The following is a 54,995-nucleotide window of genomic DNA, read 5'->3' as shown; positions in this document are numbered from 1 at the left end:
TGGTCGATCACGAGGCCGTCGGGTATCTCCCCGTGCGCGAGCTCGTAGGCGACCCGGTGAGCAGTGCGCACCCGTCGCCCGACCCTGAACTGCCCATAGCCGTTGGGCTTGACCGAGCCGGTCCAAGTCCAGCAGCCACCGGCGGACCGAGTCACCTTGGAGAGGAACCGGTCGGGCCAATCGGAACGCATAGGTGCCCCCTTGCGCATGCAGGCCCACGGCGCCCCACCCCGGGGCGACCGGGGCAGTGGTGGTGTGGTTACGCGGCCTGCGTGAGCAGGTGGCGCCATTCGTGAGCGGTGCTGTGCACCGCGTAGCGCAGGGCGTCGAGCGAGTGATCGTCGACCTTCACGGGACGGTCTTCACCGCGGGCCGCTACCGCGTCGTCCCAGACGTACGAGGGGAACTCTTGGAGCAGGCCGGCACACGAGCGGTGAACGAGCAGGACGCCCGCGTCAAGGGCGTTGGACACGGACCGGATGCCGTCGAGCACGCTGTTATCGCCACGCGCAATGTTCGGGTGCCCGTCGGCCCAGAGCTGCGTTGAGAAACTCGCGGCCGAGGGATCAACGAACGTCCACTCGGGGCGGACGTCGTTCCGTTTGCTCAGCCACTCGCGGACGGCCCGGCTGTACATCGCATCGGTCATCTGCCGGTGAGCGGCCCGGGAGTCGTGACGCCACTCGCTCACCGCGTACAGGCGATTGTCGACACCGAGGCCGAGCAGCACGGCGGCGAAAGGATTCACCGTGCCGTAGTCGATGCCCACCCAGGTCCGGAGCAGCTCCGGCACCTCGTCGACGACGTGCCGCTGCTCATCCCACATGTCGTAGATCGAGCCCTCGGCGACGACCCACTCGCCGGCGATCATCCGCCGGCGCCAAAGCCCGGTGTACTCCGCGGACAGAGCGGCGACGTATGCCTCGCTCAAGCTCGGGTTGTCGGCGAGCTTGAAGTGCCATGCGGCTAGGTCGAGCTCGCCGGCCCGGTCGAGGTAGCCCGTGCGCAGCCAATGCCGCGGGGAGTCGGGGTTCGTCGTGCAGAGCAGTCTCGCCCCGGACACGGACAGGCGGGCGAGTAGCTGCACGAAGAACGGTTCCGGGACGAGCGTGGCCTCGTCGATGTACGCCAGTGAGGCCGTAGCGCCACGCAGCCGGCCCTCGGCCCGCGCGTCCGAGGCGCCGATCAGGTGGACCGTTCGGCCCATGATGCTGGCGACGGTGGCGCCGCGGGTGTGCCGGATCTCCGAGGCAACGTCCGAGCCGAAAAGGGCGGGATCCTGTAGCGGCTCGATGATGTTGCGTTCGATCGTTTGCAGCGATCGGCCGCACAGCAGGATCAAGCCCGTCGCTGGCGCGCGCCGAACGGACAGCAGGAAGGCGAGCAGCGAGGCAATGGTCTTGCCCGAGCGAACGCTGCCGTGCCAGATGGAAACGCGCGCGCTGAACGATTCCCGGATCGAGCGCAGTTGCTTGTCGGACAGGGGGAGGGGCGAGGCCACTACACCCCCTGTTCGTCACCTCCAGCCGGCCCGAGCAGGGCGTCGGCGAGGCGGTCGAGCATCGAGCCACCGGCGCTACCAGTCCCGCTCTGGCGAGCGAGCTCGGAGACCCGGGCGTGCACTTCAGTAAGGGCTCGTGCGGCGGTGGCGTGATCGCGGGCGTCGCGAGCGGACTCGGCGCCGGTGGTCCGCTCGACCTGGCGCAGAGCGCCGTCGAGGGCCTCGTCGGCGAGCAGCTCGCGCCGCGCGGCAGCATCAGCGCGCCGCGCCTCGGTCGCAGCCGCGACCCGGGCCCCGCCGCTGAACGTCAGCCCCTCTTCCCTGGCGATCTTGCTTACCGTCGCTGCGCTGCGCTTGATGGCACGGGCAATGGCGTTGCGGGACTGCCCGGCGGCGTGCAGCTCGCGGACCTTCTTGCGGTCTCGGTCGCGAATCGGCTCGGCCACGCGCTCACCTCCCGGAGGAACGGCGAACGCCCCGTCGCCAGGGGGGAGGGCGGCGGGGCGTTCGGGTGAGGAGTCAGAGTTTCCGGGCACGCCGGAGGCAGGGCCAACATTAGGTCACAGATCGATAACGGCGCAAGTCTGTTCGGCCGCGGGTCCGGGATAGGCTGTGCGCACCCGCGGGCGGGGGTTGCTCCCGCTTGCGGCTAGGGCCCGTCCGGCGGTGGAGACGCAGGGCGGGCCCGTTCTACTTCTTCGGCTGCTTGCCGGCCTTGTGCTCGCGCAGGAAGCGAGAGACGTACGAGGCGGACAAGCCCAGATCGGCCGCGATGTGGTTCGCCGGTCGCCCCTTGGCGTCCTCCTCAAGGATCACCCGCGGCGTAGCGGCCTCGGCCACCTTGTAGGCCGCGCGGATCCGCGCCACCTCGGCGAGCGTCAGGTGCTCCGCGGCCTCGGCGTCCGCGGCCTCAGCGCCTGCGACCTGGCGGGCCCTCTCCAGGCGACCGGCGACCGCGGCCGTACGGGCGTCCTCGGCGGCCTTGTGCCGCTTGATGGTGGCGATGATGTCCCGCGCGAGCCAAGTCGCCTCCGGAACCTCTCGCAGGTCCGCCTCGATCTCCTGGCGCACCTGCTCGGCCGTACCGTCTCGCTCGGTCATGGAACTTCCTTCTGTGAAGAGGGCCCGCCCCGGGTCCGACCGGGGCGGGCGGTTGATGATCAGGCGAAGAGGGCGCCCTGCTCGTCGACGAGGCCGGCGAGGGTCTGCTGCCCCTCAACGATCCACTCGTCGCGCCACGTGCCCGCGGGGTCCTCGACGACCGGCTGCTCGTCGGCGGCGAGCAGGTCGCCGAGCTGCTCGACCATGGCGGCGGGCTCGGCCGTGCGGAACGCGCTGGCCTCATTCGGCACCGCGGCGTCGAGCGGCTTGCCGGGCGCTGCGAGCCGCTTCGCGATCAGGCCGGGGACCGCGGCCGAGAAGCGGTCGAGAGCCTCGACGACGCGCTCGCAGTTCTTGCAGACCCGCTTGCCGGTCGCGGCCTTCTCGCCGAGCCCCTTGCCGCAGTAGCCGCGGGGCTCGCCCGGGATCAGCAGGTGTCCCACGCCGCCCTTGGCGCCCGCGGCGAGGCGCAGCTCGCGCTCGACCGGCCCGGCCGTCAGGATGGCGTGCGCGCGCTCGCACTGCTGGCACATGCGCGCCTCGCTGTCGGTCTGCCGGAGGTTCGCCGCGCTGGTGTCGCACAGCATGACCGGCGCGCCGTCAAGGCCGCGGGCGCCGTAGTGCGGGGTGCTGGTGCTCATGGCGGCGTACTTGGCGATCTGCATGGGGGTTGCTCCCGTGCTCGTTGGGTGCCGGGTGGAGACCGGCGAGAACGAGATCAGCATACGCCGACATGAACTAGGTTCACAAGAGCCTGCGTGAACCTAGTTCATGTCGGATGAGTCCTACTGGAAGAGCAGCCCCTGCTCGACCCCGTCGCCGAGATCGAACAACGCCCCCTCCGTCACCCGCTCCTCGGCCGCCATCCAGCCGCTACGCCACGTACCGTCCCCCTCGGGGACCTCCTCGGCTGCCGCCTCATCCGCAGGCGCCTCGACCTGCTGCTCGCCCGTCCAGTGGCACCAGTGGCACCCCCGGCCCTCGCACTCCATGCAGCGATCCTCAACCGGCACCGCGCCGCAGACCTCGCACTCGTCGAGCGTCTGCTCGTCGTGCTCCGGGCACATCCGGTGCCAGGAGTACAGCGGCTCGTCGGCGGGCTCCTCCGCGTTCAGGTGCGCGCACTCGTTCGCGGCGTCGACCAAGCAATCGTCGATGTACACGCACCCCTCGTCGGACAACACGCCACCCCGCACCCCCGGCGCCCGCCCGTCGCATGCCGCGACCGGGTCGCCGCTCACGTCCGATCGGGCAGCAGTCCCGTGCTGACAGGTCGCAGCGGGGGCCGGCTGCTGCTGCGCCCGCCGCCGCGCCCGAAGCGCCCGCCCGGCCTCCTGGCGCACGGTGTCGGCCGCACTCTGGGCGTCACCCGTGCTGCCCTCCGTCGGGCGCCATGCGAACACGGCGCGCAGGCTCCGCGGCTCGACCGTCCAGCCAGCCGCGCGGAACTTGTCGGCCACGATGGAGAGGGGAACGTCGCCGTTCACCGCGTCCCTGCGACTGACGATCAGGCCACCCTCAAGCCAGTAAGCGGCGATGCGCCCGTTCCCCCGCGGTTCAACGAGGTAGCCGCGCACGGTGGGGGTGGCCTCGTCGGGCTCGGTGATCTCGGTGTCTTCGGAGACCGAAGCGGGCTTGAGCGGGCTCAACACGGCGCGGGCGGCGACGACGTCGGGGTGCGTGGCGTGCTGGGGCCGACTGCCCTCGGTGGTACCAGCGTGCTCAACGACAACCCCCTCGACGACGCGCCGCTCGACCTCGGAGACCGGCTGCTGCTCGGCCTCGATCGCGGTCGGCACCTGCTCGACGTCCGCGGGCGTCAGCTCGGACACCCACAGGCGGCGACGGGTGAACCCACCCTCACGCCGGATCGTGGCGCGCACCCTCGGCAGGGCCTCGGCCGCCCGAGTCATGTCCTCGGCCGTCGCTCCCTCGACCCGCGCGATCTCGACACCGTTGCGGTTGGTGATCGTCCAGGTGTTGGAGGGCTCATCCCGCGTGGGCTGCTCCTGGTGCTCGACGACGGAGACCTCGGCCTCGACGACCGGCTGCTGCTCGCGAATGGGGGTGGACTTCGTGCAGTGCCGGAAGCGCTCAGGCGTCGCGCCGGCCGCGAGCGCCTCGGCCTCGGCCATGTTGTCGAACGTGCCGACGAGGGTCGAGGCGAGGCGGCAGGCGCAGTTGGTGTGGACGTAGGCCAGCAGGCGTATCCGGCAGCCGCCCGGTGCGCGGTGGGCGCGGACGGCGACCCGTACGACGTTGGCCTCGGTGTGCTGCTCCATGGGGGTTGCTCCCGTTGTGAGTTGGGTGCCGGGTGGAGACCGGCGGTGCGTGATCGACTCTACGCCGAGATGAACTGAGTTCACAAGAGATTGCGTGAACTGAGTTCATCTGCGGTCTGTGATCAGTGTCACCGACGCCCTCGTGTGGCCAGGGAGTTGACGGCATGGGGGTGCCGGGGCCGCCGCGAGGGGCGGCCCCGGTGGGTGGCTAGGCGAGGTGCGCGGCCCGGATGATCACAAGCAGCGCGTCGGCCTGGTGCGGGTCGCAGGTGTCCCAAGGGTTGTCGTTCCCGAGGTTCACGACCGGCCGCTCGTCGTCGGCGGCGAGGTAGCAGACGCCGCAGCCGCACGTCGGGTCGTACGGCATCGGTGCGGCTCGGTAGTAGTCGTTGAAGTAGTCGACCCGCCCCTGCTCGTCGACCTCGCCGAGAATCAGGTCGCCCTCGGCGATGTCGGCCGCCCGGGAGGTCTCGGCGAGGGCGATGTCGAGCAGCAGCGGCGTGTGATCCTCGTCGATCGGGTACGGGGGGATGGTGATCTGCATGGGGGTTGCTCCCTTGCTGGATGGGTGCCGGGTGGAGACCGGCGGTGTGTGATCACCGTAGGCCAACATGAACTAGGTTCACAAGGGAAGGGGTGAACCTAGTTCATGTTGATGGGTGTGACGTCCGCCACCAACTACCCGATAGGGCAACGGGATTGGCCTAGGCGGCGACCTGCGCCACGGCCACCGACCCCCCGGTGCCCAGTGCGGCGACGAGGTCGAGCAGGTCGCCCCACTGCCACACGCGCCGCCCCCGACTGTCCAGCGCCACGGGCGCGGAGCAGGCCGGCCCGGTCGCGCAGGTTACGGCCGGCCCCTGCTCGGGTCCGGTGTGCAGGACGAGCAGACCGGCGCACCAGGGGCACGGGCGGTCGGGCACCGGGGTCTCGCGCTGGTCGAGGCCGAGCTCGGCCAGCAGCCGGCCCTCGCACCAGCGGGCGACGCTGTGCGCCTCGCGCAGCAGCGCCTCGGACACCGGAGCGAACGGCGCCTCGACGAGGGCACCGTCGAGGGCGGGCTCGGGGGTGGTGTCCTCGTCGAGCACACGCCCCTCGATCCACACCGCGGCCCAGTGCAGCCCGTAGGCCCTGCTGCCCGGCGAGGTGTCGCTGCGGTACATCCACCGGCGCGGGTCGCTGAGGGGGGTCTGCTGCTGCGCCTGGGCGGCGAGCACGTCGGCGAGATCGAACAGCCGGCCCTCGATGCCGCGGCCGGTGTCGAGGGCGCGCAGGTTGAGCGGGGCGGGGTGCTCGCGCAGCACCAGGGGTGCCCGGGTCTCAACGAGCAGGGCGTCGTCGTCGCGCATGGTGTGCGCGAGCTGCCGCGGGGGCCACACGTCCGCCGGCGGCGTCTCGATCGCGAGCAGCAGCTCGCCCCACAGTTCACGGATGGTGCGCAGCGCCTCAACGGTCTCGCGGCGCGCAATGGTGGCGCTGGTCATGAGTGGTCCCCCTTGGGTCGTTCAGTGTGCGGTCGCGGCGAGTGCCTGCCGCGGGGTGATCTCGCCGGTGCACACGCGGCGGATCGTTTCTGCGAGGTGCCGGTCGTCGCCGGCGAGCCCGTGCCCGAGCGCGTCGGCGAGGACGGCCGCGGTGGCGAGGTGCTCGACGTACGCCGCCTCGACGCCCCGGTGCTGCTCGCGCAGCCTGCGGAGTGCCTGCTGCGCGCGGTCGCGGTCGGCCTCGGTCTCGACGATGGCGGCGTCGGCCGCCTCGACCCTGGCGCGGAGCCGGCTGACGGCGGCCGTCTGTCCGCCGGCGGTGCGTCGCGTCCGGTCGGCGGCGGCGAGCTCGGTCTCGACGAGGACGCGCAGCAGGTCGGCCTCGGTGGGCAGCAGCCGGTCGGCGCGGGCGAGCAGGACGGCGAGGGACTCGCGGCGGCGGATGCGGCCGAGCTCGCGGTCGGCTGCTCGGGTGCGGCGACTCATGATGGGTCTCCGTTCGTCCGGGTACGGCGGGGGAGCAGGCGACGGGCAAGGCCCCGATGGGTCCGGCCTTCCTCCCGCGCGCGAGGCGCGACCGGTCGCGCGGGTGGGGTGTCTGTGATGTGCCATCCCTCGGCGGCGAGGCAGTCGGCGAGTGCCGCGGTTGTGAGTGTCGCGAGGTGCGGGTGCACGTCGAGTGCGTCCGTGAGATGGGCGGCGATGACGGCGCGGGCGGCGGGCGGGATCACGGGCGGCCTCCTGCTGTGTGGCGGGCGCGCGGGGTGCGCGGCTGAGGCGGGGTGCACATGAGGCGGCCGAGGCGCTGCTGCTCGTGCTCGTCGTGCTCGGCGAGGACGCGGTCGCAGAACAACGCGGTGAGCTCGTCGAGGTGGGCGTCGGCGAAGGCTCGTCGGGCGACGTCCTGTTCGGCGAGGCGCCGGCGGTACTCGGTCATGCGGCGATCTCCAAAGCAGTACGGATACGGGCGGGGTGCGGTTCGGGCGCGCCACAGTGCTGGCCGGCCGGGGCTGCGCACTCGGGGCAGGTTGCGAACTCGACGGCGTAGGCGTCGCGTCGGCGGCCGTGCACGGTGCCGAGTACGTCGCCCCGCCCGTTCTTGCACCGGCTGTTCTTGCTGGCCCGGCAGGTTTCCCTCGGGCAGGCGACGGCGAGCGCGACGAGGGCGGGTCGCTTGCTCGGCAGCGTCTTTCGCATGGCTGCCCGGGTGGTCGGGTCGATGTACGGCGTCGGCTCCTCGTCGACGCTGCGCCCGACACCGGCGGCCAGGGCGAGGACGTCGTGCTTGGGGCCGGCGCCTATGGCGTGGGTGATGGGGCGGGCGGGCAGGGTGCCGTCGGCTGCGGCGGTGATCTGGGCACGGCGGCGCTCGACGAACTCGGCGCCGGTCTCGCCGGGGTTGCCGTCGTAGACCGGGTGAGCTGCGCCGATCCGGTTCTCGCGGATTCGTGCACGGACCTCTCGAACGCGGGCCGGGGTGATCCACTGTTCGGTGTGGGCGTAGTGCTCAGCGACGGCGTTGCGGGTGTCGTGGTCGAGGGGGATGCCACGCAGGGCGCGGGCCCATGCGTGGGCGTCGGCCTCGCCGATGGTGCGGCGGTCGAACGCGGCTGCCAGGGCAAGCAGCTCGGCGGCGTCGGCGGGTGTCACTGGGCGTTCTCCTGTTCGCGGAGTCGGGCGGCGAGGTCGAGGCCGTCGCGCACGCGCTGATCGGTGGTGGAGGGGCGCGAGGCGCCGCGTAGGGCGACGACGTTCGCGCCGTGGCCGGTCGAGGTGGGCGTGTGGGTGGGCATGGAGGGGAGGGAGCGCCAGCCGGCGAGGAAGTACCGCGCGCTGCGGGGGCGGGTGCGTGCGGCTTGCCATGCGCCGCCGGCGTGGTCGACGAGGATCTGCACGCCGCAGCGCTCGATCAGGGCTTGCAGCAGGACCCACTCGGCGGAAGCGAGCTCCCATGAGACGGCCATGCCGGCGGCGGTCATGGCCTCGACGAGCGGGCGTACGGGCTCGGCGATCCGGGGCCCGTCCTCCGGGCTAGCTTGTTCCCCTCTACTTCCGAAGGAAGTAGAGGGGTAAGGCTTGGTGCTGGCTTGGGAGCCTGTGACGCCCTCGACGGTGTCACGCCGTGACACACCTCCTTGACCTGCGGTTCCTCCCTGAAACTGGGTTGTGTTTCGAGGCTGATTCGTGGACGATCCGCGCTCGATTCGCTCACGATCCACGGCCGATTCGTCGCCGATTCGCCTCTCATTCGCGCGCGTTCGGCTCTTGGCCTTGCGCTCCGCGGCGGCTGCGCGGTTGGCCTCGACCTGGGCCCGGGTGGAGTTCCGGCCGCCCTCGAAGAAGTCATGCACGATGAAGTCGCCAGCGGTCGGCTGCGGGCACCGTGGACAGTCGTGGCCCTGCTCGTGCCACAGACCGACGGCGACGAGCTTGCGGGCCTGCGGGGCGGTGCCGTACTGCTTGGCCACGATCCCGGGCACGTGCCCCTCGGTGAGGTGCTGCGCGGAGTAGGCCCCGCAGCGCAACCACAACCCCAGCGCAGCGTTCCCGGCAGCGATCACCTTCGGGTGCATGTGGCTGCCATCGTCGATCTTGAACCACGCCACGGGGCGGACGCTCCTTACGTACGGGTGCGGGATGGGGCCTCGGGGCGGCCGGCGAGGGCCGCGGGGGTGTGGAGGGGGCACCGGTAGCCGGGCAGGTAGCGGCGGGCGCCGGGAGCGCCGCAGTAGCGGCGCGCCTGCCCGTCCCAGTGCCGGCACCGGAAGTCGAGGGCCGGCCGCCGGGTCACTGCGCGGCGGCCTCGGGCACGTCATGGCTGATGGTTCCGACGGGCTGCTGCTCGACGAGCTCGCCCTCGATGTACTCGCCGGGGGCGTCGAGTGCGTCAGGCGACGGATCGCGCCGCACGGTCCCGTCGTGCGCCACGGCACGCGCGAGCTCGGCCGACTTCGGCAGCAGCTTGAAGAGCCGTCGAACGGCGGTCTTACAGGCCATCGCGTCGTAGTCGCTCGCCCACGGGCCGAACTCCTTGGCCTTGCTGCGTCGCCGGATCGCCTCGACGTCTTCGACGCTGAGCACGACGAACGCCGAGCCGCCGTTCGCCAGCCGCGCGACGGCGTAATAGTGGGTGGCCTGCCCCCGCGGGCCCCGGCCGGGCACGTGCCGCAGCTTCGGGTCGAGGCCGTACTCGTACTCGAACTCGTCGCCCTCGTAGACGGGGCGCGCGTCGAGGCCGGAAGCGAGCGGGTGCTGCCAGAACAGGCGGATCATGCCCTGATAGCCGATGACGAGCTGTACCTCGTAGGCCCGCACCTTCTTGTTCCAGAAGGGCAGCAGGTACGCCTCGCCCGACACTCCGCCGGGCTCCAGGCCGAGCGCTGCGCAGGTCATCAACGCGCCGGCGAACGACTCCTGTGTGCACTCGGCCAGGTGCTCGACGCGCCGCAGCTCGGTAAGCGCGATCCGGGCTATCCGGTCGGCGCCGCCCATGTGGGCGGGCAGGGCGCGCTCGATCTGCGGGCGCATCGCCTCGACGAACTGGACGAGGGTGGCCGGCCGCTGGGGAGCCTGGGCGGCGGGCGTGTGGGTGTTGGCGCGCTGGGCGACGCGCTCGGCAAGGGTGGTGCTCATGCGGCGGTCTCCTGGTTCGGGACGACGAGGCGTCGGGCGCGGTAGGCCCGGACCTTGTCGGGGTGTTCAGCGGCGAGACGCGTCGTATCGAGCGCATCGACGCGGTACGTGTACTGCTGCGCGAGGTCCGGGTGCGCGGCGATGAATCGTTTCTGCGCGAGCGGCCCGTTTTGCCGGTAGCTGTAGGCGACCGAGCCCTGAACCTTGACGACCTCGGCCTCGCCGGCCGCAGCCTTCAGGCGGTTGTCGACCTCGCGCAGCTCGTCGACGGTCCGCTGCTCGCGCGCTTTCAGCTCGCGCCGGCGCTCCAGCAGCGGCAGAACCTCGGACGGGTCGGCCATGGCCACGGCGTCGGCCTGGACGTCGTAGAGATGGCCGAGCAGGTCCGCGGTTGCCTTGGACCCGTCGACCGCCGGCGGGGTGCCGTTGAGAACCCCCCGCCAGAAGCGGCCGACGAGCTCGACGAGGTGCTCGACGAGCTGCTCGTCGCGCTCGACACGGTGAATGATCAGCCTGTTCCCGCCGAGCAGGGCAGCAACGTACGCGTGCTGATAGCCCGTCACAGCCAAGTACCAGTGGGTCTGTAGCGCCGGCCCGTCCGGCACGCCGAGCAGCCACTCGTCGAGCTGGTACGCCGACCGGGTCTTGATCTCCAGCAGGCTGGAAGGGGTCGACTCCCCCCGCTCGATCACGGCGCGGTCGAGGTTGGCGAGCATCCACCGACGCTCGACGTGCGCGATCGTCCCCGGGCCCTCGACAACACCGAGGCCGGTACGCTCCGCGAACACCGAGGCGATCGTCGGCTCGTGCTGATGCCCCCAGAACGCGGCTTCGGCGAGCTCGGCCGACTGCGGGCGGTCGAGCGGGAGCTCGCCCCGCTTGTCGAGGTAAACCTCGTAGGCAGACGCGTACTTGCTCATCCCGAGCACCGCGGCGACGTCCGACCCCCCGACACCCTTGCGGCGGACGGCGAGCCACTGCTCGCGGTCGAGGCCGGCCGGGGCGACAACGACCCCAGTCGGTGTCACTGGTGCCCCCCAATGAATCGGGCGTAGACGCGGTATTCGGTGGCATCGCCGTCGGTGACCGTTCGGGCAACCGCCTCGAACGATCCGGCCGGCTCGTACGCGGTGAGTCGGGCCCTGCGGATCGCTTGTGCGGCGGACGCCGCGCGGGCGATGGATGTCGGTTTTTGTACAACTCCCCACACGCTTGGGTGTGCTCGCAGCTCGGCTGCGATGCGAGCGTGCTTCGTGTTGCGCTGCTTCGGCGGCGGACCAACAAACTCGACGGCGCTCATGCTCGTCCTCCTCGCGCCGCGGACTGCCGCTCGGTGGCACGCTCCGCTCGGGCTTGGTGGATGTGGGGGGCGAGGATGCGGCGGATCAAGTCGATCTGCTCGTCGGTCGCCCTCGTGTTCTGGCGAGGCTCAGGCAGCGTCTGCGTGGCGTTCACGGTCCCCCTCCGCTCTGTTGCAGAAATCGAACAGTCAAGGGCGCAAAGCGCATGAAAGCGCCCGTCCGGCTGTTGCAGATGTCGAACAGTCGCAACGCTAAGACTTGGGAAAGGGCACGTCAACGCACTTGTTGGCGGTGCCATGCAGACCGATGGCTGGTTAGATGAGAGTGTTCGAGTTTTGCAACAAGAGCGGAGTGAGAATGTGTCGGAAGCCGGCACCACCCCCTACGGCACCCCCTTCGGAGACCTGTTGCGTGCCGCGAAGCAGGAGACCGGACTCTCATACCGCAAGCTCGCCGAGCTCGCGGTCGATCCGACTACGGGGGTAAGGGTGGGTTACACCACTCTTCACCGAATTGCCCAAGATCAGTCGATACACCTCGAACCTGGAGTCGTCGGCGCGGTCGCCGCGGCGATCCAGAAGTCGGAAAGAGAGGTGCGCATAGCCGCAGCTCAGCAATACTGTGGCCTCATAGCTGACGACCCGTTCGGCGTGAGCACCCCAGAGGCAACCGTCGTTGTCGTGCACGCGCCCGGTACCGGCCGCAAGGACATGCCGAAGGTCGAGAACCTGCTCAGGAAGTGGGCGGCCGGAGAGCTGCCGCGGGAACTGACGGAAGACGATCAAACGTCGTCGTAGAGAGTGGTCACACTCGGTCGTAGAGGCGTGACCTGCGGTGTTGCGCAGAGTAAGGTGATGTGGGCCTTGACTAGGACATATGTTCGAGTCAAGGTCCCGTCATGCCACAAGGGGGGCAAACCTTGATCCGCGTCACCCGTACCCAACTCGATACCGGAGCCATCGCAGTCGTCCGCGCGACCGAGGACGGACTGAACATCGCCATGGACCGACGGCACATCACCACAACAGGTGCCGCCGGCCTCGAACAGGCCCTCAATGGACTTGCCCCCCATCCCGGACCCGAAGACTCCGGATCAGACGACGACGAGCAGCGCGACTGATCAACAACGCCGAGGGCCGCACGGCTTGTTGCCGTGCGGCCCTCTCATGCGTTGCGCGCCCTACGCGGCTGGCACCACCTGAAGCTTGCCCGGCACCTTCTTCGTGCGAAGGTGCACCTTCGGGATCACAGCTACGAACGTCTGCACCGCCGGCTCACGCTGCCGTCCCTGCGGCTTGAGACGGACCTCGATCAACGCCTCGGCGATCATTCGCCTCTGCGAGAGTTCAAGGTGCTTCCACGCCTCCCTGATCTCATCCACTGTCGCGCCCGCGAGATCCTTCACCGACGGCGGGATGGCCAAGGACTGAGCCCGCTTCTGCGCGTCCTCGATCCGCGGAAGCATGTCCGCCTCGACCGCGGCCAGACCCTGAGCTGACAACCGGCCGGCACCCGCTTCGGCGTAGAACTGGGCGAGCTGCTCCTGCAAGAGCTTCACCTCGGCCTTGGCCTCGTCCATCGCCTGAAGCACTTCCTTGTCGCCCCTCGCGTACGCCCTGGCGAAACTTGGGGACGCAAGCCACTCGAACAACCGGTCTTCGACGTACGGATCGACGATCGAAATCTGCGCGCTCGCGTGGTACCCCTTGACACCCTCGGGTCCGGGCGCCTGACATGAATACCGCGGCAACCCATGCTGCCGGTCCGAGCCCACCTCGATCTCGCAGATGTCACAGATCATGATCCCCGACAGCCAGTGAATCGCGCGCCCCGGACGCATGTTGAATGCCCGCTTCTCCTTACGCGCCTTGACCACGGTCACCGCCTGCACGTGCTCAGCTAGGGAGACGATCGCCGGCCACGCGTCCTCGTTGGTCACCTTGCCGTGGTGAGTACGTGAGCCGATGTATCGCACGTCCGTCGCATACGCCGTGATCGTCGCGGAGATCCAACGCGCCATGATGAGCGGCTCGTCACGCTCGTTGAAGTCCTGTGCGACGTCGACCGGCGTTTCGCCAGCGTCGAGGCGGTCGCGTGCTTCCTGCCGGAGGTCGACTGCATCCTCGATCCGGGCGAGCCACGACGGGTGAATCGTCTCGTTGTCGCGGAGGTCCGGCCGCCACTTTGACAACCGGGCAACCTGTCCCTTGGTCCAATACCGCGTGGGCGGCGTGACGCCCTCCGTGTTGAGCTTCCTTTCGAGGCTGGCCGACGCCCTGCCATCGCCGACGCCGAGGACTATCTCTCGGACGACCGGCGCCTCGTTCTCATCCTTAACCGTGCAGATGTAGAGCCCAGTGCGTTGGTCGTACACGCGGCGGTACCCGTAGGCGGCCTGAGCGTGCGGAATCCCATTGATGGCGTTCGCCCGCAGCGTCCGCATGAGGTTGTCGCGCAGCTCGTCGACCTCACGCTCGCCAAGCAGCGCGTCCAAGCCTGTGCGGAACTTGTCGTCCTTGTTCGACAGGTCGTAGACCTTGCCGCCGTAGCACCAGAGCACGCCGTTCCGAATGCAGGCATCACGCAGCCGTGCGTAGACCGCGAGATCGCGCTGCAACCGGGTCGACGCCCACGCGATCACGATGTCGAGCCGGCCCGCCTCGATCCACTCGATCATCCGCTCGAAGTCTTCGCGCTCCCGGGTGCGGTAGCTCGACGCGGATCGATCGTCGTCAATGAACTCTTCGACGACGGTTGTCCCGAGGTCATCAGAGGTCGCGTGCCCGATGTCGAGCTGCTCTTTGACCGACCGGCCCTTGCTCTTCTTGTTGCCCTGGTACGCGCTCTTCCGCGCGTACAGCCCTGCACGCAGCCCAACGAGGCTTTCGCGCAGGTTACGGACCCCCGAAAGGTTCATACGGTCCCCTCCTTCGAACGACCGTACGAAACCCGAGGGCGTACGGTCTAGCGAATAGGAACCAACGTGGCGACGAACGAGCCCATCCGGTTGATCAGGGTGGACGTCCACAGCCACCAGAACTCCCGTGGCAACCCCGAGACGCTCTTCCGAGCGGCCCTTCCTATGCCGGCGATGGACATGCTGCAGCCCCCGTGTGTAAGTGCCGAATCGCAGATTCGCAACTTACCCGGGTGATCTTGTGCATGCCAATGAATTGACGGTTGCCGTCAAACGTCCGGGGCGCGAGCCGCTCGGGCGGTCGATTACGCTCATGGGCATGGCCGACGCACCGTACAAGCTGATCCTCCTCCGCCACGGCGAGAGCGAGTGGAACGCGAAGAACCTGTTCACCGGCTGGGTGGACGTCAACCTCAACGAGAAGGGCGAGAAGGAGGCGGTCCGGGGCGGTGAGCTCCTCAAGGACGCCGGCCTGCTCCCGGACGTGGTCCACACGTCCCTCCAGAAGCGCGCCATCCGCACCGCGCAGCTCGCGCTGGAGGCCGCCGACCGCCACTGGATCCCCGTCCACCGCTCCTGGCGGCTGAACGAGCGCCACTACGGCGCCCTCCAGGGCAAGGACAAGGCCCAGACCCTGGCCGAGTTCGGCGAGGAGCAGTTCATGCTCTGGCGCCGCTCCTACGACACCCCGCCGCCGGCGCTTGAGGACGGCACCGAGTTCTCGCAGAGCGACGACCCGCGCTACGCCTCGATCCCCAGCGAGCTGCGCCCGCGCACCGAGTGCCTCAAGGACGTCGTCGTCCGCATGCTGCCGTACTGGTACGACGGCATCGTCCCGGACCTGCTGGCCGGCCGCACGGTCCTGGTCGCCGCGCACGGCAACTCCCTGCGCGCCCTGGTCAAGCACCTCGACGGCATCTCCGACGCCGACATCGCGGGCCTGAACATCCCCACCGGCATCCCGCTCGCCTACGAGCTCGACGCCGACTTCCGCCCGGTCGTCCCCGGCGGCACGTACCTCGACCCGGAGGCCGCCAAGGCCGCCATCGAGGCCGTGAAGAACCAGGGCAAGAAGAAGTAGCACCCGCCCGCGCGCGCGTGCGCACGAAGAAAGGGCCCCCGTCCTGCCGGACGGGGGCCCTTTCCGTGAGTGTGAGTGACGTGCCTGATGTCAGCTGCAGCTGCCGCCGCACTGGCAGGAGCCGCCGTTCTGGCAGCCGCACGAGCATCCGGGACCACACTGACAGCCGCTCATTCGGTCTCCTCCTCGAAGGGATGTCTGCCTTCACCCAGTGAAGGACCGCCCGAAGCGGCCGTCAATGCCCCTGACGCACGCATGTACGGGCGCACGGGGCGCACGGAAGCATTCGGGGCGGGGCGGCGTGGCCGGAAAGCGCTACGGAGCCTCCGTCGCGCCGCCCTGTCGCGCCTCCGACTGGTTCAGCTCGTCCGCGTGCTCACCCGTGACCAGGTAGACCACGCGCTTGGCCACCGAGACCGCGTGATCGGCGAAGCGCTCGTAGTACCGGCCCAGCAGCGTCACGTCGACGGCCGTCTCGATGCCGTGCTGCCAGCGGTCGTCCATCAGGTGCTGGAACAGCGCCCGGTGCAGCAGGTCCATCGCGTCGTCGTCGTGCTCCAGCTGCATCGCCAGGTCCACGTCCTTGGTGATGATCACCTCGGCGGCCTTCGCCATCAGACGCTGCGCCAGCTGGCCCATCTCCAGGATCGTGGCGTGCAGGTCCCGCGGCACCGCCGTCTCCGGGAAACGCAGCCGGGCCAGCTTGGCCACGTGCTGGGCGAGGTCGCCCGAGCGCTCCAGGTCCGCGCTCATGCGCAGCGACGTCACGACGATCCGCAGGTCGGTGGCGACCGGCTGCTGCCGGGCCAGCAGGGCGATGGCCCGCGCCTCCAGGTCCCGCTGGAGGTCGTCGACCTTGCTGTCCGCCGCGATCACGGACTCCGCCAGTTTCAGGTCCGCGTCCAGGATCGCCGTGGTGGCGCGCCCGATCGCGGAGCCCACGAGCCGGGCCATCTCGACGAGGCCCTCGCCGATGGAATCCAGCTCCTCGTGGTACGCGTCCCGCATTGCCTGACCTTCTCTCGCCTTGGGTACTACCGGTGGCCGGGGGGTCTCCGCCCGCCCACACTGCCACGTTGCGGCCGGAACGCGACGGCCGTCGGCCGCCGGAGTGAACCACCCCCGACGCCAAGGTGAACTCTCGGCAACGTGTGTTCGAGACGGCCCCCATTTGGCTGTGGCCCTGTCGGTGCACCCGCATAACCTGGACTCATGAACGTGGACGCGGCCGTCGCCGCAGCTGCAGCGATCGCCGGAGTGTGCACCGGCGTGATCGCCATGCTGGCGTTCCGCTGGAGCGAGCGCGACCAGGCCCGGCCCACGCGCAGCTCCCTGCACACCGACGCGGTCCTGCCGCCCGGCGTCGACACCGTCCTGTCCGTGCTGCGCTCCTCCGCCGTCGTGCTCGACGAGGCCGACGCCGTCGTCAAGGCCAGCTCCGCCGCGTACGCCCTCGGGCTGGTGCGGGGCGGCAAGCTCGCCGTCGAGCCGATGCTGCAGATGGCCCGCGACACCCGCCGCGACGGCGAGATACGGCAGGTCGAGCTCGACCTGCCGCGGCGCGGCACCGGCCGCGGCGACGCCCTCGCGGTCTCGGCCCGGGTCGCCCCGCTGGGCTCCCGGCTGGTGCTGCTGCTGGTGGAGGACCTCACCGAGGCCCGCCGCATCGAGGCCGTCCGCCGCGACTTCGTCGCCAACGTCAGTCACGAGCTCAAGACGCCGGTCGGCGCCCTGTCCCTGCTCTCCGAGGCCGTCATGGACGCCTCGGACGACCCCGAGGCGGTCACCCGCTTCGCCGGCCGGATGCAGGTCGAGGCCACCCGGCTGACCAACCTCGTCCAGGAGCTCATCGACCTCTCCCGGGTGCAGAACGACGACCCGCTGGAGGACGCCGAGCCGGTCCGGGTGGACGAGCTCGTCGCCGAGGCCGTCGACCGCTGCCGCCACCAGGCCGGCACCAAGCAGATCACCATGGCCGCCGGCGGCACCACCCGGCGCCTGCCCGACGGAAGCACCGTCGACCTGCGCGTCTGGGGCAACCGGGGCCAGCTCGCGGCCGCCCTCGGCAACCTCGTCGAGAACGCGGTCAACTACAGCCCCGCCCGTACGCGCGTCGGCATCGCGGCCCGCCGCGTCTCCGCGCCCGGCGGCGACCTGATCGAGATCGCCGTCACCGACCAGGGCATCGGCATCTCCGAGAAGGACCGCGAGCGCGTCTTCGAGCGCTTCTACCGCGTCGACCCGGCCCGCTCCCGGGCCACCGGCGGCACGGGCCTCGGCCTGTCCATCGTCAAGCACGTCGTCGCCTCCCATGGCGGCGAGGTCAGCGTCTGGAGCGCCGAGGGCCAGGGCTCGACGTTCACGCTGCGCCTGCCCGAGGCCGGCGTCGTGCGCGACCGCGACCGGGACGCCCGCGACCACAACCACCCGCTGCTCGGGCCGGACGAGGCCGGCGACGCGGAGGACGAGGCGTTCGGCGACGACCCGCCCGCCCGCCCGGCCCGCCCCGCCCGGCAGGCCCTCCCCTGACGCCCGCCGGCCCGATGCCTGCCGATCCGATGCCCGCCGACCCGGCGCCCGCCGACCCGGCGCCCGCCGCCCGGACGCTCGTCGCCGTGGACGAGACCGCCGCCACCCCTGTCCCCACCGCGTGTACCCAAGAGACCCGACCGGAGGTCATCCCGTGACCCGAGTGCTCGTCGTCGAGGACGAAGAATCCTTCAGCGACGCGTTGTCCTACATGCTCCGCAAGGAAGGCTTCGAGGTCGCCATCGCGACCACCGGGCCGGACGGGCTGGACGAGTTCGAACGCAACGGCGCCGACCTGGTCCTGCTGGACCTGATGCTGCCGGGCCTGCCCGGCACGGAGGTCTGCCGGCAGCTGCGCGGGCGCTCCAACGTTCCCGTGATCATGGTGACCGCCAAGGACAGCGAGATCGACAAGGTCGTCGGGCTGGAGATAGGGGCCGACGACTACGTCACCAAGCCCTTCTCCTCCCGCGAGCTCGTGGCCCGCATCCGGGCCGTCCTGCGCCGCCGCGGCGAGCCGGAGGAGGTCGCCCCGGCCGCGCTGGAGGCCGGCCCGGTCCGCATGGACGTCGACCGGCACGTCGTCACCGTCTCCGGCGCCAAGGTGGACCTGCCGCTGAAGGAGTTCGACCTCCTGGAGATGCTGCTGCGCAACGCGGGGCGCGTCCTCACCCGTATGCAGCTGATCGACCGCGTCTGGGGTGCGGACTACGTCGGCGACACGAAGACGCTGGACGTCCACGTCAAGCGCCTGCGCGCCAAGATCGAGCCGGACCCGGGCGCGCCGCGGTACCTGGTGACGGTGCGGGGGCTGGGCTACAAGTTCGAGCCGTAGGCCGGCGACGAACGACGGCGCTGCCCGTCGCCATGACGGGCGGAGTCCGGCGCAGCGGCCCGAAGCCCGGGAGGCCCGCCGGGGCCGTGCGGTGCGAGGGGTGCGTCGGGAGAGGTGTTCGAGCCGGACCCGGGCGCGCCGCGGTATCTGGTGACGGTGCGGGGGCTGGGCTACAAGTTCGAGCCGTAGGCCGGCGACGCACGACGGCACGGGCCCTGGGGTCCGTCGGCGTGGTGTGCGAAGGGGCCCGGAAGCTTCGGCTTCCGGGCCCCTTCGCGTGTGCTCAGTGGCCCGCGTGCTGCTGCTGGCCGCCCTGCGTGGACGGCTGGCCCGCACCCGGGGTGGGGGCGCCGGCCTGGCCCGTGGCGTTCTGCGCGCCCGGCTGGCCCGGCTGCTGGCCCTCGGGAGCGCCGGAGGGGGCCGAGGAGGGGCCGGTGCCCGGCTTGCCGGGCTTGGCGCCGCCCGGCTTGCCCTGCGCCGGCATCTCTTCCGGGCCCCACTCCTTGAAGTAGCTCGTCGCGGGCACGACGAAGGCGGAGATCTTCACCTCGCCGGTGGAGCTGAGGTCGAAGACCAGCGGCTGGGACTCGCCGTCCTTGAGGGCCTCGCGGCCGTTGGGCAGCACCGCGGAGGCGTTGTCCTTGCCGCCCAGCAGCACGGAGCCGCCGGCCGGCACGACGATGTCGCCGGACTTGCCCTTGGCCGGCGTGAGCTTCACGGTGACGTTCTTGCCCGGAAGCTTGACCGAGCGGAGCGTCTGGTCCTTGCGGCCGTTGTTGAAGATCTGTCCGGTGATCACCGCGGGGCCGGTCGCGTCCTGCTTCGGCTGCGTGATGACGTTGACGTTCTGCAGCTTGACGTCGCCGACCGAGGTGGCGGCGTTGTCCGGCTTGACCTCCAGCGTCTGCGCGCTGTTGCCCGCCGCGCAGGCGGTGAGCGAGGCGATCGAGAGCACGAGGGCGGAAGCGGCGAGAGCGCCGCGTCGAAGGCTGCTGCTCACGGCGGCGGCATCTCCTTGGACGAGGTACGAGGTACCCCGGGGGCGGGGTACGTACGAGATAAGGGTCTGTGTCAGCGGGCTTAGGTTACCGAGCCGTCGTGCGGCCGCCGCACCCGACCCGCCCCCATGGTCAACTCACGCCTCCGACGGCCGTGCGGCCGGATATTCCCCACCCGCCGCCGGAGGAACCGACGGGGAAGCAACGCGAACGCCCGCGAGGCCGCCGTGGCGGATTATCCGTTTCGAATGCGGAGGGGCGTGCGGAAGTAGTGGGGAAGGAGTTCCGGAATTGATCAAGTTCGACTTGATCAATTCCGGATTACCCACCCGGAAGCGCGGCGGACCCCGAACGGAGTACCGGAAGTCGTCCGACCGGACCCCGGCAAAACGGGACGTTCGGCCGCTCGCGGGGCCTGTCCGACACGTGTAACGTGGGCGTTTCGCCTTGCCCGGACAACCGCTCCCACCTGCGAATACCCGCTTCCGGAAGGCTCCCGCAGCACGTTCCGGTTGCTGTTGTCAAGCCCCGAGATATGCCCTGACCTGCGGAAACGCCATTCAGAACAGGCTCTGCCCGTGTTAGACTGGATAGCCACGGAAGGGGTACCTGTCACATGACGTTCAAGGTTGGCGACACCGTGGTCTATCCCCATCACGGGGCCGCGCTGATCGAGGCCATCGAAACTCGCCAGATCAAAGGCGTGGACAAGACCTACTTGGTGCTGAAGGTCGCCCAGGGTGACCTGACGGTTCGGGTGCCGGCGGACAATGCGGAGTTCGTCGGTGTTCGCGATGTGGTCGGCCAGGACGGGCTGGACCGGGTCTTCGAGGTGCTCCGCGCACCCTATGCCGAGGAGCCGACGAACTGGTCCCGTCGCTACAAGGCAAATCTCGAGAAGCTCGCGTCCGGTGACGTGATCAAGGTCGCCGAGGTCGTTCGCGACCTGTGGCGGCGCGAGCGTGAGCGCGGTCTCTCCGCAGGTGAGAAGCGCATGCTCGCCAAGGCGCGGCAGATCCTGGTGAGCGAGCTCGCCCTCGCGGAGAACACCAACGAGGACAAGGCCGAGGCCCTGCTCGACGAGGTTCTCGCGTCCTGACGCACAGGCGCCGGCCGTTCAGCCGCTGACCGGACGTCTCCGGACGACTGGACGCTGGACACCACCGGACGTAAAGACCGGACGTAAAGAAGTGCCGCGGTGCCCGCGGGGTGACGAACGAGTCATCCGCCGGGCGCTGCGGCATCTCTGCTCCAACGTCCGTATCGCCGTACTTGGCGTGCCGGGCCCGGGCAGCCGTCCCGGCCAGTCGTCACGGAAGGGGCTGGTCGGGGCATCGTGCCCGGCACGCTGAGGCCATACCCAATTCGGCCGAGGAAGCAAACCTGAACGCGAACGCAATGTCCGATCGAGACACCGCAAACGCCTCCGCAGCCCCTGCCCGCACCGCCGTCGTCATCCCGGCGGCCGGCCGGGGCGTACGGCTCGGGCCGGGCGCCCCCAAGGCTTTGCGCACCCTCAACGGCACGCCCATGCTCGTCCACGCGGTCCGCGCCATGACGGCCTCCCGCGCCGTCTCGCTCGTCGTCGTGGTGGCCCCGGCCGACGGCGCCGCGGAGGTCAGGAACCTCCTCGACGCCCACCCGCTCGCCGACCACGACAGCACCCGCACCGAGGTGGTCGTCGTCCCCGGCGGCGAGACGCGCCAGGAGTCCGTGCGCCTGGGCCTCGCGGCCCTCCCCGACGACGTCACCGCCGTCCTCGTCCACGACGCGGCCCGCCCGCTGGTGCCCGTCGACACGGTCGACGCCGTCGCAGCGGCCGTCCGCGAGGGCGCTCCCGCCGTCGTGCCGGCGCTGCCGCTGGCGGACACCGTCAAGCAGGTCGAGCCGCGCACCGGCGAGCACGCCGGCGAACCGGAGCCCGTCGTCGCCACGCCCGAGCGCGCCCTGCTGCGCGCCGTCCAGACCCCGCAGGGCTTCGACCGCACCACGCTCGTCGAGGCCCACGAGAAGGTCGCCCTGGAGGGCGAGGGCGCCACGGACGACGCCGGCATGGTCGAGCGGCTCGGCGTCCGCGTCGTGGTCGTCCCCGGCCACGAGGAGGCGTTCAAGGTGACCCGGCCGCTGGACCTGGTCCTGGCCGAGGCCGTACTCGCCCGGAGGAGGGCCAACGATGGCTTCTGAGCCGCCCCGCTCCCCGCGCCCGGTGCTGCCGCTCGTCGGCATCGGCACCGACGTCCACGCCTTCGAGGAGGGCCGTGAGCTGTGGTGCGCCGGCCTGCTGTGGGAGGGCGCGAGCCACGGCCTCGCCGGCCACTCCGACGGCGACGTCGCCGCGCACGCCGCCTGTGACGCCCTCTTCTCGGCGGCCGGCGTCGGCGACCTCGGCGCGCACTTCGGCACCGACCGGCCCGAGTGGTCCGGCGCCGCCGGCGTCACCCTCCTGGCCGAAGCGGCCCGGATCGTCCGCGCGGCGGGCTTCGAGATCGGCAACGTCGCCATCCAGGTGATCGGTGTCCGCCCGAAGATCGGCAAGCGTCGCGAGGAGGCCCAGAAGGCCCTCTCCGCCGCCGTCGGAGCCCCCGTGTCGGTCTCCGGCACCACGACGGACGGACTCGGCCTCACCGGCCGGGCCGAGGGCCTCGCGGCCGTCGCCACGGCCCTGGTGTACCCCTTGTCCGGGGCGTAGGCGGCGTACGGTGCGAGGGGGGCGCGCCGTGCCAGCCGAGGGAAGGACCGACAGTGCCGACAGAGCTGTCCGAGGACCTGAAGAAGTACATCGACGACAACCCCGTCTTCGCCACCGTGGCGACCGTCCAGCCCGACGGCAGCCCCCAGCTGTCCGTCACCTGGATCAAGCGTGACGGCGGGGACCTGCTGATCTCCACGACGGTGGGGCGGCGCAAGGAGAAGAACCTGCGCCGCGATCCCCGGGTGACCGTCATGATCAACCCGCCGAACGCGCCCTACACCTACGCCGAGGTCCGGGGCACGGCCGAGATCACGTTCGAGGGCGGCAACGAGCTGATCGACGAGCTGGCGCGGAAGTACACCGGCAAGGACTACGCCGACTTCAACCCCGCCGCCGGTGAGGACGCCGAGCGCGTCGTCGTGCGCATCGCGCCGCGGAAGGTCGTCGGCTCGCTCTAGGCCGGATCCGCTCCAGGCCCGGATCCGGGCGCCCGCGTCAGGCGCCGTCCGCCTTGGTGGCGGCGCCCACGCGGTCCGGCTCGGCCTGGTCGTACAGGCGCGGTTCCTTCAGCAGCGGCAGGCTGTCGCGCAGCGCGGCGGGCGTCCGGCCGCGGCCCCCGTCGGGCACCACGGACTCGCGGCGCATCTCCTCGATGCCCTTGCGCAGCGCCGTGCGCAGCCGCTTGCCGAGCGGCTGCTCGACGCAGCGGTGCATGAGCCAGGCGGCGCCCAGCATCACGACCATGAGGGCGCCGACGAGCAGGGGCGCCGGGACGCGGTCGCGCAGCCCGTAGATGATCGTCATCCCGATGTACTGGTGCAGCAGGTACAGGGGGTACGTCAGCGCGCCCGCCGTGGCCAGCCAGCGCCACTGCACCCGGTTGAAGGCGCCGTTGGCGATCAGGGCCATCAGCACGAAGGCCACGACGACGATCAGAGTGGCGGGCCAGCTGGGCACCACGCCGTCGGCGTTGTCCGCGACCCGCTTGGGGATGCCGTGCAGGGCGAGCAGCAGCGACATGCCCACGATGCCCCACAGCAGCGCCGTGGGTTTGAAACGGTGCATCAGATAGAAGGCGATGCCGGCGACGAAGTAGGGCGAGAACAGCGGCATCGCCCAGATGTCGAGCAGTTTGATGTGGGCGGAGGGCGCGATGACCGCCGCCGTCGTCCACAGGCCGCAGAAGAGCACGCACTTGCGGTACGTCACGCCGGTCGCCACGACGATCGCGAAGAGCACGTAGAACTTGAGCTCGGCGAACAGCGTCCAGTAGACGCCGTCGACGTCCCACACGCCCATGCCCTGCTGGAGCATGGTGAGGTTGGTGAGGACGACGTCCCAGTTCTTGACGCTGCGGACCTGCGGCCACAGGGCCACGACGCCGGCGGTCAGCAGGACCGCGACCCAGTAGGCGGGGTAGATCCGGCAGGCGCGCGAGACCACGAAGTCGCCCAGCCTCCGGCCCCAGGTGCTCATGCAGATGACGAAGCCGCTGATGAGGAAGAAGACCTCGACGCCGGTCCACCCGTAGCGGGTGACGGTCTCCAGGTGGGGGAAGACGTCACGGGCCGGCCGGCCCCAGCCGCCGCGCAGGGCGGTGTAGTGGAAGGCCACGACCATCAGCGCGGCGAGAAGGCGGAGCCCGTCCAGGACGTACAGTCTGGGAGCGGGGACCGACTGCTGTCGGACGGCTGTCCGGCCGCCATCGAGTTGACCTCGTCTGGCGAAACGCATGTCGTCCTCTCCCGTTGACTGATCGGCTCATCCTACGCGGGGCCGCCGCGCTGGCATGCTGACACAGAATGCTTCCGCGCGGGCACGTGACGGTCGTCTCCTTCCGCCTTCCCTTCCCGCCCGGCTACCCGGTCCGTACCTCTCTTTCGGCCGTCCGGGCCCGTGCCGTCGCCCGTTGGAGGCCGCGGCCGAGCCGGCGGGCGAGCGGGCGCTCGACCAGACGGTGCACCAGCCAGGCGGTCAGCAGCATCGCCGCCACCAGCACGGCCACCAGGACGAGGGGTGGCAGCCAACCGTCGGCCTTGTGGATGACGGCCCAGCCGATGCGCTCGTGGATCAGGTAGAGCGGATAGGTCAGGGCCCCGGCCGTGGAGAGCCACCGCCAGTCCACCCGGCGCGTCCGGCCCAGGGCGACGGCCGCCAGGAGGAGGAAGAACAGGGCCAGCAGCAGCGGCGTCGGCCAGTGCGGCACGTGGTGGCCCATGTAGCGCTCCGCCCGGACGTGGGTGCGCACCAGCTCGTGCTGACCGAGGACGAGGCAGCCGCCGGTGATCAGCCACAGCACCGGGTCGGGGCGGAATCGGTGCATCAGGTAGAAGGCGATGCCCGCGATGAAGTACCAGCACTCGTGCGGCATCAGCACCACCGCGAGCGCCCGGTCGCCGGACGCCTCGGCGAGGACCGCGGCGAACCCCCAGGCCGCGCAGAAGGCCACCGCCCGCCGGTAGGTCAGTCCTTTGCGGACGACCAGCGCGAACAGGAGGTAGAAGCGCATCTCGACCCAGAGGGTCCAGTAGACCCCGTCGACCGGATCCACTCCCAGGGGGTCCTGGAGCATCGTGAGGTTGACGACGACGGTGCGCAGGGCCGGTACGGCGTTCACCGGCGAGGGCCAGAGGGAGACGACGAGCGAGACCGCGAGGACGGCGAACCAGTAGGCGGGGTAGAGCCGGGTCACGCGCGAGAGGGCGAAGTCGCCGACGCTTCTGCCCCAGGAGCTCATGCAGATGACGAAGCCGCTGATCAGGAAGAACAGCTGGACGCCGAGCCAGCCGTAGGAGGCGGGCACGTGCGCCAGCGGGAAGAGCTCGGCCGTGGGCCGCGGCCAGGCGCCGCTGTCGAAGGCGAGGTAGTGGTAGGCGACCACCATCAGGGCCGCGCACAGCCGGAGGCCGTCCAGCGCCGCGAGCCTGCCGCTCCGGCCGGCAGCCCCGGCCCGGGGCGGTGCCGGTGCCGGCTCCGGGCGCTGCCCGGGGGGTTCCTGCTGTACCGGCAGGGTGGAGTGCAACGCCCCTCCTGGGTCCGCGGCGTCTCTCGGTGCCGGGGAAGCTATCAGAAGCGATCGTATATTTGGTGCATAAAGCTGATAACGGGCAAAGCGTGCCGTCGGGGCGTGGCCGGAACGCGCGCAAGGAGGACCGCCGGCCGTCTTGTGCTGCGGCGGAAGCCCGGCCTTTGCCCTGGGCACCCCCCGGGGCCCACTACCCTGGTGCCGTGACCATTCGCCTGTACGACACCAGCGCCCGGCAGATCCGCGACTTCTCCCCGATCGTTCCGGGCTGCGTCTCGATCTACCTGTGTGGCGCGACCGTGCAGGCCGCCCCGCACATCGGCCACATCCGCTCCGGCCTCAACTTCGACATCATGCGCCGCTGGTTCACCTACCGCGGCTATGACGTGACGTTCGTCCGCAACGTCACCGACATCGATGACAAGATCATTGCGAAGGCCGCGGAGCAGGGCCGCCCCTGGTGGTCGATCGGCTACGAGAACGAGTGCGCCTTCAACGCGGCCTACGACGCCCTCGGCTGCCTGCGGCCGACCGTCGAGCCGCGGGCGACAGGGCACGTGCCCGAGATGATCGAGATGATGCGCGGCCTGATCGAGCGGGGCCACGCCTATGCCGCCGACGGCAACGTCTACTTCGACGTGCGGTCCTTCCCGGGCTACCTGAGCCTGTCGAACCAGGAGCTGGACAACCTCCTGCAGCCCTCCGGCGAGGGCGAGACCGGCAAGCGCGACCCGCGGGACTTCGCCATGTGGAAGGCCGCGAAGGAGGGCGAGCCCTCCTGGGAGACCCCCTGGGGCCGCGGCCGCCCGGGCTGGCACCTGGAGTGCTCGGCGATGGCCCACAAGTACTTGGGCGAGTCCTTCGACATCCACGGCGGCGGCATCGACCTGATCTTCCCGCACCACGAGAACGAGATCGCGCAGGCGAAGGCGTTCGGCGACGACTTCGCCGCGTACTGGGCCCACAACGCGTGGGTGACGATGAGCGGCGAGAAGATGTCGAAGTCGCTCGGCAACTCCGTGCTGGTCTCCGAGATGGTCAAGCACTGGCGCCCCATCGTCCTGCGCTACTACCTGGGCACCCCGCACTACCGGTCGATGATCGAGTACAGCGAGGAGGCCCTGCGGGAGGCGGAGTCCGCGTTCGCGCGGATCGAGGGCTTCATGCAGCGGGTGGTCGAGAAGGCCGGCCCGGTGGAGCCCGCGGCGGAGGTGCCGCCGGCGTTCGCCGAGGCCATGGACGACGACCTCGGCGTCCCGCAGGCGCTGGCGATCGTGCACACCACGGTCCGCCAGGGGAACTCCGCGCTGACGGCCGACGACAAGGAGAGCGCCGTCGCCCGGCTGGCGGAGGTGCGGGCGATGCTCGGCGTGCTGGGTCTGGACCCGCTGGCCGAGCAGTGGACGGGTGCCGCCGACGGCCGTGGCGAAGATCTGCACGGCGTGGTGGATTCGCTGGTCAGGCTGGTGCTGGAGCAGCGTGAGGCCGCCCGCGGCCGCAAGGACTACGCCACCGCCGACGCCATCCGTGACCAGCTGCAGCACTCCGGTCTCGCCATCGAGGACACCCCGTCCGGCCCCCGCTGGTCCCTGTCCTGAGGGACACTTTTCGTACGTACGTTTACTGAGCCGCACCGCATGCGGTTCTGAGCAGTAAAGAGATAGGTGACCCCATGGCCGGCAACAGCCAGCGCAGGAACCGCCGCACGTCCAACAAGAAGGGCGCGACGGTCGGCAGCGGCGGCCAGCGGCGCCGGGGCCTGGAGGGCAAGGGCCCGACCCCGCCCGCGAGCATGCGCAAGGGACACAAGAAGAACCGTGTCGCCGCAGCTCAGGCCAAGCACGCGGCCCGCCGCCCCGCCCCGCGCCGCGGCGGCCCCAAGGGCGCCAACGAGCTCGTCGTCGGCCGCAACTCGGTCGTCGAGGCGCTGCGCGAGGGCGTGCCCGCGAACACGCTCTACGTCCAGCAGTTCGTGGACAGCGACGAGCGCGTGCGCGAGGCCATCCAGCTCGCCACGGAAAAGGGCCTCAACCTCATGGAGGCCCCCCGCCCGGAGCTGGACCGGATGACGAACGGCCTCAACCACCAGGGCCTGGTCCTGTCGGTGCCGCCGTACGACTACGCCCATCCCGAGGACCTCACCGCGGCCGCCGCCGACAACGGCGAGGACCCGCTGATCGTCGCCCTCGACGGCATCACCGACCCACGCAACCTCGGCGCCGTCGTCCGTTCCGTGTCCGCCTTCGGCGGCCACGGCGTGGTCGTCCCCGAGCGCCGCGCGGCCGGCATGACCGCCAGCGCCTGGAAGACCTCGGCCGGCACCGCCGCCCGCACGCCCGTGGCCCGCGCCACCAACATGACGCGGATGCTGGAGGCGTACCAGAAGGAGGGGCTGATGGTCGTCGGCCTCGCGGCGGACGGCGACGTCGAGCTGCACGAGCTGGACGCCCTCGAAGGCCCGGTCGTCATCGTCGTCGGCAGCGAGGGCAAGGGCCTGTCCCGCCTCGTCGGCGAGACCTGCGACTTCCGGGTGCGCATCCCCATGCCGGGCGGCGCCGAGTCGCTCAACGCCGGCGTCGCCGCCGGTGTCGTGCTCTACGAGGCGGCGCGCCGCCGCGCCTGACGCGCAACGCCTGCCTCCGGCGGCCCGGGACGAGACCGTCCCCGGCCGCCGGACGCGTTCTTGATGATCTTGACGGGTCTCGGACACATTCGAACCGGTCAAGGCAGTGTCCTAACCTCCGGTCACTCGGTTAGATGAGTGTGGACACCAGAACACCCCGCACACCTACGGGGGGAAGCTCTTCGGGTTACGACGACCAGCCCGCGCTGAGTACGGTGAAGGTCCCGTCCGACCCCGCGCAGGTCATCGTCAACCACCTGAGCTTCCGGGTGCAGCTCGCCCGGCCCCCACGCGCCGTCCGGCAATTCGCCGGGGGAGTGGACACGGCGCGGATCCCCACCGTCAAGAGCGGCACGGCCAAGCGCCGCGCCCCCGTGGTGTGGAGCGGGCGGACCGGGCCCGGTGACTCGGCCTCCACCCAACTCCTGCAGGCCGTCAGGGACTCGGGCGCCGGCCATCCGGCCGCCGGGGACGCCGGCGCCACCCAGGTGCTGCCCCGCATCGGCGTCGACGACGGTCCCCCGACCACCGTCATCGGCCCCCGCGAGGCCGCCGACGGCCCCGGCACCCCGCTCCTCCACGGCGTGCGCCCCACCAGGAGCGCGTACGACGAAGAGGAGTACGACCAGCCCGAGTTCGACGACCACGAGCACGACGAGGACGACGAGCTCGAACAGGGCCGCGCCGACTCCGTCCGCCACGCCTACTACCCCGGGCGCCGGATGAACCTCGGCGTCGTCCTCCTCCCGCTGCGCATCTTCCTCGGCCTGATCTCCGTCTACGCGGGCATGGGCAAGCTCTGCGACCCCGTCTACTTCGACGGCGGCAAGCGCGGCTCCATGGTCGCCTGGCTCACCCGGCTCCACCCCTGGCCCGTCGCCTCCCCCCTGCGCGACCTCGCCCTCAGCCACCCCGTCGGGGCCGGCCTCACCGTCGCCTTCCTCCAGGTCGTCGTCGGCGTCCTCACCATCTTCGGTCTCTGGCAGCGGCTCGCCGCCGCCATCGGCGCCCTGCTCTCCGTCGTCCTCCTCGTCACCGTCAGCTGGCAGCACGCCCCCGCCTACGACGCGCCCGACATCATCTACCTCGCCGCCTGGAGCCCCCTGGTCATCGCCGGGGCGCCCTTCTACTCCATCGACGGCCGGCTGGCCGGCGAGGCGTGGCGACGGCTCGGCCCCCGTGCCGCCCTGTGGGACCTGCGCCGCCGCGTGCTGCGCCGCGGCACGGTCATGGCGACGGTCCTCATCGGCATCTCCCTGCTGACCGGCTCCATGCTCGGCGGCGCCGTCCGCTCCTCCCGGGTCGCCGAGGCCCCCGGCACGCCGCCCCCGCCCTCCAACAGCCTGCAGGGCTCGCCGCTCCCGCAGCGGCCCTCCTCGTCCTCCCCGCGCGGCTCGCACGGCCCGGCGACGGCCGGCAGCCCGAAGCCCAGCGCCTCCAACCGGACGGCGCCCACCCCGGCGGCCACGCCGACCGCGCCCGGAGCGGCCCGTACGCCCGCCGGTTCGGCCGGCACCGCCGGACAGCCGGGCGGCAGCACGGGCAGCGTCCGGCCGGCCCCGCAGACCCCCCGCCAGGCCCCGGCGCCGGCCGCGCCGCCGCACAGCTCCTCGGGCTCCACGACGGGCAGCTCCACCGGCGGCAGCTCGGGCGGCAGCACGGGCGGCTCGTCCGGCGGCTCGGGCTCCGGCGGCTCGCGCGGCGGAGGCGCCCTGGGCGGCCTCCTGGGCTGACCCCGCGCAGCACGGCGGAACGGCCCCGCACCTCTCCGAGGAGGTGCGGGGCCGTTCCGCTGCGCCTGTCCGCCGTTCTAGCGGGCCAGCTCCTTCGCGGCCTCGGTCAGGTCCTTCGCCGTGTCGATGGCCCGCCAGTAGGCCCCCTGCGGCAACGGGAAGCCCGCCAGACGCCGCTCACGCGCCAGGCGCGGGAACGTGGTCCGCTCGTGGTCGCCGCGCTCGGGCAGCAGGTCCGTGAAGCCGGCGGAGAAGACGTACACACCGGCGTTGATCAGATACGGCGAGGGCGGCGACTCGATGAAGTCCAGGACGTGCCCGAACTCGTCGGTCTCCACCGCGCCCCACGGGATGCGCGGCCGGGCCAGCGCCAGGGTGGCCACCGCGTCCCGCTCGTGGTGGAAGGCGGCCATCTCGCGCAGCGAGAAACGGGTCCAGATGTCGCCGTTCGTCGCGTACCAGGGCTCGTCGGGGCGGGGCAGGGAGGCCGCCGCGTGCTTCAGGCCGCCGCCGCGCCCGAGCGGCTCCTTCTCGACCACGGTGGTCACCCGGAGCGGCAGATCGGCCGACACGAGCCAGTCCTGCAGCACTTCGGCCAAATGGCCGCACGAGACCACGGCGTCCGTCACCCCTTCGGCCGCCAGCCAGGCAAGCTGATGGCCGATGATCGGGACCCCCGTGCCGGGGATCTCGACCATCGGCTTGGGACGGTCGTCGGTGTACGGGCGAAGCCGTGAACCCTGGCCTCCGGCCAGGATCACGGCTTGCGCGGGGTACGGGTGGGGCTGCGTGCCGGTCATGCTCCGCACCATATGCGGTGCCGCGGGCGGAGACGCCGCCGGTGGGCCTGCCCGGTCCCGTACGGCCTGCCCGTGGGGCCCGGAGCGCCCCGCGGGGGGCTCCGGCGGGGCCCGGTGGCCCCTGGAGGCGGGGCTCAGTGCCCCTGGACGACGCCGGAGGCGAAGGCGGTGTCGCAGACGGGGCGCGCGTAGGACTGCGCCTTCTTGGTCGACTGGTACTTGGCGACCGCCGCACGACCCAGTGCGCGGGCGATGTCCGCGCAGTGCTGGGCCAGCGACGGGCGGCCGTTGGTCGCCTCCTGCAGGTGCGTGAGGGCGACGCCGGGGTTCTTCTCCTGGAGCTCGGTCAGCAGCCGGTCGCGCAGCACCTCGTGGGGCGCGCGCGCCTTGGCGACCGTGGAGGCGTTGTCGGAGGAGGCGGTGAGCACCTGCGACTCGGCGTTCGGTGCCGCCCAGGGGACGCGCGTTACCGCGAGGGTCCCCGAGAGCACAAGAACGACCGGAAGGACGAGAGCGAGGGTTCTGCCGATGCGGCGGGCGGCCTGGTTCATGCCGGAGATGGTAGCGAGGGGTAATGACGCGGCGACATTTAGTCACCCGGTCGAGCGACACGGCTGCGCACAGGTGCGGTTATGGCGTTGACGTGTGGCGTTCGAAATGGGGCATGTGTCGGGGATTTTGCCGACAAGAGCGGCGCCCCTTGTCCGTCGCATACGGACAAGGGACGCCGCCCGGTGTTCGGCGTCGTTCCGCCGGTTCAGTCGCTCAGGCGCTCGCCGGAGGACGTGGAGAAGACGTGAAGCTCGCCCGGGCGGGGCACGACGTGCAGTACGGACCCCTTCTCCGGCACGCGCCGGCCGTTGACGCGCACCACGAGGTCCTGGCGGTCGTCGCCGACCTCGGCGGTCCCGTAGACGTAGCCGTCGGCGCCGAGCTCCTCGACCACGTTCACCGTGACGGCGAGGCCGGCCGGGGCGTCCTTGCTGAGCGAGCCGGTGGACGCGCCGCCCTGCTCGACCACGTCGAAGTGCTCGGGGCGCACGCCCACCGTGACCGTTCGGTCGCCCTTGTCGGCGGCCGTGGTCAGGGCCTCGCGGGAGACGGGGACGACGCTGTTGCCGAACTTCACGCCGCCGTCGATGATCGGCACCTCGACCAGGTTCATCGCCGGCGAGCCGATGAAGCCCGCCACGAAGAGGTTGGCCGGGCGGTCGTACATGTTGCGCGGCGAGTCGACCTGCTGCAGCAGCCCGTCCTTGAGCACCGCCACGCGGTCGCCCATGGTCATGGCCTCGACCTGGTCGTGGGTGACGTACACGGTGGTGATCCCCAGGCGGCGCTGCAGCCCGGCGATCTGGGTGCGGGTCTGGACGCGCAGCTTCGCGTCGAGGTTGGACAGCGGCTCGTCCATGAGGAAGACCTGCGGCTCGCGGACGATGGCGCGGCCCATGGCCACGCGCTGGCGCTGGCCGCCGGAGAGCGCCTTGGGCTTGCGGCCCAGGTACTCGGTGAGGTCCAGGATGCGGGCCGCGTCCTCGACCTTCTGCCGGATCTCGGACTTCGGCACGCCCGCGATCTTCAGGGCGAAGCCCATGTTGTCGGCCACGGTCATGTGCGGGTAGAGCGCGTAGTTCTGGAAGACCATCGCGATGTCGCGGTCCTTGGGCGGCAGGTGCGTGACGTCGCGGTCGCCGATGTGGATCGAGCCGCCGTTGACGTCTTCGAGCCCCGCGAGCATGCGCAGCGAGGTGGACTTGCCGCAGCCGGACGGGCCGACGAGGACCAGGAATTCCCCGTCCTCGATGGCGATGTCGAGCTGGTCGACGGCAGGCTTCTTGGCGCCCGGGTAGATGCGGGTCGCCTTGTCGAACGTGACTGTGGCCATGGTGATGCGTCCCTTCACCGGCAGGAACGTGCCGGACGATCCGAGTAGAGGGAGTGGTCCAGTCCATTTGGACCGGGTCGCCGGTGACGCTACCGGCGCTGGGGCGGGATGTCAGCAGGTGGCGGGTTACGAAATTGATGAGCGGTGCACGGGGCGAGTCCGGTTAGACTGCCTCACGCAGGCCGACTTAGCTCAGCTGGTAGAGCACCGCTCTTGTAAAGCGAAGGTCGTCGGTTCGAACCCGACAGTCGGCTCCACGAAAGAACCGCAGGCCCTCGGAAGGGGACCTGCGGTTCTTCTGTGTGCGGGGTCGGTCAGCGGCGGACCTGCTCACCGTGCGTCCACTGCGACGCGGTGCCGGCGACCGGTGCGGCCGGGACCTCCCGGGGGGCGTCCTGGTGGCCGGGCCACCATGCCTTGTGGCCCAGCAGGGAGGTGACCGTGGGCACCAGCAGCATGGCCATCACGAAGGCCGTCAGCAGGATGCCGAAGGCCACGGCGAAGCCCATCTGCTGGAGCATGGAGTTCTCGGCCAGCATCAGGACGCCGAAGGTGCCGGCGAGAATGATCGCCGCGGCCGAGATGGTCGGGGCCGACTGGGCGACCGCGGTGCGGATGGCCTCCCGGGCCGGTACGCCGCGGCGCACCTCCTCGCGCAGGCGGGCGACCATGAGGATGTTGTAGTCGGTGCCGATGGCCACCACGAAGAGGTAGACGATGACCGGCAGCATGAACAGCAGGCCGTTCTCGCCCTTGTAGTCCTGGAAGAGCCAGACGGTGGAGCCGAGGGTGGCGCCGAAGCCGAGGGCGACGGCGGCCATCAGGTACAGGGGCGCGACGAGGCTGCGGAGCAGCAGGCCCAGGATGACCATGATGGCGAGGCCGGCGACGGGGAAGACGACGCGGTAGTCGTGGCCGACGGCGTCCTCGATGTCGGCCAGGACGGCGGAGGTGCCGCCGACGAGGGCCTCCGTACCGCCGGGCGCCGCCGCGTGGGCCTTGTCGCGCAGCGGGCCGCCGGCGAGCTCGATGGCCTTCTCCGCCGAGGGGGCGTACTTGAGGACGACGCTGTACTGGGCGACCGCGCCGTCGGGGCTGACGACGGCCGGCGCCGCCGAGCCGACGCCCTCGATGCCGGCGAGCTTGGCGCGGAAGGGCTCCAGGGCGCCCTTGTCGAGGGCGGAGCCGTCCTTGGACTTGAGGTAGACCATGGCCGGGTCGGACTGGCCGGCGGAGAAGCCGCGCTGCATGTCCTTCATGGCCTGGACGGATTCCAGCTTCTGCGGCATCTGGCTGCTGGTGTCGAACTCGGCCTTGAAGCTGAGGGTACCGACGGCCAGGACGGCCAAAACCGCGGTGGAGAGCGCCGCGATGACGGCGGGACGGCGGGCGACGAGGCCGCCGATGCCGTTCGCGAAGCGGTTCTTCGGCTGCTTCCGCCATGCCTTGGACGGCCAGAAGGCGGCGCGGCCGAGGAGGGAGAAGACGGCGGGCACGAGGGTGAGCGCGGCGACGAGGGTGACGCCCACGGAGATGGCCAGGGAGGGGCCCATCGCGCGCATCATGCCCATGGTGGAGAGCAGCAGGGCGAGGAAGGCGACGATGACGGCGCCGGCCGCGGAGGCGATGGTCTCGCCGACCTTGGCGACGGCGTCGACGAGGGCCTCCTTGGGCTCCTGTCCGGCGCGCAGGTGCTCGCGGTAGCGGAAGAGGAGGAAGAGGATGTAGTCGGTGCCGACGCCGAAGAGGACGACGATGAGGATCGCGGTGATGGAGCTGTCGGCCTTGAGGCCGCCGAGCTCGGCGGCGACGCCGATGAGTTTGGTGGCGACCACGGAGACCACGGCGATGATGATGACCGGCAGGATGGCGATCAGCGGGCTGCGGAAGATGACCAGGAGCAGCACGATGATCAGGATGAACGTCGCCATCATGATCATGGAGTCGGTGTCGCCGGAGGACTCCTGGGAGTCCAGGTTCGACGCGGCCTGACCGGTGAAGCCGACCTTCAACTGGGTGCCGTCGACGAGTTCCTTGGCGTCCGCGCGCAGCTTCTTGACCGCGTCCGGAAGCTTGGTGTCGTTGACGTTCTTGGTGTCCGCGATGACGTTCGCCAGGGCTATCTGCCCGTTGGGCGAGACCGCCTGGGGATTGGTCACCACCTTGGCGACCTTCTCGCGGTGCTTGCCGTCGAGACCCTCGGTCACCTTGGCGACGTCACGCCGGTCGGCTTCGGTGAGCTTCCCGCCGTCCTTTCGTTGGAAGACGGCTATCGCCGCCGGTTGTTCGGTTTTCGGGAATGCATTTTCCTGGAGTTTGCCCACCCGTACGGATTCGTAGTGCGAGGGCAGGAACTCGGTTTCGTCCGTGGTGGATTTGAGGCCGGGTGCCAGCATCGCGAGCGCCACGGCTGCGATGATCCAGCCCGCGATCGTGAGCCAGGGCCGGTGGACGGCGAACCGCCCGACTCGTCGGAACATGGTGCTCCTCTTATTCAATGCTTGGTTGTTAGTCGTACGGGCGTGCAGACGGGCATGAACACGCTAGGCAGCGGTGTTCCGCGCGCACAATGATTTCCGGGATGAATCAGGGTGCCCCGGGGGGAAATCGGTCCTGGGGCAGAGGGCTTCTCAAACCTGGGGAGGAGGGCCTCTCACCCGTGGGGTAGAGACCGCTCTGCCGACCCCCTTCGTGGGGATTACTCTGCCCCCATGAGCGATGTCGACTTCTATGCCGCGCGCATGGACCGCGCCGCGCGCGCCGCCACGCAGGAGGGCCTGTCCGGCCTCATCGTGACGCCGGGCCCCGACCTCGTATGGCTGTGCGGATACGTGCCGGTGGTCACCGAACGGCTGACGGCGCTGCTGCTCGTCCCCGGCCGGCGACCCCACCTCGTCGTACCCCAGTTGGAACGTCCCGACGCCGAATCCGCGCCGGGAGCCGGTGCCTTGACGGTCACCGGCTGGACCGACGGCGAGGATCCGTACGCCGCCGTCGCCAAGCTCCTCGACGGGCACGGCCGTTACGGCGTCTCCGACAACGCCTGGGCGCTCCACCTGCTCGCCCTGCAGCGCTCGTGCCCGGGGACGGCCTACGGGGCGCTCACGGAGGCGCTGCCGATGCTGCGGGCGGTCAAGGACGCCTACGAGGTGGAGCGGCTGGCGGCGGCCGGGGCCGCGGCGGACGCCGCGTACGAGGAGATCACCGACCTGCGCTTCGAGGGCCGGCGGGAGCGCGAGGTGGCCGCCGACCTGGCCCGCCTGCTGCGGGAGAACGGCCACAGCCAGGTGGACTTCACGATCGTGGGCTCCGGGCCCAACGGCGCCAACCCGCACCACGAGGCCGCGGACCGCATCATCGAGGACGGCGACATGGTCGTCCTCGACTTCGGCGGCCTGAAGGACGGTTACGGCTCCGACACGACCCGTACGGTGCACGTGGGGGAGCCCACGCAGGAGGAGCGCAAGGTGCACGAACTGGTGCGCGAGGCGCAGCAGGCGGCCTTCGAGGCCGTCCGGCCGGGCATCGCCTGCCAGGAGATCGACCGGGTGGCCCGGCAGGTCATCCGCCGGGCGGGCTACGGCGAGTACTTCATCCATCGCACGGGCCACGGCATCGGGGTCACGACGCATGAGCCGCCCTACCTGGTGGAGGGGGAGCACCTGCCCCTGGTGCCGGGGATGTGCTTCTCGATCGAGCCGGGGATCTACCTGCCGGGCCGCTTCGGCGTCCGCATCGAGGACATCGTGGTCTGCACGGAGACCGGCGGCCGGCGGCTGAACAACACCGACCGTGAGATGCGGATCGTGGCCTGACGGCCGCGTCCGACGCGTGGCGGCAGCCGGGACGCCGACAGGGAAGGCGACGGCTGCCGGAACGTGCGGTGGGGGCCCGGCCCGCGGGGCGGGCTACAGGGGCCGGTGCATGACGTGCAGCCCCGTGTACGAGCCGTCGGGCAGCCGGAAGCCCTCCGGGACGGTGCCGACGATCGCGAAGCCCAGGGACTTCCACAGGTGCACGGCCCGCGTGTTGGCCTCGACGACCGCGTTGAACTGGATGCCGCGGTAGCCCTCCGCACGCGCCCACTCGATCACGTGCTCGCCCAGGGCCCGGCCGATGCCGCGGCCCGCGTGCCCGGGCGCGACCATGAAGCTGGCGCTGGCGATGTGCGCGCCGCCGCCCGCCTGATTGGGGTTCATCTTGGCGCTGCCGAGGACCGTTCCGTCCTCGTCGACCGCCACCACCGTGCGGCCGGGGACCGTGAGCATCCACCACGACCGGCCCTGCTCGGACGTCAGGTCGCGGGGGTAGGTGTACGTGTCGCCCGCTGCGGTGATGGCCCGGAAGAAAGGCCAGATGGCGGGCCAGTCGGCGGGCCGGGCGACTCTGATGTGCATGCGGCAAGCATGCACATCCGTTCGCTTCCGGGCCACTGGTTTTCCGGCGCCCTCACGTTCTGATGCGCCCTCACACGGCCCGCATGCGGTGCGGGTCGTAGGAGGAGGCGTACTCGCCGGACTCGGGTACCACCGGCCCGTGTCCGGGGGCCCGCGCCGTGATCAGCGTCCAGGCGACGAGGCCCCCGAGCAGCATGATGCCCGCCCCCCAGGTGATGGCGATGCCGAAGCCGTGGACGATGCCCTCCTTGACCACGTGGTCGCGGACGGCCGGGTCCGGGCCGGAGCCGGGGGCGGCCGCGGCTCTCAGGTGCGCGGCGATGAACGTGGCGCCGGTGGAGGTGGCGATGGTGTTGAGCAGTGCCGTGCCGATGGAACCGCCCACCTGCTGCGCGGTGTTCACGGTGGCGGAGGTGACGCCCGAGTCGCCGACGGCCACGCCGGAGGTGGCGACGTCCATGACGGGCATGAAGATCAGGCCCATGCCGAATCCGAGGAGGATCTCGGCGGGCAGCACGTGCGAGGGGTAGGCGGGTTCGACGGTCAGGAAGCGCAGCATGAACAGGCCGCCGGCGGCCAGGAGGGTGCCCGGCACCATCAGCAGGCGCGGCGGCAGGTGGTTCATCAGGCGGGCGGAGACCTGGGTGGAGGCGAAGACGATCGAGGCCGTCATCGGCAGGAACGCGAGCCCGGTCTTCAGCGGTGAGTAGCCCAGGACGACCTGCAGGTAGTAGGTCATGAACAGGAACATGCCGAACATCCCGACGACGGCCAGCGCCATCGTCAGGAACGCGCCGCCCCGGTTGCGGTTGCGGACGATGTGCAGGGGCAGCAGCGGGCTGGGCGCCCGCGTCTGCCACCACGCGAACGCGGCCAGCAGCGCGACGCCCCCGCACAGCAGCCCGAGCACGAGCGCGTCGTTCCAGCCGCGCGGCTGGGCCTCGCTGCAGCCGTAGACGACGGCCACGAGCCCGCCGCAGCCCAGGGCCACGCCCGGCAGGTCGAGCGATGGCCGCTCGGCGCGGGCGGGGCGGTGGTCGTGCAGCAGCCAGACGGCGCCGGCCAGGGCGACGAGGGCGATCGGCACGTTCACGTACAGGCACCAGCGCCAGTTCAGGTACTCGGTCAGCAGGCCGCCCATGATGAGCCCGATGGCCGCACCGCCGCCGGCGATGGCGCCGTAGATGCCGAACGCCTTGCTGCGTTCCTTGAGGTCGGTGAACGTCGTCGTCAGCAGCGACAGCGCGGAGGGCGCGAGGACGGCGCCGAAGGCGCCCTGCAGGGCACGGGCGGAGAACAGCAGGCCCGCGGTGTGCGCGGCACCGCCCAGCGCGGAGGCGCCCGCGAAGCCGACCAGGCCGATGACGAAGGTCCGCTTGCGCCCGACGAGGTCGGCGATCCTGCCCCCGAGCAGCAGGAGCCCGCCGAAGGCGAGGGTGTAGGCGGTGATGACCCATTGCCGGTTGGAGTCGGACATGTGCAGCTCGTGCTGCGCGGAGGGGAGCGCGATGTTCACGATGGTCGCGTCGAGGACGACCATGAGCTGTGCCAGGGCGATGACCACCAGCCCCCACCAGCGGCGGGGGTCGGGTGCGGTGTCGGCTTTCGGGACCGGGGACGGGCTCTCGAAGCTCATGGAGTACCTGCTCTCGCGGCCGGCGGCGTGGGGCGCGGCCGATGGCGTGCAGAAGCTCGCAGTCCAGCGTAGGCCCGTCGGGTGACATCGGCTTGTCGGGAGGAGCCGGGGCCGGGGACCCCGGTGGGGCGGGGGATCAGGGGATCAGGACCACCTTGCCCACGGTTCCCCGGGTCTCCAGTGCCCGGTGGGCCTCGGCGGCCTTCGCCAGCGGGAAGCGCTGTACGGCCGGTACGACCGCGCCGGCGGCCGCCCGGGCGAGCGACTCCTCCTCCAGCCGCCGCAGGCCCACCTGGCCCCCGCCGAAGCGCTCCAGCATGGCCGGGCCCAGCACTCCCCGGGAGGTGATGCCGCGCTCGGCCAGCCACCCCGGGGCGAGCTCCAGCGGGCCGCCGCCGGTGATCCCCTGCGCGGACCAGCCGAAGACCAGGTGCAGCCCGCCGCGCCCTAGCAGGGACACCGCGGAGCGCGCGGCCGGGCCGCCGACGCCGTCGAGGACGACGGTGGCGTCCTTCCCCCACAGGGCGGTACGGGCCTTCTCGACCCAGTCGCTCTTGGTGTAGTCGAGGGCGATGTCGGCGCCCAGGGCGCCGACGTGCCGGACCTTGTCGGGGCCGCCGGCCAGTCCGATGACCGTGGCGCCCGCGTTCCGGGCGTACTGCACGAGCAGCGAGCCGACGCCGCCGGCCGCGGCGGTGACGATCACGACGTCGTCGGCGGTGAGGTCGGTGAAGCCGAGGATGCCGAGCGCGGTGCGGCCCGTGCCGATCATGGCGATGGCCTGGTCGTCGTGGAGCCCCTCGGGTATCTCGTGCAGCCGGTCCGCGTCGGTGACGGCCAGCTCGGCGTAGCCGCCGCCGGGCGCGGCGGCACCCAGATGGGCGACGACGCGGCGGCCCAGCCAGTGGGGGTCGGTGCCCTCGCCGAGCGCGTCGACGGTGCCGGCCACCTCGCGGCCGGGGATGGCCGGCAACGCGGGGAGCCCGTACGGGTTGTCGGGGTCGCCGGAGCGCTGGGTGGTGTCGACGAGGTGGACGCCGGCGGCCGCGACGGCGATGCGGACCTGCCCGGGACCCGGGACGGGGGCGTCGGTCCGCTCGTAGGTGAGGTTGTCGGCGGGGCCGAAGGCGTGCAGCCGGACGGCGTGCATGGGCACTCCAAGGGATCGTTGCGAAGGGGAGTCGTCGCGAAGGAGGGTCGTCGCGGGGAACGATCAGAAGTCTTCAACCCCAACCATGGTTGAGGTCAAGGCGTTGTCAGTGCCCTGTGCCACGGTGGGATCCCTGCGGAGGGAGACGGGCATGAGCGGTGTGACGGGCCGGGGCGGCCGGGGCGGCGGTGGCGGTGCGCGGGCCCGCGGGGCGGCGGGGCCCCTGGCCCGCCTGCCGGAGGTGCGGCTGCCGGAGCTGCGGCCGTACGACGGGGGCGGGCTGGAGCCGGAGGGGGACGGCGACGGCCTCGCGTTCACGGAGGCCGACCTGACGGGCGCGGACGGGCGCGGTGCGACCTTCCTGGACTGCCGGTTCGACCGCTGTGTGCTGGACGGGACGCAGCTGGGTCGGGCCCGGTTCGCGGACTGCGTCCTCGACGGGGTGCGCGGGGTGGGCACCGACCTCGCGGAGGCGTCCCTGCGGGACGTGGAGGTGCGCGACGCGCGCTTCGGCGGGCTGCAGGTGTACGGGGCGTCCCTGGAGCGGGTGCTCGTCAGGGGCGGCAAGATCGACTACCTGAACGCGCGGAAGGCGGTGCTCAAGGACGTCACGTTCGAGGGGTGCGTGCTCGCCGAGGCCGACTTCGCCGGTGCACGGCTGGAGCGGGTCGTCTTCCGCGACTGCGTGCTGCGCAGGGTCGACTTCGGCGGGGTGCAGATGAAGGACGTGGACCTGCGGGCGGTCGCGGAGCTGGACATCGCCGGGGGGATCGAGCGGCTGTCCGGTGCGGTGATCAGCCCCACCCAACTCCTCGACCTCGCCCCGGCGTTCGCGGCGGCGATAGGGATCAGAGTGGAGGCGGGGCAGGCCGGCTGACCGGGGACGCACCGGCCGGTGGCCGCCGGGTGGCCGCCCGGCGGGGGTGCCGGGCCTGCCGGGCCGGTCAGACGCGGGGGAAGCGGCTCTGCAGGTTCCAGACGACCGGGTTGTCGGCCAGGCCCTCGTGCATGTCGGACAGGTCGGCGATCAGGTCGTGGAGGAAGTCGCGGGCCTCGCGGCGCAGCGCCCGGTGGTTGAAGGTCAGCGGGGGCTCGTCGGGCGCCCAGTCGGCGGTGACGTCCACCCAGCCGAAGCGGCGCTCGAAGACCATGCAGTCGGTGGACTCCGTGAAGTCCAGCTCGGCGAACTGCGTGGCCGCCGAGCGGTTCCCCCGGGGGTCCTGATCGATCTTCTCGATGACGTCGCACAGCGCCCAGGCGAAGTCGAGGACCGGCACCCATCCCCAGGCTGTGGACAGCTCCCGGTCCGTCTTCACGTCGGCGAGGTAGACGTCGCCGCAGAAGAGGTCGTGCCGCAGCGTGTGGACGTCCGCGGTGCGGTAGTCCGTCTGGGGCGGGTCGGGGAAGCGGCGGGAGAGGGAGTAGCCGAGGTCGATCACGCTACCGATGGTACGTACGAAAGCCGTGCCCCCGCTGCCACGGGGGCGGCGGGGGCACGGCTGCGCTGCACGCGAAGGGGGTGTTACTTCACGTTGATCGCGGTCCAGGCGGCGGCGACCGCCTTGTACTCGGTGCCGGTGGAGCCGTAGAGGTCCGCGGTGGCCTTGAGGGTGGCCGTACGGGCTGCCTTGTAGTTGGTGGTGGAGGTGAAGTACGTGGTCAGGGCCTTGTACCAGATCTTGGTGGCCTTGTCCCGGCCGATGCCGGCGACCTTGCTGTTGTTGTAGGTGGGGCTGTTGTAGCTCACCCCGCCGATGACCTTGCTGCCGCTGCCCTCGGAGAGCAGGTAGTAGAAGTGGTTGGCGGGGCCGGACGAGTAGTGGACGTCCACGCTGCCGAGGGAGGAGGACCAGTAGTCCTTGGACCCGCCGTCCTTGCTCGGCTTGTCCATGTAGCGCAGCGGGGTGCCGTCGCCGTTGATGTCGATCTTCTCGCCGATGAGGTAGTCGCCCGGGTCGGTCGAGTTGTTGGCGTAGAACTCGGCGGCGGTGCCGAAGATGTCGGACGTGGCCTCGTTCAGGCCGCCGGACTCGCCGCTGTAGCGGAGGTTGGCGGTGGCGGAGGTGACGCCGTGGGTCATCTCGTGGGCGGCCACGTCGAGGGACGTCAGCGGGTTGGCGTTGTTCTCGCCGTCACCGTAGGTCATGCAGAAGCACTCGTCGTCCCAGAAGGCGTTGACGTAGCCGTTGCCGTAGTGGACGCGGCTGTACGCGCCGACGCCGTCGCCCTTGATGCCGCTGCGGCCGAGCACGTTCTTGTAGAAGTCCCAGGTGACGGCCGCGCCGTAGTGCGCGTCGACGCCGGCCTTCTGGCGGCCCGCGCCCCAGACGTCGCTGGAGTTGGTGAAGAGCGCTCCGGTGCCGCTGGTGCCCTGGTTCAGGTCGTACGTCTTGTGACCGCCGCGGGCGCCGTCGGTGAGGGTGTAGCCCGAACCGGACTGCGTGGTGGTCAGCGGGACGGAGCCGCTGTAGGTGCTGGTGCCCGTGCCGGTGTGGACGGTCTCGTTCTGGAAGAGCTTCTTGCCGGTGTTCGCGTCGGTGATGACCTGCAGCTTGCTCGGCGTGCCGTCCTTCTGGACGCCCGTGACGGTCGTCTCGTACGCCAGGACCGGCTTGCCCTCCGCGGCCCAGATCACCTTGCGCGGGGCCTGGCCGGCGTCGGCCTTGGCGGTCTTCCCGTCCGCGGCGGCGCTGAGGGCGCTCTTCTTCGCGGCCGAGGGCGCCAGGGACGGGGTGGTGCTGGGCACGGCTATGTCGGCGTCGGTCGCCTTGGTGACGTCGCGGGCGCCGTCCTTCTTCTGGTGCACGACGAGGTCGCCGCCGAGCACCGGCAGGCCGTCGTAGGTGCGCTCGTAGCGCGTGTGCACGGTGCCGTCGGCGTCCTTGACGACGTCGCGGACGATCAGCTTCTCCTTGCCGTCCAGGCCGATCTTCGAGGCGGTCGACGAGGCGTCGCCCTGCGCGTCTCTGATCGCGGAGGCCCGCTGCCCTGCGGAGAGCGCGAGCTGCTGCCCGCCGTTGCTCTTCTCGGCCGACGCGTTCGCCGAGCCGCTCTGCACGCCGATGACGACCATCGTGGCGGAGGCGACCAGGGCGGCGGCGCGCAGGGAGTTCTTGCGGGTGGTGGAGGTGTTGCTGCTCAACTCAGTCTCCTATGAGGGGGGTTACGGACAGCCCGGTCAACGGCCGCCCGCTGGTGCAGGAGTGGTTCACGAGTGGTGCAGTGGTGGTACAGGAGTGAAGTGAGGAGAGCGTGCCATCAATTGGGCGTGTTTGACAGGGGCGCAACAAGGATTTGATCTGTTGGTAAACGATTACCGGCGTTACGCGTCCGCTATACGGCGACTTGAGGGATATCGAGCGTGTGTTCAACTGGGCGATGTAACAACGTCGGTGAACGGATACGACTACGACAGGGGCGTGTGGGGAGGGGTGTGGGCCGTGGGGATGGTCCGGACGTTTGCGGAATGTGAGATTCCGTCAGAGCTGCGCCTGCAGGCGCAGGCGGTGCGCGAGGAGGCGTGGCCCGGCATGGGCGGTGGCGCGCACGACAGCACGCTCGACCCGCGCACGATGCTGTTCGTCACGCCGGACGGCGAGGTGACGGCGGCGCTGGACGTCCTGAGCAAGGACCTCGTGCACGACGGCCGCACCTACCGCGCGTCCGGCCTGAGCGCGGTCGCCACCGCGAAGGCGCACCGGGGCAAGGGGCACGGGCGGCGGCTCGTGGCCGCCGCCCGCGAGGAGATCGCGCACAGCGGGGCGGACCTCGGCCTCTTCACCTGCGACGGCGAGCTGCGCGGCTTCTACGAGGGCGCGGGCTGGGCGGTGCTGGAGGGCGCGGTCCTGATCGGCGGCACCCCGGAGGAGCCCTTCCCGAGCGACGGGCCGGGGTTCGACAAGGTGACCATGGCCGGTTTCTTCACGGAACGGGCGCTCCGGCACGCGCACACGTTCCGGGGCAGCCGGATCGGCCTCTACCCGGGGGAGATCGACCGGCTGTGGTGAGCCGCGACCTCCGGGCCGGAAACCGCGGACCGCAGGGGTCCCGCGTACCGCGCGATTAGGCTGATGATCATGAACATAGCCATGTCACGCAGAGGACTGCTCCTCGCAACGGCCGCCGTCCCGCTGGCGGCCGTGCTTCCGGGCACCGCCCAGGCGGCGTCGGCGCCCGGCCCCCGGCAGCGGCTGCGCGCCCTGGAATCCCGCTTCTCCACCCGCATCGGCGTGGCGGCCCACGACACCGGCACGGGACGGTTCCTCGGCTACCGCGCCGGGGAGCGCTTCGCGCTCTGCTCGACGTTCAAGGCCGTGGCCGCCGCCGGCATCCTGCGCCAGGCGCGCGAGAAGGACCCCGGGTTGCTCGACCGGGTGGTCCACTACTCCGCGGACTACGTCGCGCTCAGCAGCGGCGGCGCGGACAAGGTGGCGGACTTCTCGCCGGAGACCGCGAAGCACATCGGCACGGGCATGACCGTGGACGCCCTCTGCTCGGCGGCCGTCAGCCAGAGCGACAACACCGCCGGCAACCTCCTGCTGGAACGGCTCGGCGGCATACGGGCGTTCAACGCCTTCGTCCGGACGCTCGGTGACCACTGCACCCGCCTCGACCGGACCGAGCCCGAGCTCAACTCCAACATCCCCGGCGACCCCAGGGACACCACCACCCCCGAGGCGATGGCCCGTACGCTGCACGCCCTGACGCTGGGCACGGCTCTCGCCGCCCCCGACCGGGACCGGCTCAACCGCTGGCTGATGGCGAGCACCACGGGCGTGAAGCGCATCCGCGCCGGGCTGCCCGCGACGTGGCGCGTGGGCGACAAGACCGGCTGGAGCGAGAACGGAGTGATCAACGACATCGCCGTCGTCTGGCCGGCGCAGGCCGCCCCTCTGATCATCTCCATCTATACGACGCGCACGGACGGCACGCCGGGCGACAACCTCGTCGTCAAGGAGACCGCGGAGATCGTCGTCGAGGCCCTCGGTCTGGCCTGACGGCCGGACAGTTCCGACCGGCGGCCGTGAACGGTCCGGACCCGGCGGCCGGAGAACGGTCCCGGCCCGGCGGGCGCCGGCCGGCCCGGCCTAACGGTCGTCGGTCGGCGGGCGCTCGCGGTCGGTGCCGAGCTGCTCGTTCAGCTTCTGCTGGGCCGTGTCGACCTGGCTCTGGTACTTGTTCTGCGTCCGGGCGTCGAACGCGTCGCCCGCCTTCTCGACGCCTTGGCGCGCCTGGTCGGGGTGTCCCTTGATCAGACCCTTGAGCTTGTCGAGCATGGACATGGGGTTGTCCTCCTTAGCGAACGCCTGACCTCCTCAGCATCGCCGCCTTCGGGTGGGGCCGCATCCCAGGCGGGGGGCGCTCGGAGGCCCTCGGGGGGCGCGGCGTGGCGGACGGGTGGCAGGGCCGGACGGGGCCGTGGCCGCGGCCACCGCCCCGTCCGGAGCCCCGGTTCACGCCAGGGTTCCCGCCAGCGCGTGCGCGATGTGGTCGCCGAGGCGGGGCAGCCAGTCGGGTCGCGCGTTCCCGAGCAGGTGGTCGCCGTGCGGGACGGACAGGTACGTGCCGTGCGGTGCCAGCCGGGCCAGGGGCCCGCCGTTCGTCACGCCGGGAATGACGTCCGCGCCTCCGTCGACGACCAGCAGCGGAGCCGCGATGCGGGGCGCCAGGGCGGCGAGGTCCACGTGGTGGGCGAACGCGCGGGCGGCGTCGGCTCCTCCGGTGCGCCGGGCCATGATGTCCCGTACGGGCGGGGGCAGTTCGTCCCAGTCGAGGCGGAAGGGGCCGCTGACGGTGGCGACCGCCGCCACCCGGGGCTCCAGCGCCGCGGTCCGGGCCGCGAAGTAGCCGCCCAGGCTGAGGCCGACGAGCCCGATGCGCGCGACGCCGAGGGCGTCGACGACCCGGCCCACGACCTGCTCGTAGTCCGGCCTGAGGACCGTCGTGCCCGCGAGCACGCCCTGCCCGGGGCCGTCCATGGCGAACACCGCCAGCCCCCTGGCCAGCAGCGCGGACACCAGACCGAGGAACTCCTCCTTGGCCGAGTCCAGGCCGGGGACGACGACCACGGTGCCGGGCGCGTCGGCGGGACCGCGCAGCCAGCCGGTGAACCCCTCGCCGCTCACGCGCCGGGCCTGCGGCTCCAGCACGGCGAGTGCCCTGCCCACGGCGCGGTCCGCCTCGGCGGCGGCGCGATGCGCCTCCGCGTACGGCGCGAGCGTGGCGAGGTGGAACCACCGGGCCGCCGTCAGCAGGTGCTCACCGGCCGAGACGGACGATCCCGCGTCCTCCGCGCGCTTCAGGTGGGCGTGTCCGGTGCGCAGGAAGGACGGCCCCCAGTCGGCGACGGAGGCGAGGCCGTCGGTGACGCGCCGGTACTCGTGGGGGTCGACGCCCGCGCCGGTGGCGCGTGTCCACTGGGCGGCGGCGAACGCGGCGGCCGTTTCGGGGCCGGATGCGGTGGTGGGCCCGGTGGCGCTCATCGTGTTCCTCCCGTCAGCAGGACGGCCTTGCCGCGGATCCGCCGCTCGCGCAGGTCGACCAGGGTGCCGGCGGTCTCCGACCAGTCGGCGACCCGGCCGATCTCCGGGTGCAGCCGCCCCTGTTCCACGAGGCGCACCAGGGCCTCCAGATCGGCGCCGTACGGGGCGCCGGCGTAGTGGAAGTGCTGGATCGTGACGCGCTCGGGTCCACCCAGCAGCTGGAAGAAGTCGAGGGTGACGGGGGTGCGGCTCGCCTGGCCGAACCAGACGAGGAGGCCGCCCGGGCGCACCGCGGCGAGGGCGAGCGGCAGTTCCGGCCCGCCCGTGGACTCCAGCACGACGTCGAACGGTCCCCGGGCCGCCGCGACGTCGTGCACCACCTCCGCACCCAGCTCTGCGAGCCGTTCGCCGCGCTCCGGCGTGGCCGTGACCGCGGTCAGCTCGGCCCCGGCCCCCATGGCCAGCTCGGTGACGTAGTGGCCGACCCCGCCCGAGGCGCCGGTCAGCAGCACCCGCCGGCCGGCCAGGGAACCGGCCGTGCGCAACAGGCGCAGGGCCGTGATCCCGGCCAGGGGCAGGGCCGCCGCCCGGACGCTGTCGACGCCGTCCGGCAGCACGGCGAGGGAGTGCGTGGGCACGGCGGCGTACTCCGCCCAGCCTCCGTGTGCCGGATGCCCGACGACACGGGTGCCGATGCCGGGGCCCGAGCCGTCGGCGGCGGCCTGGACGACGAGCCCCGCCACGTCCTTGCCGGGCAGCAGCCCCGGCCGCGGGCGTTCGAGGAGGAACGTCTCGCCCCGGTTCGGCGCGAACGCCTCGACCTTGATCAGCGCCTCACCGGACCCCGGGACGGGCTGGGGGGCCTCGGCGAAGGCGACCGGACGTGCCGCCTCCCCCGTGGGAATCAGTCTTCGCATGCCGAGCATGCAACCCCCGCGGCCACCCCGCGATCCAACAACGAACGAGCAAGATCGACAACCGTCGGTTGTCACCTATGGTGGGGGCCATGGATCTCGACGTCGCGCAGGTACGTGCCTTCGTGCGCACCGCCGAGGAACTGCACTTCGGGCGGGCGGCCGGGACGCTCGCCATCTCCCAGCAGGCGCTGTCCAAGAGGATCGCGCGGCTGGAATCCCTGCTCGGGGTCACGCTCTTCCGGCGCGGCGGCAGCGGGGTGCGCCTCACCGAGGCAGGACGGCGCTTCCTCGCGCCGGCCCGGCAGACCCTGACCGCCGCCGACGCCGCGGTCGCGGCGGCCGTCGGCCGGGACCGCCCGCTGCGGGTCGACGTCTGGGGACACCTCTACGCGCCCCTGCGGACGCTGGCCCAGGTCGCGGACCGGGCCGGGGACCTCGTCCCGGGACACGGGCGCGATCTGCCGTCGGTGACGGCCGCGCTGCTGCACGGCGACATCGACGCGGCCTTCGGGCGGGTCCACCCGCCGCTGCACGCAGGGCTGGCCCACCGCCTCGTCCGCCTCGAACCGGTGGACGCCGTCCTGAGCACGGACCATCCGCTGGCAGCCGAACCGGCGCTGCGACCGGACCGGTTGCGCGGCAGCGTGCTGTGGGCGCCCGGTGCGCTGGACCGGCTCGACTTCCTCCATCAGTTCGCCGAACGGTTCGGCATCCAGGACAGGGCCGCGAGCCTCAACCTGGGGCTCACCCACTTCCTCGAAGAGGTGGCGGGGGACCCGCACCGCTTCTCGCTGCTCCCCGCCGACGTGCCGCTGCCGGAGATCCCCGGGCTGCGTTCCGTCCCGCTGGTCGACCCCACACCGCTGTACGCGTGGTCGCTGCTGTGGCGCACGGGAAACGAGCATCCGGGACTGACCGCCCTCACCGCCGCCTGCGCCACCGAAGCGGGACGGAGCCGATGGCTGGAGTACGACCCGGCCCGCGACTGGCTGCCCGAACCGCCCGCGGCTGCCGCCCGGCACGGGGATGAGTGCCGCTGAGCCACGTGACACCACATGGCGCCATGTGGTGCCACTCCGTATCCCGCGACGCATGTGAGCGCCTCTGGTGCCACCGCACCACAGGCCGGCGCCTCTGTGTTTCCCCAGGTCAGCCTGCCTGTCGTCAGCCCCGCCCGGCGTCGAGCTGCCCCAAGGCTTGCCTGTGGCACCATCGTGGTGCCATGATGGCGTCATGGACCTCACCCCGTATGTCGAGAACCTGCGCCGCGAACTCGCGGTGGCGGCCGAAGCCGGCGGCCAGGAAGCCCGCGAGCTGGCCGAGCGGCTCACCGCCCCCCTGGAGTCGGCGACCCGTCTGACCATGCTCAACGTGCTCTCCGCCGCGACGGACGAGATCACCCGCGAGCTCGCCCCGGGGTCGGTCGACGTACGGCTGCGGGGACTGGACCCCGACTTCGTGGTGACGTCGCCGTCCGCTGCGGCAGGCCCCGCGGAAGCGGCCGCCGCGCCCGTCGAACCGCTCGCGGCGCAGGCGCCCGCCGACGGCGACGAGGGCGGCACCGCCCGCGTCAACCTGCGGCTGCCGGCCCACCTCAAGGCCCGCGCCGAGGAGGCCGCGAGTCGCGAGGGCCTGTCGGTCAACGCGTGGCTGGTGCGCGCGGTGTCGGCCGCGGTCGACGGCGGCACGCGGCCGCGGCCGGCGGAGAAGGCCCGGACCGTCGGACAGAGCTTCACGGGCTGGGTGCGCTGACCGCGCCCCCGCCCGCACCACTTCACCCGCACCACCTCACTCACAACCACGTCCCACCAGCGGGGACGTCTTGCAGACCCAAGAGGACGGGACTCCCATGCCTTCTTTCGACACTCCCGGAGCGATCTCGGTCACGGCGCGCGTGGAGGCCGGCTCCCTTCAGTTCACCGCGAGCGACCGCGCCGACACCGTGGTCGACGTGCGGCCCCGCAATCCGAAGAAGGACCTGGACGTGCGGGCGGCCGAGCAGACCGAGGTCACGTACGCGAGCGGTGCCCTGGTCGTCCGGACGCCCAAGTCGAGCCTGTTCGGCCGCACCGGCATCGTCGACGTGACGGTCGAACTGCCCGCGGGCTCGTGCATCGACATGACCGGTGCCTGGACCCAGGTGCTCGGTGAGGGCCGGCTCGGCGAGGTCCGCGTGAAGACCTCGTCCGGCGACGTCCGCCTCGACGCGACCGGCCCGCTGCAGCTGACCGCGTCGCACGGCTCGATCACCGTGGACCGGGTCGAGGGCAAGGCCGAGATCACCACCAGCACCGGCAGCGTGCGCGTGGGCCTCCTCGACGGTCCCGCCGTCCTGAAGAACTCGCACGGCACCACGACCGTCGGGGCCGCGACCGGCGCGCTGCGGGTGAGCAACGCGAACGGCGACATCGAGGTCCGGCGCGCCGAGGACTCGGTCACCGCCACCACCGCCCACGGCACCGTGCGGGTGGACGAGGTGGCCCGCGGCACCGTCCAGCTGGAGACCTCCTACGGCGCCATCGAGGTCGGCGTCCGCGAGGGCACGGCCGCCTGGCTCGACGTCAGCTCGGGCTCCGGCCAGGTGCGCAACACGCTCACCGCGTCCGGGGCCCCGGAGGAGGCCGAGGACACCGTCGAGGTCCGGGCCCGCACCCGCTACGGCAACATCGACATCCGCCGCGCCAGGTCCTGACCCCCGACCCGCAGAAGAACCGGCCTCACCTCACCCACGTCAGCCTTCGAACGGGAGGGCCCATGCGCTCGTCTGTCATGTCCATGTCTATCCCGAGCGGCGTTCCACAGCCACCCGTCGCCGTCTCCGCCGTCGGCCTGCGCAAGTCGTACGGCGACAAGACCGTGCTCGACGGCATCGATCTGCGCATCCCGGCCGGTTCCGTGTTCGCGTTGCTCGGGCCCAACGGCGCGGGCAAGACCACCACCGTGAAGATCCTGTCCACGCTCGTCGCCGCCGATGCCGGGCAGGCCCAGGTCGCGGGCCACGACGTCGCCGGCTCCCCGGACGGGGTGCGCGCCGCGATCGGCGTCACCGGGCAGTTCTCCGCCGTCGACGGGCTGATCACCGGCGAGGAGAACATGCTCCTCATGGCGGACCTGCACCACCTGTCCAAGCGCGAGGGGCGGCGCGTCACCGCCGACCTGCTGGAGCGCTTCGACCTCACCGACGCCGCGAAGAAGCCCGCCTCCACCTACTCCGGTGGCATGAAGCGCCGCCTCGACATCGCCATGACCCTCGTCGGCGACCCGCGGATCATCTTCCTCGACGAACCGACCACCGGCCTCGACCCGCGCTCCCGCCACACCATGTGGCGGATCATCCGCGAGCTCGTCTCCGACGGCGTCACCGTCTTCCTCACCACCCAGTATCTGGAGGAGGCCGACGAACTCGCCGACCGCATCGCCGTGCTGAACGACGGCAGGATCGCCGCCGAGGGCACCGCCGAGGAGCTGAAACGGCTCGTCCCCGGCGGATACGTCCGGCTCCGCTTCTGCGACCCGTCCGCGTACCGGAGCGCCGCCGCAGCGCTGCGCGAAGTGACGCGGGACGACGAATCCCTCGCGCTGCAGATCCCCAGCGACGGCACCCAGCGCGAGCTGCGCTCCATCCTCGACTGGCTGGACTCCGCCGGCGTCGAGGCGGACGAACTGACCGTGCACACGCCCGACCTCGACGACGTGTTCTTCGCCCTGACCGGCGGCCCCACCGCCCCGAACCAGCCCCAGGAGGGGGTCCGATGAGCCTGCTCTCCCTCGCCGTGCGCGACTCGTCCACGATGCTGCGGCGCAACCTGCTGCACGCGCGGCGCTACCCGTCCCTGACCCTGAACCTGCTGCTGACGCCGATCGTCCTGCTGCTGCTGTTCGTCTACATCTTCGGCGACGTGATGAGCGCGGGCATGGGCGGCGGCGCGGACCGCTCCGCGTACATCGCGTACCTCGTCCCGGGCATCCTGCTGATGACCATCGGCGGCACCACGGTCGGGACCGCGGTGTCCGTCTCCAACGACATGACCGAGGGCATCATCGCCCGCTTCCGCACGATGGCGATCCACCGCGGTTCCGTGCTCGTCGGACACGTCATCGGCAGCGTGCTGCAGGCGGTCGTCAGCGTGGTTCTCGTCGGTGCCGTCGCCGTGGCCATCGGCTTCCGCTCCACGGACGCCACGCCCCTGGAGTGGCTCGCGGCGTTCGGACTGCTCGTGCTGTTCGCCCTGGCGCTCACCTGGATCGCGGTCGGTATGGGCATGGTCAGCCCGAACGCCGAGGCGGCCAGCAACAACGCGTTGCCGCTGATCTTCCTGCCGCTCGTCTCCAGCGCCTTCGTCCCGGTCGACGCGATGCCGGGGTGGTTCCGGCCGATCGCCGAGTACCAGCCGTTCACCCCGGCCATCGAGACCCTGCGCGGGCTGCTGCTCGGCACCGGGATCGGCGACAACGGGTGGATCGCCGTCCTCTGGTGCCTGGGCCTGACGGCACTCGGCTACCGCTGGTCGAAGGCGGTGTTCGACCGCGACCCGAAATGACCGGATGCCGGGGGCGCGGGCGGGGCACTGTCCGCGCGCCGGGTGCTTTATCGGCCCCGATGCGTAACGGGCGGCCGCGGTGGAAAACGGTTCCCCATGGCCGACGCTGCGGAACCCCTCGTTTCCCCGGTCGCTTCGCACAACGAGTGGGACCCCCTGGAGGAGATCATCGTCGGGCGCCTCGACGGCGCGACGATCCCCTCCGGCCACCCCGTCGTGGCCTGCAACCTCCCGCCGTGGGGGGCGCGGTTGCAGGGGCTGACCGCCGGCGTCCGGTATCCGCGGGTGCTGATCGAGCGGGCGCAGCACGAGCTCGATCAGTTCATCGCCCTCCTGCGGTCCCTCGGCGTCACGGTCAGGCGTCCGGACGCCGTCGACCACAAGCGGCGCTTCGGCACGCCCGACTGGTCGTCGCGCGGCTTCTGCAACAGCTGCCCGCGCGACAGCATGCTCGTCATCGGCGACGAGATCATCGAGACCCCGATGGCCTGGCCGTGCCGGTACTTCGAGACCCACTCCTACCGCACGATCCTCAAGGACTACTTCCGGCGCGGCGCGCGCTGGACGGCGGCACCGAAGCCGCAGCTGACCGACGCCTTGTACGAGGCGGACTTCCGCGCCGCCGGGCCCGGCGAGCCCGTGCGGCGCATCCTCACCGAGTTCGAGCCGGTCTTCGACGCGGCGGACTTCGTGCGCGCGGGACGCGACCTGTTCGTCATGCGGAGCAACGTCACCAACCGGATGGGCATCGACTGGCTGCGCCGCCATCTCGGCTCCGGCTACCGCATCCACGAGATCGAGAGCAGCTGTCGCAGGCCGATGCACATCGACACGACCCTGCTTCCGCTCGCGCCCGGCAAGGTGCTGGTCAACCCCGAGTACATCGACGTCGACCGCCTGCCCGACGTCCTGCGTTCGTGGGACGTCCTGGTCGCCCCCGAGCCCAGCCCGGTGAAGGAGCCCCTGCTCAAACTCACCTCGATGTGCGGCAAGTGGCTCAGCATGAACGTTCTCATGATCGACGAGAAGCGGGTGGTCGCGGAGCGGCACCACACCGCGATGCTGCGTGCGCTGGAAGGGTGGGGGTTCGAGCCGGTCCCGTGCGACCTGCTGCACTACGCGCCGTTCGGCGGCTCGTTCCACTGCGCGACGCTCGACGTCCGGCGCCGCGGGACGCTGGAGTCGTACTTCCCCCGGCCCTAGCCCTTGGCCTCCCGGGGGCTACCCCTTGGTGTCCACCGACTCCAGCAGCTTCCGGAACGTGCTCACGAGGGCGTCCCGCTCCTCGCCCGAAAGGGCCGACAGCAGGCGTTCCTCCGTGGCCAGATGGTCCGGCAGGGCCGTGTCGACGAGGGTGCGGCCCTCGTCCGTCAGGGAGACGACGACGCTGCGGCCGTCCGAGGCGCTGCGGGTGCGCGTCACCAGGCCGCGCTCCTCCAGGCGGTCGAGACGCTGGGTGATGGCACCCGAGGTGACCATCGACGAGCGCATCAGCTCCGCCGGCGTGAGGCGGTGCGGCGGCTCGCTGCGCCGGAGCGTGGCGAGGACGTCGAAGGACGCCGAGTCCAGGCCGTGCGCGGCGAAGGTGCGCTTCATTTCGCTGGAGAACAGCTGGTACAGCCGCGAGAGGCGGCCGATGACCTGCATGGGGGAGACGTCCAGGTCGGGACGCTCCCGGGCCCACTGTTCGGCTACGCGGTCCACGTGATCTGCCACGGCTCCCACCCTAGCAATGTCTTAGCGGTGAGCTAGATCACCACACGGTTATCTTAGAGCTGAGATATATTGGCTTAGTGCTAAGCAATCGGACCAGGGTCCTTCTCGTCACCGCGCTGGCGCCCGCCATCTGGGGCACCACCTACGCCGTCACCACCTCCTTCCTGCCGCCCGGTCGGCCGCTGCTGGCGGCCGTCGTGCGCGCCCTGCCCGCGGGGCTCCTGCTGGTGGCCGTCACCCGGCGGCTGCCGACGGGGGCGTGGTGGTGGCGGGCGCTGGTGCTCGGGGCGCTCAACATCGGCGCGTTCTTCGCGCTGCTGTTCGTGGCCGCGTACCGCCTGCCCGGCGGGGTGGCGGCCACGGTCGGGGCCATTGCGCCGCTGCTGACGGCCGGACTCTCGGCGGGGCTCCTCGGCGAGCGGCTCTCCCCGCGCACAGTGATCGCCGGGGCGGCGGGCGTGGCGGGCGTCAGCCTGCTCGTCCTGCAGGCCGACGCCCGGCTGGACTTCGTCGGCGTGGCGGCCGCTCTCGGCGGCACCGTCGTGATGGCCACCGGGGTCGTGCTCAGCAAGCGCTGGGCGTCCCCCGCGCCGCTGCTCGCGACGACCGGCTGGCAACTGGTGGCCGGCGGTGCGCTGCTGCTGCCCGTGGCGCTGTTCGTCGAGGGCATGCCGCCCCCGTCGCTGACGACCGGGAACCTGGCCGGCTATGCCTACCTGACGATCGTCGGCTCCGCCCTCGCCTATGCGCTGTGGTTCCGCGGCCTGCGGGAGCTGCCCGCCACGGACGTCGCCTTCCTCGGGCTGCTCAGCCCCACGGTCGCCACCACCGTCGGGTGGCTCGCGCTCGGACAGTCGCTCTCCGCCGCCCAGATGGTGGGCGGGCTGATCGTCCTCGGGGCCCTCGCCGCCGCGCAGAAGCACACCCCGTCCGGGACCCGCATCCGCCGCCCCCGTACGCACTCCCGCCCGAACACCTCCGCACTCGCACCCAGGAGCTGAACATCATGCGCATCACCGTCTTCGGCGCAGCCGGAAACGTAGGAAGCCGCGTCGTGGCCGAGGCGCTGTCCCGTGGCCATCACGTCACGGCCGTCGTGCGGGACGCGTCCCGGGCCGCGGGCCGCGTGCCCGCCGGCGCGGAGCTCCGCACCGGCGACGCGGGCGACGCCCGGGATGTCGCCGCGGCGAGCGCGGGCCAGGACGTCGTGATCGGCGCGACCCGGCCCGCGCCCGGAAGCGAGGGCGAGCTCGTCGCCATGGCCCGGGCCCTGCTGGCCGGCACGGGGGAGAGCGGTGTCCGGCTGCTGTTGGTCGGCGGCGCCGGCAACCTGACGGTGCCCGGCAGCGAGGGGCGTACGGCCGTGGCCGACGACCCGGCGTTCGTCCCTCCGGCCTGGCGGCCCATCGCGCTGGCCTGCACCGAGCAGCTGGCGGCGTGCCGTGCCGCCGGTGCGGACGCGGACTGGACGTACCTGAGCCCGCCCGCCCTGCTGGAGCCGGGCGTGCGCACCGGCACGTACCGCCTCGGCGCCGACGAGCTGCTCGTCGACGCGGCCGGCACGTCGGCGATCTCCATGGAGGACCTGGCCGTGGCCCTGCTGGACGAGGCCGAACGGCCGCGGCACCGTGGGGAGCGGTTCACGGTGGCGTACTGACCGCGTGCTGCTCGCGGGCTCACCGGCTACCGGCCCCGGCGGGCCGGACGCCTCCGCCCGGGCGGAGGACGGCAGCGGG

The 54,995-nt window shown here is 71.5% G+C and carries 58 protein-coding genes, 1 tRNA gene and 1 pseudogene (1 of these 60 running past the window's edge); 25 read left to right on the top strand and 35 right to left on the bottom strand.

Translation table 11 applies throughout. From position 1 onward, the window contains the following. From LE181_RS32655 to LE181_RS15010, 16 genes are all read right to left on the bottom strand, one after another. On the bottom strand, nt 1-191 hold the 5' portion of the coding sequence (locus LE181_RS32655; RefSeq protein ID WP_225661787.1) for an HNH endonuclease signature motif containing protein. Its footprint begins 250 nt before the window's first position; 191 of the gene's 441 nt are visible here — the first part of the coding sequence; its start codon is at nt 189-191; its stop codon lies beyond the left edge, outside the window. Nucleotides 192-259: 68 nt separating this feature from the next. Further along, the gene (locus LE181_RS15080; protein ID WP_225661786.1) at nt 260-1,501 is read right to left on the bottom strand and encodes a PBSX family phage terminase large subunit; all 1,242 of its coding nucleotides are present in this window, start codon (nt 1,499-1,501) and stop codon (nt 260-262) included. Continuing rightward, nucleotides 1,501-1,947 carry a helix-turn-helix domain-containing protein gene (locus LE181_RS15075; protein ID WP_225661785.1) on the bottom strand — a complete coding sequence of 149 codons (447 nt, stop codon included), beginning with the start codon at nt 1,945-1,947 and terminating at the stop codon, nt 1,501-1,503. Before LE181_RS15075 ends, LE181_RS15080 begins: the two co-directional genes overlap by 1 nt. 244 nt (nt 1,948-2,191) lie before the next feature. Continuing rightward, nucleotides 2,192-2,602: a hypothetical protein gene (locus LE181_RS15070; protein ID WP_225661784.1), complete on the bottom strand. Its 411-nt coding sequence runs from the start codon at nt 2,600-2,602 to the stop codon at nt 2,192-2,194. A gap of 59 nt (nt 2,603-2,661) precedes the next feature. Next, entirely contained in the window at nt 2,662-3,267 is a 606-nt protein-coding gene (locus tag LE181_RS15065) for a hypothetical protein (protein WP_225661783.1), read from the bottom strand. A gap of 120 nt (nt 3,268-3,387) precedes the next feature. Then, nucleotides 3,388-4,884 carry a hypothetical protein gene (locus LE181_RS15060; protein WP_225661782.1) on the bottom strand — a complete coding sequence of 499 codons (1,497 nt, stop codon included), beginning with the start codon at nt 4,882-4,884 and terminating at the stop codon, nt 3,388-3,390. 208 nt (nt 4,885-5,092) lie between these two features. Further along, nucleotides 5,093-5,428: a hypothetical protein gene (locus LE181_RS15055; protein ID WP_225661781.1), complete on the bottom strand. Its 336-nt coding sequence runs from the start codon at nt 5,426-5,428 to the stop codon at nt 5,093-5,095. 160 nt (nt 5,429-5,588) lie between these two features. Next, nucleotides 5,589-6,368, bottom strand: coding sequence for a hypothetical protein (locus LE181_RS15050; RefSeq protein WP_225661780.1), 780 nt, complete (start codon nt 6,366-6,368; stop codon nt 5,589-5,591). A gap of 21 nt (nt 6,369-6,389) precedes the next feature. Next, nucleotides 6,390-6,854 (bottom strand): hypothetical protein, encoded by a 465-nt coding sequence (locus LE181_RS15045; protein WP_225661779.1) that lies wholly within the window; start codon nt 6,852-6,854, stop codon nt 6,390-6,392. A 241-nt stretch (nt 6,855-7,095) separates the two neighbouring features. Continuing rightward, a complete protein-coding gene (locus LE181_RS15040) occupies nt 7,096-7,305 on the bottom strand; it encodes a hypothetical protein (protein WP_225661778.1) in 210 nt (69 codons plus the stop codon). Further along, on the bottom strand, nt 7,302-8,018 hold the full coding sequence (locus LE181_RS15035; RefSeq protein ID WP_225661777.1) for a zinc finger domain-containing protein: 717 nt from the start codon (nt 8,016-8,018) through the stop codon (nt 7,302-7,304). Before LE181_RS15035 ends, LE181_RS15040 begins: the two co-directional genes overlap by 4 nt. After that, a complete protein-coding gene (locus LE181_RS15030; RefSeq protein ID WP_225661776.1) occupies nt 8,015-8,974 on the bottom strand; it encodes a mucin-2 in 960 nt (319 codons plus the stop codon). The genes LE181_RS15035 and LE181_RS15030 overlap by 4 nt, the downstream gene beginning before the upstream one ends. 14 nt (nt 8,975-8,988) lie before the next feature. Then, nucleotides 8,989-9,159: a hypothetical protein gene (locus LE181_RS15025; RefSeq protein ID WP_225661775.1), complete on the bottom strand. Its 171-nt coding sequence runs from the start codon at nt 9,157-9,159 to the stop codon at nt 8,989-8,991. Beyond that, the gene (locus LE181_RS15020) at nt 9,156-10,001 is read right to left on the bottom strand and encodes a recombinase RecT (RefSeq protein ID WP_225661774.1); all 846 of its coding nucleotides are present in this window, start codon (nt 9,999-10,001) and stop codon (nt 9,156-9,158) included. The genes LE181_RS15025 and LE181_RS15020 overlap by 4 nt, the downstream gene beginning before the upstream one ends. Further along, nucleotides 9,998-11,029, bottom strand: coding sequence for a YqaJ viral recombinase family nuclease (locus tag LE181_RS15015; RefSeq protein ID WP_225661773.1), 1,032 nt, complete (start codon nt 11,027-11,029; stop codon nt 9,998-10,000). Before LE181_RS15015 ends, LE181_RS15020 begins: the two co-directional genes overlap by 4 nt. After that, the gene (locus tag LE181_RS15010) at nt 11,026-11,301 is read right to left on the bottom strand and encodes a hypothetical protein (protein ID WP_225661772.1); all 276 of its coding nucleotides are present in this window, start codon (nt 11,299-11,301) and stop codon (nt 11,026-11,028) included. The genes LE181_RS15015 and LE181_RS15010 overlap by 4 nt, the downstream gene beginning before the upstream one ends. A gap of 297 nt (nt 11,302-11,598) precedes the next feature. Here LE181_RS15010 and LE181_RS15005 point away from each other — a divergent pair, with 297 nt between their 5' ends. Together LE181_RS15005 and LE181_RS15000 are read left to right on the top strand one after the other, a co-directional pair. Beyond that, nucleotides 11,599-12,099, top strand: a complete 501-nt coding sequence (locus LE181_RS15005; RefSeq protein WP_225661771.1) for a helix-turn-helix domain-containing protein — start codon at nt 11,599-11,601, stop codon at nt 12,097-12,099. A gap of 122 nt (nt 12,100-12,221) precedes the next feature. Beyond that, the gene (locus LE181_RS15000; protein WP_225661770.1) at nt 12,222-12,422 is read left to right on the top strand and encodes a hypothetical protein; all 201 of its coding nucleotides are present in this window, start codon (nt 12,222-12,224) and stop codon (nt 12,420-12,422) included. Between the two features lie 60 nt (nt 12,423-12,482). Here the strand turns inward: LE181_RS15000 and LE181_RS14995 are convergent, their stop codons facing one another. Then, nucleotides 12,483-14,219, bottom strand: a complete 1,737-nt coding sequence (locus LE181_RS14995) for a recombinase family protein (protein WP_225661769.1) — start codon at nt 14,217-14,219, stop codon at nt 12,483-12,485. A gap of 53 nt (nt 14,220-14,272) precedes the next feature. After that, a pseudogene (locus LE181_RS14990) lies at nt 14,273-14,401 on the bottom strand (MFS transporter); the annotation flags it as partial. Nucleotides 14,402-14,538: 137 nt separating this feature from the next. Between LE181_RS14990 and LE181_RS14985 the strand changes: the two are divergent. Further along, nucleotides 14,539-15,300, top strand: a complete 762-nt coding sequence (locus LE181_RS14985) for a phosphoglyceromutase (RefSeq protein ID WP_099199152.1) — start codon at nt 14,539-14,541, stop codon at nt 15,298-15,300. Between the two features lie 315 nt (nt 15,301-15,615). Here LE181_RS14985 and phoU read toward each other — a convergent pair whose 3' ends face one another. Beyond that, nucleotides 15,616-16,308, bottom strand: a complete 693-nt coding sequence (gene phoU / locus LE181_RS14980) for a phosphate signaling complex protein PhoU (protein WP_225661768.1) — start codon at nt 16,306-16,308, stop codon at nt 15,616-15,618. Nucleotides 16,309-16,512: 204 nt separating this feature from the next. Here phoU and LE181_RS14975 point away from each other — a divergent pair, with 204 nt between their 5' ends. Continuing rightward, the gene (locus LE181_RS14975; RefSeq protein ID WP_225661767.1) at nt 16,513-17,829 is read left to right on the top strand and encodes a sensor histidine kinase; all 1,317 of its coding nucleotides are present in this window, start codon (nt 16,513-16,515) and stop codon (nt 17,827-17,829) included. A gap of 163 nt (nt 17,830-17,992) precedes the next feature. Further along, nucleotides 17,993-18,664: a two-component system response regulator PhoP gene (gene phoP, locus LE181_RS14970; protein ID WP_466321047.1), complete on the top strand. Its 672-nt coding sequence runs from the start codon at nt 17,993-17,995 to the stop codon at nt 18,662-18,664. Nucleotides 18,665-18,947: 283 nt separating this feature from the next. Here phoP and LE181_RS14965 read toward each other — a convergent pair whose 3' ends face one another. After that, nucleotides 18,948-19,664 (bottom strand): copper chaperone PCu(A)C domain-containing protein, encoded by a 717-nt coding sequence (locus tag LE181_RS14965; RefSeq protein ID WP_225661766.1) that lies wholly within the window; start codon nt 19,662-19,664, stop codon nt 18,948-18,950. Nucleotides 19,665-20,278: 614 nt separating this feature from the next. Between LE181_RS14965 and LE181_RS14960 the strand changes: the two genes are divergently transcribed. The 4 genes from LE181_RS14960 (at nt 20,279) to LE181_RS14945 (ending at nt 22,812) form a co-directional block, all read left to right on the top strand. After that, the gene (locus LE181_RS14960; protein WP_003953493.1) at nt 20,279-20,761 is read left to right on the top strand and encodes a CarD family transcriptional regulator; all 483 of its coding nucleotides are present in this window, start codon (nt 20,279-20,281) and stop codon (nt 20,759-20,761) included. Nucleotides 20,762-21,060: 299 nt separating this feature from the next. Then, the gene (ispD, locus tag LE181_RS14955; RefSeq protein WP_225661765.1) at nt 21,061-21,846 is read left to right on the top strand and encodes a 2-C-methyl-D-erythritol 4-phosphate cytidylyltransferase; all 786 of its coding nucleotides are present in this window, start codon (nt 21,061-21,063) and stop codon (nt 21,844-21,846) included. After that, nucleotides 21,836-22,351 (top strand): 2-C-methyl-D-erythritol 2,4-cyclodiphosphate synthase, encoded by a 516-nt coding sequence (ispF, locus tag LE181_RS14950; protein WP_225661764.1) that lies wholly within the window; start codon nt 21,836-21,838, stop codon nt 22,349-22,351. Before ispD ends, ispF begins: the two co-directional genes overlap by 11 nt. A 53-nt stretch (nt 22,352-22,404) precedes the next feature. Further along, the gene (locus LE181_RS14945) at nt 22,405-22,812 is read left to right on the top strand and encodes a PPOX class F420-dependent oxidoreductase (protein WP_225661763.1); all 408 of its coding nucleotides are present in this window, start codon (nt 22,405-22,407) and stop codon (nt 22,810-22,812) included. A gap of 37 nt (nt 22,813-22,849) precedes the next feature. Here LE181_RS14945 and LE181_RS14940 read toward each other — a convergent pair whose 3' ends face one another. After that, complete coding sequence (locus LE181_RS14940) at nt 22,850-24,088, bottom strand: acyltransferase family protein (protein ID WP_225661762.1); 1,239 nt, start codon at nt 24,086-24,088, stop codon at nt 22,850-22,852. A 124-nt stretch (nt 24,089-24,212) separates the two neighbouring features. Then, a complete protein-coding gene (locus tag LE181_RS14935; RefSeq protein WP_225661761.1) occupies nt 24,213-25,376 on the bottom strand; it encodes an acyltransferase family protein in 1,164 nt (387 codons plus the stop codon). Nucleotides 25,377-25,582: 206 nt separating this feature from the next. Between LE181_RS14935 and cysS the strand changes: the two genes are divergently transcribed. From cysS to LE181_RS14920, 3 genes are all read left to right on the top strand, one after another. Further along, a complete protein-coding gene (gene cysS / locus LE181_RS14930; RefSeq protein WP_225661759.1) occupies nt 25,583-26,977 on the top strand; it encodes a cysteine--tRNA ligase in 1,395 nt (464 codons plus the stop codon). A 74-nt stretch (nt 26,978-27,051) separates the two neighbouring features. Then, a complete protein-coding gene (gene rlmB / locus LE181_RS14925; protein ID WP_225661758.1) occupies nt 27,052-28,002 on the top strand; it encodes a 23S rRNA (guanosine(2251)-2'-O)-methyltransferase RlmB in 951 nt (316 codons plus the stop codon). A 134-nt stretch (nt 28,003-28,136) separates the two neighbouring features. Further along, entirely contained in the window at nt 28,137-29,735 is a 1,599-nt protein-coding gene (locus tag LE181_RS14920; protein WP_225661756.1) for a DoxX family protein, read from the top strand. A 77-nt stretch (nt 29,736-29,812) separates the two neighbouring features. On the opposite strand, the gene LE181_RS14915 is transcribed toward LE181_RS14920, so the two are convergent. From LE181_RS14915 to LE181_RS14905, 3 genes are all read right to left on the bottom strand, one after another. Then, nucleotides 29,813-30,535 carry a nucleotidyltransferase family protein gene (locus LE181_RS14915; protein WP_225661754.1) on the bottom strand — a complete coding sequence of 241 codons (723 nt, stop codon included), beginning with the start codon at nt 30,533-30,535 and terminating at the stop codon, nt 29,813-29,815. Between the two features lie 134 nt (nt 30,536-30,669). Then, on the bottom strand, nt 30,670-31,086 hold the full coding sequence (locus tag LE181_RS14910; protein WP_190113270.1) for a hypothetical protein: 417 nt from the start codon (nt 31,084-31,086) through the stop codon (nt 30,670-30,672). 206 nt (nt 31,087-31,292) lie between these two features. Further along, on the bottom strand, nt 31,293-32,420 hold the full coding sequence (locus tag LE181_RS14905; protein WP_225661753.1) for an ABC transporter ATP-binding protein: 1,128 nt from the start codon (nt 32,418-32,420) through the stop codon (nt 31,293-31,295). Nucleotides 32,421-32,601: 181 nt separating this feature from the next. Between LE181_RS14905 and LE181_RS14900 the strand changes: the two genes are divergently transcribed. Next, nucleotides 32,602-32,677, top strand: a tRNA-Thr gene (locus tag LE181_RS14900). 57 nt (nt 32,678-32,734) lie between these two features. Here LE181_RS14900 and LE181_RS14895 read toward each other — a convergent pair. Then, nucleotides 32,735-34,900, bottom strand: a complete 2,166-nt coding sequence (locus LE181_RS14895; RefSeq protein ID WP_225661751.1) for an MMPL family transporter — start codon at nt 34,898-34,900, stop codon at nt 32,735-32,737. 231 nt (nt 34,901-35,131) lie between these two features. Here LE181_RS14895 and LE181_RS14890 point away from each other — a divergent pair, with 231 nt between their 5' ends. Next, nucleotides 35,132-36,235, top strand: a complete 1,104-nt coding sequence (locus LE181_RS14890; RefSeq protein ID WP_225661749.1) for an aminopeptidase P family protein — start codon at nt 35,132-35,134, stop codon at nt 36,233-36,235. 93 nt (nt 36,236-36,328) lie between these two features. Here LE181_RS14890 and LE181_RS14885 read toward each other — a convergent pair whose 3' ends face one another. The 3 genes from LE181_RS14885 to LE181_RS14875 form a co-directional block, all read right to left on the bottom strand. Next, entirely contained in the window at nt 36,329-36,817 is a 489-nt protein-coding gene (locus tag LE181_RS14885; RefSeq protein WP_225661748.1) for a GNAT family N-acetyltransferase, read from the bottom strand. A 70-nt stretch (nt 36,818-36,887) separates the two neighbouring features. Next, nucleotides 36,888-38,453: an MFS transporter gene (locus LE181_RS14880; protein WP_225661747.1), complete on the bottom strand. Its 1,566-nt coding sequence runs from the start codon at nt 38,451-38,453 to the stop codon at nt 36,888-36,890. Between the two features lie 136 nt (nt 38,454-38,589). Then, nucleotides 38,590-39,603 (bottom strand): zinc-binding dehydrogenase, encoded by a 1,014-nt coding sequence (locus LE181_RS14875; RefSeq protein WP_225661746.1) that lies wholly within the window; start codon nt 39,601-39,603, stop codon nt 38,590-38,592. A 151-nt stretch (nt 39,604-39,754) separates the two neighbouring features. Between LE181_RS14875 and LE181_RS14870 the strand changes: the two genes are divergently transcribed. Beyond that, the gene (locus tag LE181_RS14870; protein WP_225661745.1) at nt 39,755-40,480 is read left to right on the top strand and encodes a pentapeptide repeat-containing protein; all 726 of its coding nucleotides are present in this window, start codon (nt 39,755-39,757) and stop codon (nt 40,478-40,480) included. A 67-nt stretch (nt 40,481-40,547) separates the two neighbouring features. Here LE181_RS14870 and LE181_RS14865 read toward each other — a convergent pair whose 3' ends face one another. Beyond that, nucleotides 40,548-41,042: a hypothetical protein gene (locus tag LE181_RS14865; RefSeq protein ID WP_225661744.1), complete on the bottom strand. Its 495-nt coding sequence runs from the start codon at nt 41,040-41,042 to the stop codon at nt 40,548-40,550. Between the two features lie 83 nt (nt 41,043-41,125). Beyond that, nucleotides 41,126-42,676: a M4 family metallopeptidase gene (locus tag LE181_RS14860; RefSeq protein WP_372458366.1), complete on the bottom strand. Its 1,551-nt coding sequence runs from the start codon at nt 42,674-42,676 to the stop codon at nt 41,126-41,128. Nucleotides 42,677-42,995: 319 nt separating this feature from the next. Here LE181_RS14860 and LE181_RS14855 point away from each other — a divergent pair, with 319 nt between their 5' ends. Then, nucleotides 42,996-43,610 (top strand): GNAT family N-acetyltransferase, encoded by a 615-nt coding sequence (locus LE181_RS14855; RefSeq protein WP_225661742.1) that lies wholly within the window; start codon nt 42,996-42,998, stop codon nt 43,608-43,610. A 69-nt stretch (nt 43,611-43,679) separates the two neighbouring features. Further along, complete coding sequence (gene bla / locus LE181_RS14850) at nt 43,680-44,600, top strand: class A beta-lactamase (RefSeq protein ID WP_225661741.1); 921 nt, start codon at nt 43,680-43,682, stop codon at nt 44,598-44,600. Between the two features lie 90 nt (nt 44,601-44,690). Here bla and LE181_RS14845 read toward each other — a convergent pair whose 3' ends face one another. From LE181_RS14845 to LE181_RS14835, 3 genes are all read right to left on the bottom strand, one after another. After that, a complete protein-coding gene (locus LE181_RS14845; RefSeq protein ID WP_225661740.1) occupies nt 44,691-44,885 on the bottom strand; it encodes an antitoxin in 195 nt (64 codons plus the stop codon). A 171-nt stretch (nt 44,886-45,056) separates the two neighbouring features. Continuing rightward, on the bottom strand, nt 45,057-46,085 hold the full coding sequence (locus tag LE181_RS14840; RefSeq protein ID WP_225661738.1) for an alpha/beta hydrolase family protein: 1,029 nt from the start codon (nt 46,083-46,085) through the stop codon (nt 45,057-45,059). Then, on the bottom strand, nt 46,082-47,002 hold the full coding sequence (locus LE181_RS14835) for a zinc-binding dehydrogenase (RefSeq protein WP_225661737.1): 921 nt from the start codon (nt 47,000-47,002) through the stop codon (nt 46,082-46,084). Before LE181_RS14835 ends, LE181_RS14840 begins: the two co-directional genes overlap by 4 nt. Before the next feature lie 89 nt (nt 47,003-47,091). Between LE181_RS14835 and LE181_RS14830 the strand changes: the two genes are divergently transcribed. The 6 genes from LE181_RS14830 to LE181_RS14805 all read left to right on the top strand — a co-directional run bounded on the left by LE181_RS14830 (nt 47,092) and on the right by LE181_RS14805 (nt 52,746). Next, entirely contained in the window at nt 47,092-48,042 is a 951-nt protein-coding gene (locus tag LE181_RS14830) for a LysR family transcriptional regulator (RefSeq protein ID WP_225661735.1), read from the top strand. Nucleotides 48,043-48,235: 193 nt separating this feature from the next. Beyond that, complete coding sequence (locus LE181_RS14825) at nt 48,236-48,754, top strand: toxin-antitoxin system HicB family antitoxin (protein ID WP_225661734.1); 519 nt, start codon at nt 48,236-48,238, stop codon at nt 48,752-48,754. Between the two features lie 97 nt (nt 48,755-48,851). Next, the gene (locus LE181_RS14820) at nt 48,852-49,694 is read left to right on the top strand and encodes a DUF4097 family beta strand repeat-containing protein (RefSeq protein WP_225661733.1); all 843 of its coding nucleotides are present in this window, start codon (nt 48,852-48,854) and stop codon (nt 49,692-49,694) included. Between the two features lie 77 nt (nt 49,695-49,771). Then, nucleotides 49,772-50,758 (top strand): ATP-binding cassette domain-containing protein, encoded by a 987-nt coding sequence (locus LE181_RS14815; RefSeq protein ID WP_372458363.1) that lies wholly within the window; start codon nt 49,772-49,774, stop codon nt 50,756-50,758. Further along, nucleotides 50,755-51,543, top strand: a complete 789-nt coding sequence (locus tag LE181_RS14810; RefSeq protein WP_225661730.1) for an ABC transporter permease — start codon at nt 50,755-50,757, stop codon at nt 51,541-51,543. The genes LE181_RS14815 and LE181_RS14810 overlap by 4 nt, the downstream gene beginning before the upstream one ends. 96 nt (nt 51,544-51,639) lie before the next feature. Beyond that, on the top strand, nt 51,640-52,746 hold the full coding sequence (locus LE181_RS14805) for an amidinotransferase (protein WP_225661729.1): 1,107 nt from the start codon (nt 51,640-51,642) through the stop codon (nt 52,744-52,746). A gap of 18 nt (nt 52,747-52,764) precedes the next feature. On the opposite strand, the gene LE181_RS14800 is transcribed toward LE181_RS14805, so the two are convergent. Continuing rightward, on the bottom strand, nt 52,765-53,259 hold the full coding sequence (locus LE181_RS14800; RefSeq protein ID WP_225661728.1) for a MarR family winged helix-turn-helix transcriptional regulator: 495 nt from the start codon (nt 53,257-53,259) through the stop codon (nt 52,765-52,767). A 77-nt stretch (nt 53,260-53,336) separates the two neighbouring features. Between LE181_RS14800 and LE181_RS14795 the strand changes: the two genes are divergently transcribed. Continuing rightward, nucleotides 53,337-54,260, top strand: coding sequence for an EamA family transporter (locus LE181_RS14795; RefSeq protein WP_225661726.1), 924 nt, complete (start codon nt 53,337-53,339; stop codon nt 54,258-54,260). A gap of 5 nt (nt 54,261-54,265) precedes the next feature. After that, nucleotides 54,266-54,916, top strand: coding sequence for an NAD(P)-dependent oxidoreductase (locus LE181_RS14790; protein WP_225661725.1), 651 nt, complete (start codon nt 54,266-54,268; stop codon nt 54,914-54,916). Nucleotides 54,917-54,995: the final 79 nt, after the last annotated feature.

Origin of the sequence: Streptomyces sichuanensis, assembly GCF_020328095.1 — a bacterium.
Classification (GTDB): Bacteria; Actinomycetota; Actinomycetes; order Streptomycetales; family Streptomycetaceae; genus Streptomyces; species Streptomyces cinnamoneus.
This window is presented reverse-complemented; position numbering and strand designations above follow the sequence as displayed.

Bases quoted from the DNA above. Each gene is read 5' to 3' on its own strand.
- LE181_RS15005 (WP_225661771.1), top strand. From the start codon at position 11,599: ATGCAGACCGATGGCTGGTTAGATGAGAGTGTTCGAGTTTTGCAACAA.
- LE181_RS15070 (WP_225661784.1), bottom strand. From the start codon at position 2,602: ATGACCGAGCGAGACGGTACGGCCGAGCAGGTGCGCCAGGAGATCGAG.
- LE181_RS14920 (WP_225661756.1), top strand. From the start codon at position 28,137: ATGAGTGTGGACACCAGAACACCCCGCACACCTACGGGGGGAAGCTCT.
- LE181_RS14860 (WP_372458366.1), bottom strand. From the start codon at position 42,676: ATGGTCGTCATCGGCGTGCAGAGCGGCTCGGCGAACGCGTCGGCCGAG.
- LE181_RS15065 (WP_225661783.1), bottom strand. From the start codon at position 3,267: ATGCAGATCGCCAAGTACGCCGCCATGAGCACCAGCACCCCGCACTAC.
- LE181_RS14985 (WP_099199152.1), top strand. From the start codon at position 14,539: ATGGCCGACGCACCGTACAAGCTGATCCTCCTCCGCCACGGCGAGAGC.
- LE181_RS14940 (WP_225661762.1), bottom strand. From the start codon at position 24,088: ATGCGTTTCGCCAGACGAGGTCAACTCGATGGCGGCCGGACAGCCGTC.
- LE181_RS14960 (WP_003953493.1), top strand. From the start codon at position 20,279: ATGACGTTCAAGGTTGGCGACACCGTGGTCTATCCCCATCACGGGGCC.
- phoU (WP_225661768.1), bottom strand. From the start codon at position 16,308: ATGCGGGACGCGTACCACGAGGAGCTGGATTCCATCGGCGAGGGCCTC.
- LE181_RS14805 (WP_225661729.1), top strand. From the start codon at position 51,640: ATGGCCGACGCTGCGGAACCCCTCGTTTCCCCGGTCGCTTCGCACAAC.
- LE181_RS14910 (WP_190113270.1), bottom strand. From the start codon at position 31,086: ATGAACCAGGCCGCCCGCCGCATCGGCAGAACCCTCGCTCTCGTCCTT.
- LE181_RS14840 (WP_225661738.1), bottom strand. From the start codon at position 46,085: ATGAGCGCCACCGGGCCCACCACCGCATCCGGCCCCGAAACGGCCGCC.
- LE181_RS15010 (WP_225661772.1), bottom strand. From the start codon at position 11,301: ATGAGCGCCGTCGAGTTTGTTGGTCCGCCGCCGAAGCAGCGCAACACG.
- LE181_RS15020 (WP_225661774.1), bottom strand. From the start codon at position 10,001: ATGAGCACCACCCTTGCCGAGCGCGTCGCCCAGCGCGCCAACACCCAC.
- LE181_RS14845 (WP_225661740.1), bottom strand. From the start codon at position 44,885: ATGTCCATGCTCGACAAGCTCAAGGGTCTGATCAAGGGACACCCCGAC.
- LE181_RS14820 (WP_225661733.1), top strand. From the start codon at position 48,852: ATGCCTTCTTTCGACACTCCCGGAGCGATCTCGGTCACGGCGCGCGTG.
- LE181_RS14815 (WP_372458363.1), top strand. From the start codon at position 49,772: ATGTCCATGTCTATCCCGAGCGGCGTTCCACAGCCACCCGTCGCCGTC.
- LE181_RS14810 (WP_225661730.1), top strand. From the start codon at position 50,755: ATGAGCCTGCTCTCCCTCGCCGTGCGCGACTCGTCCACGATGCTGCGG.
- LE181_RS15045 (WP_225661779.1), bottom strand. From the start codon at position 6,854: ATGAGTCGCCGCACCCGAGCAGCCGACCGCGAGCTCGGCCGCATCCGC.
- LE181_RS14870 (WP_225661745.1), top strand. From the start codon at position 39,755: ATGAGCGGTGTGACGGGCCGGGGCGGCCGGGGCGGCGGTGGCGGTGCG.
- LE181_RS15060 (WP_225661782.1), bottom strand. From the start codon at position 4,884: ATGGAGCAGCACACCGAGGCCAACGTCGTACGGGTCGCCGTCCGCGCC.
- LE181_RS14790 (WP_225661725.1), top strand. From the start codon at position 54,266: ATGCGCATCACCGTCTTCGGCGCAGCCGGAAACGTAGGAAGCCGCGTC.
- LE181_RS14895 (WP_225661751.1), bottom strand. From the start codon at position 34,900: ATGTTCCGACGAGTCGGGCGGTTCGCCGTCCACCGGCCCTGGCTCACG.
- LE181_RS14830 (WP_225661735.1), top strand. From the start codon at position 47,092: ATGGATCTCGACGTCGCGCAGGTACGTGCCTTCGTGCGCACCGCCGAG.
- LE181_RS14875 (WP_225661746.1), bottom strand. From the start codon at position 39,603: ATGCACGCCGTCCGGCTGCACGCCTTCGGCCCCGCCGACAACCTCACC.
- LE181_RS15050 (WP_225661780.1), bottom strand. From the start codon at position 6,368: ATGACCAGCGCCACCATTGCGCGCCGCGAGACCGTTGAGGCGCTGCGC.
- ispF (WP_225661764.1), top strand. From the start codon at position 21,836: ATGGCTTCTGAGCCGCCCCGCTCCCCGCGCCCGGTGCTGCCGCTCGTC.
- LE181_RS14825 (WP_225661734.1), top strand. From the start codon at position 48,236: ATGGACCTCACCCCGTATGTCGAGAACCTGCGCCGCGAACTCGCGGTG.
- LE181_RS14915 (WP_225661754.1), bottom strand. From the start codon at position 30,535: ATGACCGGCACGCAGCCCCACCCGTACCCCGCGCAAGCCGTGATCCTG.
- LE181_RS14975 (WP_225661767.1), top strand. From the start codon at position 16,513: ATGAACGTGGACGCGGCCGTCGCCGCAGCTGCAGCGATCGCCGGAGTG.
- bla (WP_225661741.1), top strand. From the start codon at position 43,680: ATGAACATAGCCATGTCACGCAGAGGACTGCTCCTCGCAACGGCCGCC.
- rlmB (WP_225661758.1), top strand. From the start codon at position 27,052: ATGGCCGGCAACAGCCAGCGCAGGAACCGCCGCACGTCCAACAAGAAG.
- LE181_RS14995 (WP_225661769.1), bottom strand. From the start codon at position 14,219: ATGAACCTTTCGGGGGTCCGTAACCTGCGCGAAAGCCTCGTTGGGCTG.
- LE181_RS14880 (WP_225661747.1), bottom strand. From the start codon at position 38,453: ATGAGCTTCGAGAGCCCGTCCCCGGTCCCGAAAGCCGACACCGCACCC.
- LE181_RS14905 (WP_225661753.1), bottom strand. From the start codon at position 32,420: ATGGCCACAGTCACGTTCGACAAGGCGACCCGCATCTACCCGGGCGCC.
- LE181_RS14885 (WP_225661748.1), bottom strand. From the start codon at position 36,817: ATGCACATCAGAGTCGCCCGGCCCGCCGACTGGCCCGCCATCTGGCCT.
- LE181_RS14835 (WP_225661737.1), bottom strand. From the start codon at position 47,002: ATGCGAAGACTGATTCCCACGGGGGAGGCGGCACGTCCGGTCGCCTTC.
- LE181_RS14890 (WP_225661749.1), top strand. From the start codon at position 35,132: ATGAGCGATGTCGACTTCTATGCCGCGCGCATGGACCGCGCCGCGCGC.
- ispD (WP_225661765.1), top strand. From the start codon at position 21,061: ATGTCCGATCGAGACACCGCAAACGCCTCCGCAGCCCCTGCCCGCACC.
- LE181_RS15055 (WP_225661781.1), bottom strand. From the start codon at position 5,428: ATGCAGATCACCATCCCCCCGTACCCGATCGACGAGGATCACACGCCG.
- LE181_RS15040 (WP_225661778.1), bottom strand. From the start codon at position 7,305: ATGACCGAGTACCGCCGGCGCCTCGCCGAACAGGACGTCGCCCGACGA.